At 59.0% G+C, this 49,840-nt stretch carries 51 protein-coding genes and 1 pseudogene; 13 read left to right on the plus strand and 39 right to left on the minus strand.

The genetic code is table 11. From position 1 onward, the window contains the following. The first annotated feature begins 389 nt into the window (after nt 1-389). Nucleotides 390-1,025: a nuclease-related domain-containing protein gene (locus GXY01S_RS17110; protein WP_082770816.1), complete on the plus strand. Its 636-nt coding sequence runs from the start codon at nt 390-392 to the stop codon at nt 1,023-1,025. On the opposite strand, the gene GXY01S_RS09905 is transcribed toward GXY01S_RS17110, so the two are convergent. The 4 genes from GXY01S_RS09905 to GXY01S_RS09920 form a co-directional block, all read right to left on the minus strand. Then, nucleotides 998-1,432: a hypothetical protein gene (locus tag GXY01S_RS09905; protein WP_061274639.1), complete on the minus strand. Its 435-nt coding sequence runs from the start codon at nt 1,430-1,432 to the stop codon at nt 998-1,000. The two genes, GXY01S_RS17110 and GXY01S_RS09905, sit on opposite strands and share 28 nt — an antisense overlap. Before the next feature lie 77 nt (nt 1,433-1,509). Continuing rightward, nucleotides 1,510-1,863, minus strand: coding sequence for a hypothetical protein (locus GXY01S_RS09910; RefSeq protein ID WP_061274641.1), 354 nt, complete (start codon nt 1,861-1,863; stop codon nt 1,510-1,512). Nucleotides 1,864-1,878: 15 nt separating this feature from the next. Next, complete coding sequence (locus GXY01S_RS09915) at nt 1,879-2,295, minus strand: hypothetical protein (RefSeq protein ID WP_146222798.1); 417 nt, start codon at nt 2,293-2,295, stop codon at nt 1,879-1,881. A gap of 347 nt (nt 2,296-2,642) precedes the next feature. Further along, nucleotides 2,643-3,296 (minus strand): PIN domain-containing protein, encoded by a 654-nt coding sequence (locus GXY01S_RS09920; RefSeq protein ID WP_061274645.1) that lies wholly within the window; start codon nt 3,294-3,296, stop codon nt 2,643-2,645. A 152-nt stretch (nt 3,297-3,448) separates the two neighbouring features. Between GXY01S_RS09920 and GXY01S_RS18945 the strand changes: the two are divergent. Next, nucleotides 3,449-3,715 (plus strand): annotated as a pseudogene (locus GXY01S_RS18945) (HU family DNA-binding protein); the annotation flags it as partial. A gap of 155 nt (nt 3,716-3,870) precedes the next feature. Here the strand turns inward: GXY01S_RS18945 and GXY01S_RS18125 are convergent. Continuing rightward, on the minus strand, nt 3,871-4,062 hold the full coding sequence (locus tag GXY01S_RS18125) for a hypothetical protein (protein WP_110570456.1): 192 nt from the start codon (nt 4,060-4,062) through the stop codon (nt 3,871-3,873). 360 nt (nt 4,063-4,422) lie between these two features. Here GXY01S_RS18125 and GXY01S_RS09930 point away from each other — a divergent pair, with 360 nt between their 5' ends. The 5 genes from GXY01S_RS09930 (at nt 4,423) to GXY01S_RS09950 (ending at nt 6,252) form a co-directional block, all read left to right on the plus strand. Further along, entirely contained in the window at nt 4,423-4,758 is a 336-nt protein-coding gene (locus GXY01S_RS09930) for a hypothetical protein (protein WP_146222799.1), read from the plus strand. A gap of 63 nt (nt 4,759-4,821) precedes the next feature. Next, nucleotides 4,822-5,163 carry a hypothetical protein gene (locus GXY01S_RS09935; RefSeq protein ID WP_146222800.1) on the plus strand — a complete coding sequence of 114 codons (342 nt, stop codon included), beginning with the start codon at nt 4,822-4,824 and terminating at the stop codon, nt 5,161-5,163. Nucleotides 5,164-5,372: 209 nt separating this feature from the next. After that, a complete protein-coding gene (locus tag GXY01S_RS17120) occupies nt 5,373-5,645 on the plus strand; it encodes an antitoxin (protein WP_082770818.1) in 273 nt (90 codons plus the stop codon). Then, a complete protein-coding gene (locus tag GXY01S_RS09945; protein ID WP_061274652.1) occupies nt 5,642-6,052 on the plus strand; it encodes a type II toxin-antitoxin system VapC family toxin in 411 nt (136 codons plus the stop codon). Before GXY01S_RS17120 ends, GXY01S_RS09945 begins: the two co-directional genes overlap by 4 nt. Further along, entirely contained in the window at nt 6,049-6,252 is a 204-nt protein-coding gene (locus GXY01S_RS09950; protein WP_061274654.1) for a hypothetical protein, read from the plus strand. The genes GXY01S_RS09945 and GXY01S_RS09950 overlap by 4 nt, the downstream gene beginning before the upstream one ends. Nucleotides 6,253-6,410: 158 nt before the next feature. On the opposite strand, the gene GXY01S_RS09955 is transcribed toward GXY01S_RS09950, so the two are convergent. From GXY01S_RS09955 to GXY01S_RS17125, 3 genes are all read right to left on the minus strand, one after another. Further along, entirely contained in the window at nt 6,411-7,664 is a 1,254-nt protein-coding gene (locus GXY01S_RS09955) for an arsenic transporter (RefSeq protein WP_061274657.1), read from the minus strand. Continuing rightward, nucleotides 7,661-8,947, minus strand: coding sequence for an MFS transporter (locus GXY01S_RS09960; protein WP_061274659.1), 1,287 nt, complete (start codon nt 8,945-8,947; stop codon nt 7,661-7,663). The genes GXY01S_RS09955 and GXY01S_RS09960 overlap by 4 nt, the downstream gene beginning before the upstream one ends. 273 nt (nt 8,948-9,220) lie before the next feature. Further along, complete coding sequence (locus GXY01S_RS17125; protein ID WP_255210409.1) at nt 9,221-9,565, minus strand: hypothetical protein; 345 nt, start codon at nt 9,563-9,565, stop codon at nt 9,221-9,223. Nucleotides 9,566-9,943: 378 nt separating this feature from the next. Between GXY01S_RS17125 and GXY01S_RS09970 the strand changes: the two genes are divergently transcribed. Both GXY01S_RS09970 and GXY01S_RS09975 read left to right on the plus strand, forming a co-directional pair. After that, entirely contained in the window at nt 9,944-10,477 is a 534-nt protein-coding gene (locus GXY01S_RS09970; protein WP_006117365.1) for a hypothetical protein, read from the plus strand. A 533-nt stretch (nt 10,478-11,010) separates the two neighbouring features. Beyond that, nucleotides 11,011-11,967 carry an alpha/beta hydrolase gene (locus GXY01S_RS09975; protein WP_061274662.1) on the plus strand — a complete coding sequence of 319 codons (957 nt, stop codon included), beginning with the start codon at nt 11,011-11,013 and terminating at the stop codon, nt 11,965-11,967. 62 nt (nt 11,968-12,029) lie between these two features. Here the strand turns inward: GXY01S_RS09975 and GXY01S_RS09980 are convergent, their stop codons facing one another. Genes GXY01S_RS09980 through GXY01S_RS10005 form a run of 8 tightly spaced genes read right to left on the minus strand, consistent with a single transcriptional unit; the run spans nt 12,030 to nt 22,236 of the window. Further along, nucleotides 12,030-12,677 carry an SOS response-associated peptidase gene (locus tag GXY01S_RS09980; RefSeq protein ID WP_061274664.1) on the minus strand — a complete coding sequence of 216 codons (648 nt, stop codon included), beginning with the start codon at nt 12,675-12,677 and terminating at the stop codon, nt 12,030-12,032. 13 nt (nt 12,678-12,690) lie between these two features. Then, nucleotides 12,691-13,920, minus strand: coding sequence for an ATP-dependent helicase (locus GXY01S_RS09985; RefSeq protein WP_082770820.1), 1,230 nt, complete (start codon nt 13,918-13,920; stop codon nt 12,691-12,693). A 59-nt stretch (nt 13,921-13,979) separates the two neighbouring features. Beyond that, a complete protein-coding gene (recD2, locus tag GXY01S_RS09990; protein WP_061274666.1) occupies nt 13,980-16,199 on the minus strand; it encodes an SF1B family DNA helicase RecD2 in 2,220 nt (739 codons plus the stop codon). After that, nucleotides 16,196-18,421: a site-specific integrase gene (locus GXY01S_RS17130; protein WP_082770821.1), complete on the minus strand. Its 2,226-nt coding sequence runs from the start codon at nt 18,419-18,421 to the stop codon at nt 16,196-16,198. The genes recD2 and GXY01S_RS17130 overlap by 4 nt, the downstream gene beginning before the upstream one ends. Nucleotides 18,422-18,425: 4 nt before the next feature. Continuing rightward, on the minus strand, nt 18,426-19,457 hold the full coding sequence (locus tag GXY01S_RS17135) for a tyrosine-type recombinase/integrase (protein ID WP_081500010.1): 1,032 nt from the start codon (nt 19,455-19,457) through the stop codon (nt 18,426-18,428). A gap of 57 nt (nt 19,458-19,514) precedes the next feature. After that, nucleotides 19,515-20,378 (minus strand): ATP-dependent helicase, encoded by an 864-nt coding sequence (locus tag GXY01S_RS09995; protein ID WP_242013141.1) that lies wholly within the window; start codon nt 20,376-20,378, stop codon nt 19,515-19,517. Continuing rightward, on the minus strand, nt 20,375-21,049 hold the full coding sequence (locus tag GXY01S_RS18950; protein ID WP_255210410.1) for a hypothetical protein: 675 nt from the start codon (nt 21,047-21,049) through the stop codon (nt 20,375-20,377). The genes GXY01S_RS09995 and GXY01S_RS18950 overlap by 4 nt, the downstream gene beginning before the upstream one ends. Then, nucleotides 21,046-22,236, minus strand: a complete 1,191-nt coding sequence (locus GXY01S_RS10005; RefSeq protein WP_061274668.1) for a DUF3991 and toprim domain-containing protein — start codon at nt 22,234-22,236, stop codon at nt 21,046-21,048. The genes GXY01S_RS18950 and GXY01S_RS10005 overlap by 4 nt, the downstream gene beginning before the upstream one ends. A 372-nt stretch (nt 22,237-22,608) precedes the next feature. On the opposite strand from GXY01S_RS10005, the gene GXY01S_RS19305 reads away from it, so the two are divergent. Next, complete coding sequence (locus tag GXY01S_RS19305; RefSeq protein ID WP_156470306.1) at nt 22,609-22,935, plus strand: hypothetical protein; 327 nt, start codon at nt 22,609-22,611, stop codon at nt 22,933-22,935. Here the strand turns inward: GXY01S_RS19305 and GXY01S_RS10010 are convergent. The 4 genes from GXY01S_RS10010 to ssb all read right to left on the minus strand — a co-directional run bounded on the left by GXY01S_RS10010 (nt 22,894) and on the right by ssb (nt 25,003). Continuing rightward, entirely contained in the window at nt 22,894-23,934 is a 1,041-nt protein-coding gene (locus GXY01S_RS10010) for a Fic/DOC family protein (RefSeq protein ID WP_061274670.1), read from the minus strand. The genes GXY01S_RS19305 and GXY01S_RS10010 overlap by 42 nt on opposite strands. Before the next feature lie 12 nt (nt 23,935-23,946). Next, the gene (locus tag GXY01S_RS18135; protein WP_146222787.1) at nt 23,947-24,156 is read right to left on the minus strand and encodes an antitoxin VbhA family protein; all 210 of its coding nucleotides are present in this window, start codon (nt 24,154-24,156) and stop codon (nt 23,947-23,949) included. A 101-nt stretch (nt 24,157-24,257) separates the two neighbouring features. Next, nucleotides 24,258-24,461 (minus strand): hypothetical protein, encoded by a 204-nt coding sequence (locus tag GXY01S_RS10015; RefSeq protein WP_061274672.1) that lies wholly within the window; start codon nt 24,459-24,461, stop codon nt 24,258-24,260. A gap of 74 nt (nt 24,462-24,535) precedes the next feature. Next, the gene (gene ssb, locus GXY01S_RS10020; protein WP_061274675.1) at nt 24,536-25,003 is read right to left on the minus strand and encodes a single-stranded DNA-binding protein; all 468 of its coding nucleotides are present in this window, start codon (nt 25,001-25,003) and stop codon (nt 24,536-24,538) included. A 372-nt stretch (nt 25,004-25,375) separates the two neighbouring features. Here ssb and GXY01S_RS10025 point away from each other — a divergent pair, with 372 nt between their 5' ends. Beyond that, entirely contained in the window at nt 25,376-25,888 is a 513-nt protein-coding gene (locus tag GXY01S_RS10025) for a hypothetical protein (RefSeq protein WP_061274677.1), read from the plus strand. Here the strand turns inward: GXY01S_RS10025 and GXY01S_RS10030 are convergent. The 19 genes from GXY01S_RS10030 to GXY01S_RS18145 all read right to left on the minus strand — a co-directional run bounded on the left by GXY01S_RS10030 (nt 25,885) and on the right by GXY01S_RS18145 (nt 47,193). Then, nucleotides 25,885-26,391: a hypothetical protein gene (locus GXY01S_RS10030; protein ID WP_061274679.1), complete on the minus strand. Its 507-nt coding sequence runs from the start codon at nt 26,389-26,391 to the stop codon at nt 25,885-25,887. The genes GXY01S_RS10025 and GXY01S_RS10030 overlap by 4 nt on opposite strands. Next, nucleotides 26,388-26,777 (minus strand): hypothetical protein, encoded by a 390-nt coding sequence (locus tag GXY01S_RS10035; protein WP_061274681.1) that lies wholly within the window; start codon nt 26,775-26,777, stop codon nt 26,388-26,390. Before GXY01S_RS10035 ends, GXY01S_RS10030 begins: the two co-directional genes overlap by 4 nt. After that, nucleotides 26,774-27,154, minus strand: coding sequence for a hypothetical protein (locus GXY01S_RS10040; RefSeq protein WP_255210411.1), 381 nt, complete (start codon nt 27,152-27,154; stop codon nt 26,774-26,776). The genes GXY01S_RS10035 and GXY01S_RS10040 overlap by 4 nt, the downstream gene beginning before the upstream one ends. Before the next feature lie 53 nt (nt 27,155-27,207). Next, complete coding sequence (locus GXY01S_RS10045) at nt 27,208-28,107, minus strand: ArdC family protein (RefSeq protein WP_061274683.1); 900 nt, start codon at nt 28,105-28,107, stop codon at nt 27,208-27,210. 72 nt (nt 28,108-28,179) lie between these two features. Beyond that, on the minus strand, nt 28,180-28,341 hold the full coding sequence (locus GXY01S_RS18575; protein WP_169797740.1) for a hypothetical protein: 162 nt from the start codon (nt 28,339-28,341) through the stop codon (nt 28,180-28,182). A 191-nt stretch (nt 28,342-28,532) separates the two neighbouring features. After that, nucleotides 28,533-29,066 carry a DUF3085 domain-containing protein gene (locus GXY01S_RS10050; protein ID WP_061274685.1) on the minus strand — a complete coding sequence of 178 codons (534 nt, stop codon included), beginning with the start codon at nt 29,064-29,066 and terminating at the stop codon, nt 28,533-28,535. Nucleotides 29,067-29,168: 102 nt separating this feature from the next. Beyond that, complete coding sequence (locus tag GXY01S_RS17145; RefSeq protein ID WP_082770823.1) at nt 29,169-29,471, minus strand: DUF5983 family protein; 303 nt, start codon at nt 29,469-29,471, stop codon at nt 29,169-29,171. Between the two features lie 333 nt (nt 29,472-29,804). Beyond that, a complete protein-coding gene (locus GXY01S_RS18960; RefSeq protein ID WP_082770824.1) occupies nt 29,805-30,173 on the minus strand; it encodes a DUF6915 family protein in 369 nt (122 codons plus the stop codon). 11 nt (nt 30,174-30,184) lie between these two features. Beyond that, a complete protein-coding gene (locus tag GXY01S_RS10055) occupies nt 30,185-30,601 on the minus strand; it encodes a DUF6878 family protein (protein WP_061274687.1) in 417 nt (138 codons plus the stop codon). Between the two features lie 147 nt (nt 30,602-30,748). Further along, on the minus strand, nt 30,749-32,683 hold the full coding sequence (locus tag GXY01S_RS10060; RefSeq protein ID WP_061274689.1) for a ParB/RepB/Spo0J family partition protein: 1,935 nt from the start codon (nt 32,681-32,683) through the stop codon (nt 30,749-30,751). A 169-nt stretch (nt 32,684-32,852) separates the two neighbouring features. Then, on the minus strand, nt 32,853-37,955 hold the full coding sequence (locus GXY01S_RS10065; RefSeq protein ID WP_061274691.1) for a lactate dehydrogenase: 5,103 nt from the start codon (nt 37,953-37,955) through the stop codon (nt 32,853-32,855). Between the two features lie 303 nt (nt 37,956-38,258). Then, nucleotides 38,259-39,227, minus strand: coding sequence for a phosphoadenosine phosphosulfate reductase domain-containing protein (locus GXY01S_RS10070; RefSeq protein WP_061274693.1), 969 nt, complete (start codon nt 39,225-39,227; stop codon nt 38,259-38,261). Nucleotides 39,228-39,536: 309 nt separating this feature from the next. Next, a complete protein-coding gene (locus GXY01S_RS10075) occupies nt 39,537-41,519 on the minus strand; it encodes a hypothetical protein (protein WP_255210412.1) in 1,983 nt (660 codons plus the stop codon). Between the two features lie 615 nt (nt 41,520-42,134). After that, the gene (locus GXY01S_RS10080) at nt 42,135-43,040 is read right to left on the minus strand and encodes a replication protein RepA (protein ID WP_061274695.1); all 906 of its coding nucleotides are present in this window, start codon (nt 43,038-43,040) and stop codon (nt 42,135-42,137) included. Between the two features lie 278 nt (nt 43,041-43,318). After that, nucleotides 43,319-43,627: a hypothetical protein gene (locus GXY01S_RS17160; RefSeq protein WP_082770826.1), complete on the minus strand. Its 309-nt coding sequence runs from the start codon at nt 43,625-43,627 to the stop codon at nt 43,319-43,321. Beyond that, nucleotides 43,624-44,313: a nucleotide-binding protein gene (locus GXY01S_RS10085; protein ID WP_061274697.1), complete on the minus strand. Its 690-nt coding sequence runs from the start codon at nt 44,311-44,313 to the stop codon at nt 43,624-43,626. The genes GXY01S_RS17160 and GXY01S_RS10085 overlap by 4 nt, the downstream gene beginning before the upstream one ends. Nucleotides 44,314-44,914: 601 nt before the next feature. Beyond that, on the minus strand, nt 44,915-46,420 hold the full coding sequence (locus tag GXY01S_RS10090; RefSeq protein WP_061274699.1) for a tyrosine-type recombinase/integrase: 1,506 nt from the start codon (nt 46,418-46,420) through the stop codon (nt 44,915-44,917). A gap of 13 nt (nt 46,421-46,433) precedes the next feature. Continuing rightward, nucleotides 46,434-46,907: a hypothetical protein gene (locus GXY01S_RS18140; RefSeq protein ID WP_146222786.1), complete on the minus strand. Its 474-nt coding sequence runs from the start codon at nt 46,905-46,907 to the stop codon at nt 46,434-46,436. 25 nt (nt 46,908-46,932) lie between these two features. After that, nucleotides 46,933-47,193 carry a hypothetical protein gene (locus tag GXY01S_RS18145; RefSeq protein ID WP_146222785.1) on the minus strand — a complete coding sequence of 87 codons (261 nt, stop codon included), beginning with the start codon at nt 47,191-47,193 and terminating at the stop codon, nt 46,933-46,935. 472 nt (nt 47,194-47,665) lie between these two features. On the opposite strand from GXY01S_RS18145, the gene GXY01S_RS10105 reads away from it, so the two are divergent. After that, the gene (locus GXY01S_RS10105; protein WP_061274705.1) at nt 47,666-48,226 is read left to right on the plus strand and encodes a hypothetical protein; all 561 of its coding nucleotides are present in this window, start codon (nt 47,666-47,668) and stop codon (nt 48,224-48,226) included. Between the two features lie 309 nt (nt 48,227-48,535). After that, nucleotides 48,536-49,825, plus strand: coding sequence for an abortive infection family protein (locus tag GXY01S_RS10110; RefSeq protein ID WP_061274707.1), 1,290 nt, complete (start codon nt 48,536-48,538; stop codon nt 49,823-49,825). Nucleotides 49,826-49,840 lie beyond the last annotated feature (15 nt).

The following is a 49,840-nucleotide window of genomic DNA, read 5'->3' on the forward strand; positions in this document are numbered from 1 at the left end:
CACAAGACAATTGGTGATCCTCTGCTCGGGCAGATGGCGCGGCAGCTCGGGTTAACCAAGACGAGCTTTCTGGAGCTAGTCGACTGCACGCTCGATCAGGTTGGCTACGAAGCCTTGGTCTTTCCACTGAAGAAGAATTGAGCCCCACGTTCGCGATCTGAAACGCAGTCCGACTTGCACTCACCGAGACAGGGTTCAATGAGTTTGCGCTGTTGATTCCTAAAAAATGGGCCTGCACGACTGGAAATGCCTTTAGTTGCTCCACACCAGACCTTCCGCTCTCCCCCCAACGCGGCCATTTTCGTTACTTCTACCCCCCACCAGGCGGGTCGCATGATTGTCAGCTAAGCCAGAGCAGGAGACATTCGTAACAAGAGCAGGTGGGCTTCATGGTGAGATTACGCCGACGCGGCGTTAGAAACCCCGGACATCCCCGCCTCACGCCCCATGAACAGGCGGTCTGGCGGTCCTTCCGGGCGGGGATTCAGGGTGACAAGGGCGAGAACGCCGTCTCTGACATTCTCAACCGCAGCGGGCTTCCCGTCCTCCATGATGTCATCCTGCCCGCTCAAAATGAGCGGACCACCCAGATCGACCACCTGTTTCTCAGCGTAACCGGCATCCATGTCGTGGAAACGAAGCGCTATGGCGGCGAACTGACCGGGCACCCGGAAGACGAAAGATGGCGCCAGCGTTTCGCCGGGGAAGACGCCGACGCGCCACCTCGCCTGATCTACAGTCCACTGATCCAGAACGCCGGCCATTGTCGGGCTGTGTATGCGCTGGTCCGTCTCGTGGATCCGGCGATTCAGGTTTTTAACCACGTCGTAATGGCAGGATCCGCAATCCTGTCGCCGGCACTGGCAAGCCGCACCCTCTCGCTATCGGCGCTGGAGACCCTGCTGGGCAGTCTCGGGCGCAATGATTCTCAGGGGTCGCTGGCGGAAGCATGGCGGCGCATCGAACTCGCCCGCCCTGCCAGGAAGTCCCGCGATGTTCAGCCGGTCATTTCTTCTTCGAGGTAGTCGAGCAGCTCGGTCGTTTCCTCGTCGGTGAGCATCAGTCCCCGGCAGGCATCATTGTCGCGGGGGAAGTCGACAGGTTCGCCGCCGAAATCACGGTTGCCAGCGCTGATCCAGAGAACCCGATCCGGTTCATTGGGATCGTAGTCCAGACGCACTCCAAGGCCATCACCAAGATTGATGAAATCCGAGAACAGGTCATCCTCGCAACGAAGCGGCAGCGTGCCAATCTCAACGCCCACCCACCGTTTCGGGAATTTGGCACGCAGAATATCTGTGAGCTGGCGGGTGTGTGGGCGCAGATCCTTCGGATCCCGCACCGGCGTCGGTGGTTCAGGTGGCGGGAGAAAACCTGCCTCTTCGTCAGACCAGTCCTCGGGCTCAATCGCCGGCGCAGGCTTCTTCGCCATAAATCAGACGTCCTTATAACAAATCAGATACAGTTAAAGACCGAAGTCCCGGCCGGAACCAGAGGGGATGAGAGTCATCAGTTCAGCGCACGGCAATCCGATGAGACCGACCGGCTGTAAATCAGTTTTGACTGACCGCCACCAGCCAGCTCGCATCGAACCCATTTGCTTCCCGGCTGCCCGGGCAACGCCTTGCGCAGAACCACCATTTCACCATCTTCACCGGTAAGCGATACGATCTGGAAGCCATCATCGAGCAGCTGCGCCATGGACTGCGCAAGGGGCGCGAATGTCGTGGGCATCTTGCCCGCCGCACGGCCGCCTGCCGGCGTCACCGGGCTGCCGATGACGGACGACTGGGCCTCGGCTGGGCTGGCGGAGAAAGACGCGGCAACGAGTAGAACGGCGACGACGCCGGAAGTATAACGCAAAGGGCCATCTCCTTTTCAGAACAGCGGCAGCGGAAATCGTGACGCGGGTGGATACATCTGCCCCGCCAGAACCGGAGCCTCGGCAAACAGAACGGCGGCAAGCTCATGCACGATACGCGGCAGCGGGGTCAGCCGCGCGTAATCCATACCCTGCACAAATGACGAAATAATGGTGGCGAGCCAAGGCGCGTCGACAGGCGCCACCAGACCGAGAGGCAACGGCAGGGCGTCGAGAGGCGGGCTGATCTGGCCAGACTCTCGACCCTGCTCGACGAGCGTCTTCACCGCCTGCCACAGATCCACACCAACCGCCCCGCACCATGCAACTGCACCGACCACAATCGGCCGCCTGGTGCGATACCGCCCGTAATGCAATCTAAACGCTGCGCCACCAAGCAGGATCCGGCCACGCGCATCGCGTGGATAATCCACCGTCGCCCACCATCCGGAGAAGCCTTCATAGGGAAGTGGTCCGGAACCCTCCCGGACGATCCAGGAAAGCCCCTCATTTCGATCCGGCGTCATGGGTGGTCTGAGCTGGACCGCTGTACGGAAGCCCTCTTCCATCAGGATATGCTGAACCGTCAGCATCGTGTGGTCTTTACGAAACGACATGGAACGGCATGGGCGACAGGCATGAATGTCTCCTTGTTCGGGACTACCTGCGTGGCCGGGAATCATGCGACTGCCACGTGAAAGATCGGAACCATCCGTCATATGCCCGGCGCTCGTGTCGCGATTTGCAGAGGCCGCAGGAGCAGACATCATGCCACGGCGCATTACGCGGCCGTCTTCGGCAGGGCGTACACAATCTTGTCTCCGTTGAACGAGACGATCCCTCGCCTCTGCATCTCGTCAATGAGCGCGCCTGCTCCTCCTGTGTCGAGCTGCTTTCCAAAAAGGCAAAGGATTTCTGCCTGCAACGACTTCCGGCGCTTCGGTTTCGCTGCCCCCTGACGTCGCAGACACGCCACGAGTTTCTTGACGCGTTCCTCAGAGCCATTTTGCGGCACGCTCTTTTTTTCGGGCGCCACAGGTTTCTCTGGCGGAGACGGAACCCTTTCGCAGACAATCCCCTTCTCGCACAGATGCAGGATCAGCGGATCGAAACCCGTATCTTTCGAGACGATCAGAAAGCGTGCGTCGGGATCCAGTGCAGAGAGATGTCCGACAGAATACGCCACATGGAAGTCCAGAGCGTTCGGACCGTTTCCGCTGATGCGCACGTAAGAAGCGCGGGAACCCAGCCCCTGTATGGCCTGCGCCAGATCGATGCTGATCTTTGTCTGCAATGCACCGACGAAGACGTGAACCCGGACGTCATCACGAGCGCACAGGGCCAGAATGTCCGGCTGCACGTTTTCATAATCGATCAGCACATGCAGCGTCGTGCCTGTTTTCGATTCAGAAAACGACTGGCCAATGTGGTTCATGAGACCCTCGTCAATCCATCGATCACAGACGGGACACGCCGATGATGCGACCACAAACCGCGCCCTGATGACGGGCAGACTATTTCTGTGGCATTTCGAGGTGTCGGCCGACACCCGCGTCAATGCCGTCCGAAAGAGGATACGACACCAATATGAGCAAGGCGTTCATCGCAGCGGTGCTGCAGGACAGCATGGGAAGCACAGGCGTTGCGGCCGGTAAGGCAGCCGAGGATCTGATTGAGGCGCTTGTCTCCGAGCTGGAGAAAACCGGCAGCTTTACCCTGCCCGGCTTCGGCACGTTTCGGGTGAAAGACACCCCGGCGCGCTCGGCATTGAATCCCCGCACTCTGGAAACGGTCCAGGTCGAGGCCGGACGGACCGTTCGTTTCAAGGCGTCCCCCGTGCTGAAGGCGCGTGTTGCGCCACCAAAACCTGCGACCAGGACAAAGAAAGCGTCGACCAGGGCGTCAGTCAGAACATCCACGAAATCACCGGCCAAAGGCGCCGCCGCTGCGGATACGGCAGCCGCTCCCGCGAAAAAGACCCGCGCTCGGCGCACGGCCTGAGGGCGGCTTCACACAAGCGCCACCATACGGATAGCGGGTAGCTGAAAGATAGCGGGTAGCGAGCGTGCGGTCGTTGCCGCGAGGCCTGCTGCCTGACGAATCAGCGACCGGCCAAGACGTTTTCCGCGCATTTTCTTATCACTGGTCGCATGATGGTGGCCGACACTGATCTCCTCGCACAAGCAGGAGATCTTCTTCATGACATCTCATAACCGCCTCACCGCGCTGCTGCACAGACGCACACCAGGCGAATGCGCGGTCATCCGACGGGCTCACTCCGGCTATACCGCCGTCCGGTCAACGCTTTCGCAGCGCGGACGCATACGCCGGACAGATATGACCCCGGCATGGGGTTACGGCCTCACGCCGACTCACCCTGCGCCCAGGAGCACGATGTGATGCAGCTCCGCGCTTCCTTTCCGGCAGTCCTCATCCTCGTGGCGACGCCCGTGCCCTGCGCAACAGCCATGGCAGGCCCATCCGTCGGACCAGCGCCTCTGAACCGGCCGACGATCGATACGCCCGAGGGGCCAGTGAGCCAACAGATGCGGGACGGAACGATGGCTTTTGTCGAGGCGTGCCGGGCCTGGACCAGGCCTCTTCCTTTACCGTCTGTGCCCCTGTCAGTGCCTCACCGTGACTCGGCGACCAAAGAGCAGTTCAACCTGTGTCAGATGGCCATGCACCCTGATCAGTTTCGTGCAGCTTTCCGGTTTTACACTATCCTCGGTGCGTGGGGCGTTCTGCTCAGCATGACCGTGGCCGCTTATCTGTTTGTTCGCCTCGGCCGCTTCGTCTGGCGCTTCACAGGGCAGAGAAAACTTTCCTCTTCGTCAGCCCTTTGCGGTCGCAAGACGTTCGTTCATGGTGATCAGCAAGTAAAGACTAAAAACTGAATGACGACCGCCAGCAATACGACCGACACTATATCATTGTGTCTGCAGACAGAGGTATATCCGATGACTGATGCCAAAACAGCGGATCCGATACTGCAGGAAATCGTTGGACCCGTCTTTGACCCTGCGCGAACAGCGACACGCCGCGCGATCTCAATCGTCACGCCGCTTATGATTGGGCAGGCCGTCCTCATCATAGCGGTATTAAATGAAGTCCCGGCTGCTGCGCGGGCGTATGAATCGGTTCCCGGCTGGTACCGCGTCGGATTGTTGCTGATCTGGATGCTGTTCAATCTTGAAGCGGGCTTCGCAATCCTGACGCCGGATGCAGACAGACGATTGCGCGCCGTTGTGTGTGCACTGGTCCTGACCCCGGCGCCGTATATGCTGGCGCAATTTATATAGTTTCACTTCTCAGGCCGTGATTGCGAAAGCAGAGGCAGCTTCGTCGGAAGTAGCGAACGGTGTCCGCAGGATGACTGGAAAGGCTGACGAATCTCCTCCCTTTGGATTTAATCCGCACCCCGCTCTGCCCGCACCCGCCGAGACAATCAAAACCTTGATTTCCTCCCCCAAGACATATACAATATGGGATATACAATCAGGAGCCCCCCATGCCAGTCCCTGAAACCCATCCACGGCCCCGTGAAGTCAAACTCTTCCGGAATAATCGCAGTCAGGCAGTACGCATTCCGGTCGAATTTGAACTGCCGGGAGACCGCGTGCTTATCCGCCGCGACGGTGACAGGCTGGTTCTTGAGCCCGTCAAGGCACCATCTACACTGAACGAACTCCTCGCTGCATGGCGCACAGAACCGCCGCTGGCTCCCGAGGACGATTTTCCCGACGTTCACGATGTCGCCGCCAGACCGGAAGACATCCTGTGAACGCCTATCTTCTCGATACCAACATCATCAGCGATCTTGTCCGCAATCCATCAGGACCTGCCGCGCAACGCATCGAACATCTCGATCCCGGAGATCTCTGCACCAGCATCATCGTGGCGGCGGAGCTGCGATACGGATGCGCCAAAAAAGGCTCCGCGAAACTCCTGGCCCGCGTCGAAAGCGTGCTGGCTTTTGTACCAATATTGCCGCTCGATATTCCGGCTGATGGCGAATACGGCGGCATTCGTGCCGAACTCGAAGCGGCAGGGCAGATAATCGGCATGAATGATCTGCTGATCGCGGCCCATGCATACACTCTCAAAGTAACTTTGGTGACGAACAACATTCGCGAGTTTAGCCGCATCAGAGGGCTGAAGGTCGAGAACTGGCTGGAGGATCTGGCATGAATGAAAACCAGACGACTGCCGATCTTGAGGCGGGCTTGCGAGCGTTCGATGACTTGAGTCGCGCTATCGGGAAGGCGGTTTCCCGGATGGACGAAATTGCAGAACGTCAGGAACAGATCATCCGGAAGCAGGCCGAGATATGGACAGCAATGGGGGGAATGCGGAGTGTCCGCTATCGGCAAATAGTGGAGAAAAACTGACAGTAATTCGTTCGAACTCAGCGAAACCTCTACAGCCACGTTTTCCCTAGGGCAGAATTCATTTAACAGACAGCAAGCACATCTATTCATAGAGTTCGTCGGACAATAAATCTGATCCACGGACAACTCTGAGACTGGCAACCGGCTGCGAGTATCGTTTACCCGATCAACAGTCGCGCACCGAGTGCCGTGAAGAGCGCAACGGGCATGGCCACGGCACCAAGCCTGAGAAATTGCAAAAACCCGACCTCTTCGCCTTCTCGACGGATCACCTGCAACCAGAGGATTGTGGCCAGAGATCCCGTCACGGACAGGTTTGGGCCAAGATCCACACCGATCAACAGGTGATCGATCACCAGTCGCGGGACATGCGCCTGCGCCACTGTCTCACTGGCAATCAAGCCGGCAGGCAGGTTGTTCATAATATTGGAGATAAAGGCCAAAAGAGCGCCAGCTCCCCAGGCAGCAGTGACAGGATCGCTTTTGGCGGCGTGCTGAAGCAGGCGGGCAAGCACCCCGACCACTCCAGTACTTTCAACGGCGGCCACCAGAACGAACAGGCCGCCGACCAGCGGGAGAACGCCCCATGAAATATCCCGCATGAGCGCAATCGGTGATCGTCGCGCCAGCACCGACACGCCCAAACCTGTTCCAATGCCAGCAAGTGCTGTTGGCAGGCCGAGAGACAGATCAAATGCGGACACTGTGACAAGCAGAAGCGCGGTCAGGACGATGCCGACAAAAGCCGCCTTGCCGCCCAGTGTTAATGGGGTGGCTGCAACCTGTGAGGCGCAGTCCTGACGCAGGTGTGACCGTTCCATGAGGCGCAAAACCAGATAGGTCGTCATGATTGCCAGGAGCGATGGTAGCGCGAATGACCTCATCCATGATCCCAGCGCGGGGAGTGCGCCGTCATACAGAACCAGGTTCGCCGGGTTGGAGACGGGCAGGACAAAGCTTGCCGCATTGGCGACGAGTGCACAGGCAAACAACGGCGGAAGGGGATCAGCTTTTGCCTTTTTTGCTGCCGCGAACACGGCGGGAGTCAGCACAACAGCCGTCGCATCGTTGGACATGAACGTCGTCACCACGACACCGGCCAGATAGACCAGTGTGAACAGCTTTGCCATTGAACCTGCGGCATGATTGACGGCCCAGGTGGCTATCCAGTCGAACAGCCCGTTTGCACGCGCCGTTTCACTGAGCAGCATCATGCCGATCAGAAACAGATAAACATCGCCACCTTTCAGAAGGCCGGCCTCCGCCATTGTCAGAGGGATCAACCCCACCAGCACAAGAGCTGCGGCCCCTATGACGGCCCATATCCACTCCGGGGTCCGGAACGGTCGGAGAATAACACCGGCCGTCGCCAGAACAGCGATCGTCCAGATCGCCTCCTGGTGAAAGGTCATGCCGACACCTGATCGGCAGATCGCAGGGTCGATGCCGAACCTATCCAGAGCCCGAGCGATACGATTGCAAAGCAGCCCAGAGTATAGAACGCCACGGGATATCCCAGATCTTCGGCAAGCCACCCTCCCAGCGCCGGAGAAAGGCTTGCTCCAATGCCCTGCGCCGTCATGACGACGCCCTGTCCGATATTGATCCGTCCGGTTCCGTTCAGCAGTCTGGCCACCAGACCCGGCACGGCGACACTCTGAAGCCCCGCACCGATCCCATCGAGGATCTGCACCGGCCACACCCCCCAATGCTGGATGAAGCTTCCCGCGATCAAACCACGCAGCGGTAGGGCGGCAAACGATATCAGTAGGACGATCCAGTAACCACGGTCCCTGACGAAACGTATGGCCAGCAGGCTCACGATGATCATCACAGCCTGTGCGACCATCACGGTCATCGCCGTGAACATGGCTGGATTGCCTTTGCCTGCACTGACGACCGCCATGCCATACAGCGGGAGCATCGCGGCGTTTCCGAGATGGAAGAAACACAGACAACTCGCGAGAATGAGAAGAGGCTTGTGTCGCAGAAAGGATCGTAACCCCTCGGCCGTTCCCTCATCGTCAGCGGGTTTATCGTCCAGTCCGCGTGCAGCCTTATGATCTATGGATTTTTCGGGGATCAGGAGCACCGCAGAAATGGCGAACAGACCGAAGGCCACTTCAAGAAAGAAAATCGCTGAGAGGCCAAACTGCCATCCCAGCCAGCCGGACAGTCCGGCCCCGGCCATATTGCCAGCGTGGTTCCAGGCCTGGTTACGGCCGATCTGTATGTTGAAGCCTTTCTGGCGCACGATCCCGAGCGTTATGGCCGCCATCAGAGGGCCGATTCCGGCTCCGGCCAAAGCGGTTGCAAGCTGACTGACTGTCACAACGGCCACGGATTGCGAACTCAGGAGAAGAAGAGAAGCGGAAATCGTGCAGAACGCGGCCACAATGACAAGCAACCGCTTTTTCGTGGTGTGATCAATCAGCGCGCCCGCGGGAATGGTGGCGAGCATTCCGGCAACTCCACCCACGGTCATGACGGTTCCGATCGGCCCCGTCTGCCAGCCGTGACGCTGAAGAAAAACGCCCAGAAAGGGCCCTATCCCGGCCTGGACGTCCGCCATGAAAAAATTGAGAGCGCATAAGGCGAACAGAGCCCGATTGAGCCCTGGAATAGCAGGAGTTTCGTCAGCAACGACTGTGGCAGTACGAGGCGGGGTCATCACGTTCTCTTCGTTCAGCAGCAAGCTTTAACTGAGTTCGAGAGAATAAGTTACAAAACTATTTTCCTAGTGCTTTCTGTCGAATTTATTGAAGTAATTATCAATGCCACTCTTCAGACAAAGTCGTTCAAGCAGGAAAATGTCCGCTCTCGGAAAATGCTTTTCTACGCTTTTACGTCTTGAGTGTAGGCGAAAACTGCCTGTCTGTTTCACCCTACAAGCAGGCATACCGTTATTGCTGGTAAATCCCGCCACATTTGACGTTGCTCGGGCAGGCCCGCCAACGACAGGAAATAATCATCCGTCCGTTACAGTCCCTGACGCAGCTTGCGTAAGGATACCGAGGATTCCGGGACGATACGGTCCCTCAAACAGATCTCCCAACGCATAGCGGGATTTCCATGTCAGCCGACGTTGCAGTGCGTGCCAGACGCGATCGTGCACAAGATGGCAGCGCTGGCAGAGGGCACGCAGATTGCTTAACCGGTTGTTGCGCGGGTCATGATCCAGATGTGCAGCGGCCAGCACCACCCGGGTTTCGCGCACCTCGATCAGGTCAATGAGATCCGGTCCATCAGTCTTACGCCCTTTGGTGTCCCGCCAGTTTCCCGTGTCCACATCGAACCAGCGACCAGAAGCCACCACCCGGATCCGCTGGCCATGCGGACGGCCACAGACCTGACAACGTCCCTGCGCTCGTTCAAACCTTACGTGTCGGCTGATCTGTGACCAATCGAGAGGGTAAAGCCATTTGAGTTCGGGGCGGATCGGCACAACATGCGGTCCTGAGAAATGTCACCTTTTGTTCTCATAGCATAATACGAAAAGAAATGCCGACACACGCCCGGATGACAGACTGCTTTCGCCTTCATGTCGGTCATACAGTTGGTCAAATCGCTTTCCGTATAGCAGACATGACCATTACAAATTCCACTTGCCATCGAGGTGGCTATAAAGATGTCGGCAGCGTCGAGAGAGCGATCGGAGATAGTCGCATGCTTCACTACCTAAATTCTTAAAATGGATGAAGCAGATTTTTCAGCGGGCGATATCCGCATCATACAGGCGATGGCTGACTTCCAAATGGCCCTCAGCGCGCTCGACTTCGTTTCAGAGGTCAGTCCTGATGAACCGATTTCGCGGATCGAGCGTCGGCGCCTACGATGCTTTGAGGACGCCGCTGTCGTCGCATACTGGCGACCATTTTCCTACTCAAATGGGCTACCAAAGCTCACGCTGGAGACGTTGGGCATCACGGCTACCACCGAGCAGTTGACTCTCCACGAGCGGCTGAAGGAGAGGCGTAACAAAGTCATTGCTCACACGGATGTCGATCGTATGCGCCTTGTGCTCAGCACATTCAGAGTGTCTGAAGATTCAGAAATCATGATGCCTCAATATAATTTCGACGATGCGCTAGAATTCTACCCGAACCTAGATACATTAATCATGTGGATACGCATCCTACATCAGGCCGCTACCAGAGCGATTTTCAAGCGCGTGCAAGGGCGGCGAGAGATTCATTTCAAGCGCGACCACACCGACCAAGGTTAGCCGAAGGCCCCTCTCTCACCGCTTTTGCAGACCGGCGGCTTTCGCGTAACGATGCCCCAAAGCCGACCTTCAGTTTATCCCCGCCCCCGTTGCCGCCAGATCTCGCCATTTTTCAGCGCCATTTCCCCTTTATTCAAGGGGGGTCTGAAACAAACTCGTGTCCTCAAAGTAATGCACCCTGACTTTGAAGACATGCTACCCTATCCGTCACCGAGCAACCGGTCCATGCCGAAAGTAAACAATCTGACGAAAAGCGTCTAACCAAACAAAAACCGCATATATAAGCATAAAGAATAATAATATATAATAATAAATAAAATCAATACGTTTAGGGAAGTCATAATTCCTGAATTTACAATGTTAATTAATCATATAAATAATATATATAATTGAATTTATAAATATCCTATATTGATTTATTCTGGCTTTAGAGTGATTCAGATCATAGCCATCCTCCTAACCGGCATGAACATCATCTCCGCCATGGATCACAGACCCCTGGCGGGGCGATCCGCAAAAGGAGTTATCAAGTCATGCCAAAGAATGTCGTAAATCCGGAATTTCTGCCCGTTCTGGCGAAAATGCCGTCTTTCGACGGTCTTTCGGATCGTTCACTGCCGGAAGTGCGCGAAATCTTCCTTACTTCTGTCCGGCTCATGGAAGGCAGACCTTCGCCGGATGTCGATACACGGGAAGAATACGTCCCCGGTCTCAACAAGGCGCCAGACGTGCGCGTCCTCGTCTACAGCCCCCGCAAAGCCGCCCCCAATGCGCCCGCCATGGTATACATTCACGGCGGCGGTCTTATCTCTGGCCACCCGGAAGTGGACGATCCAAAATGCCAGATCCTCGCCAACCGTCTCGGCATGCACATCTTCTCGGTCGATTATCGTCTTGCCCCGGAAGTGAAATATCCCGGCGCCATCGAAGACTGTTACGCTGTCCTCAAATGGGTAAACGAAAACGCAGCCCGCTTGGGTATCAACCGCGATAAAGTCGTTGTCGCTGGAGAAAGCGCGGGGGGCGGCCTCAGCGCGGCTCTCGCCCTGATGGCCCGCGATCGCGGCGAATACAAACTCGCCTGCCAGATCCTTATCTACCCGATGCTCGATGACCGCACGGCAATAAAACGCGATCCTGCCCCGGCATTCGGTGAATATGTCTGGACCCGTTCGGCCAACAAATACGCCTGGCAGTGCTACCTCGGGGACGCGGCCGGCGGCGACAAAACCCCGGACTACGCAGCCGCCGGACGCGCAACGAACCTCGCCGGACTGCCGCCCACCTTCATCGGGGTCGGCTCCATGGACCTGTTTCTCTGCGAAGACCTCGATTACGCCACCCGCCTGATGGCCGCAGGCGTTCCCGTCGAAGTCTTCGTTGTGCCCGGTGCCTACCACGTCTTCGATATGTTTGTTCCGGACGCCGCTCTCTCAAAACGCTTCATGGACGCCTATTGCGACGTCATCAAACGTACGCTCGCAATCTGAAGATCCACCTGTAAAAACCTAGATACTCTTCTGATAAGAGGGGGGAGTCTGTCTCTCCTCCCTTATTCTGAAAGAGGCTGGGATTCGACACGAGCAAGCACGCCATTCGGCAGAGGTCGCTGAAGCCGCAGAGCCTCTGCCGCTGGGGCGTTCATCCACACATCCAGTTCGCCCGGTTGTGTCAGAATGACCGGCATGGCCTTCGGATGGATCGCGCCCACTTCCTGGTTTGCCTCGGTGGTCAGAAACCCGAACAGGTCGTCCGTCGTTTCCCCGTCAGCCAGTTTCCGCACGGACGTCCACCGGCACCAGATCCCGGCAAAGAAAGCCAGTGGTTCTCCGTCGCTGCGGGCAAACCACACCGGCCGCGATTTCCCGTCAGGCAGACGCTCCGGTTCCGAGAACGCCGTCAGCGGCACCAGACAGCGATGTTGCATGTCTTCCCAGCGTTTCCACCATGTCGAGGTCGGATTGCGGATATTGGTGACGCCGCGATCGACCTTATGCCGCTTGAGGTAACCGGGCGGTGTCGGCATGCCCCAGCGCGCCATGACCAGTTCACGGCCATTCTCGCTATTCCGCACAATCGGCGCCATCGTGTTCGGGTAAATCTCGGGCAATGGCTGGAGATTGCCCGTGCGATCCTCAAGAACTTTTGCGATCTCCCGGATCGCCTGCGGGTTCGAGGTCATGGAATAGAGATTACACATCCGCGTTGCTCCCTTACGACCACATGCCGCGTAATCTGGCTGCCATATCGATCCTTACGGATTTCACGGCTTCCTGCCGAGCCTGCTCTTCCGGTTTTACGACAGGCCATGACACGGCTTCGAACAAAGGCAGCATGTCCCGATCAATGAAACGTGTCCGCGAGGCATAGACATGCCGGTCGTCCCGGCTGTGCTGGCCATGCACATAGAAGCGCTGCGGCACCATGATATCGAGACTGTCCTTCGCCCGCGTCATGGCAACATAGAGCAGCCGGCGTTCCTCTTCGATGTCGTCCTGTTCGCCCGTCGCCAGATCGGACGGAATGCAGCCGTCGACGGCGTTCATGACGAACACGTTCTTCCATTCCTGCCCCTTGGCGGAATGAATGGTCGAGAGGATCAGATAGTCTTCATCCAGCAACGGCACGCCAGCCTGATCGGATGTGGCATCTGGCGGGTCCAGCGTCAGTTCGGTCAGGAACTTCTCTCGTGACGGATACCCCCCGGCGATCTGCTCAAGCTGCACCAGATCGGCCAGACGGGTGGAGGCGTCCTCATGCAGCCGCTCCAGATGCGGCTCATACCAGTACCGCACAGCCGCGATCTCGCCCGGCCAGCCGACCTGATGACTGCCAAGGGCTGTCAGCATATTCACGAAACCCGACCAGGCCTCGCCACTGCGCTGTGGGGCTTTGATATCCTTCAACGCCTCGAAGGGATGGGCATTCTCACCCATCGTATCCAGCACGCGCCGGGCCGAACCCGGCCCCACGCCCGGCAGAAGCTGCAGGACCCGAAAGCCCGCAATGCGGTCGCGCGGGTTCTGAGCAAAGCGCAGCAGCGCCAGCACGTCCTTCACATGGGCGCTGTCGAGAAACTTCAGGCCGCCGAACTTCACGAACGGGATGTTGCGCCTTGTCAGTTCCACCTCCAGCGTGCCGCTATGGTGCGAAGCCCGGAACAGCACGGCCTGCTGCTTCATCGGTGTTCCGGCTTCACGCTTTTCCAGCACCCGATCCGCGATGTAGTTGGCCTGGGCGGTATCGTCCCAGATGGTAACCAGTCGTGGCTTTTCATCCGAGGCCCGTTCGGTCCACAGATCCTTGGTGAACCGTTCGGCTGCTTCGCCGATGACGGCGTTGGCCGCATCCAGAATGGGTTTCGTGGAACGATAGTTCCGGTCCAGCGTCACGATGCAGGCCGGAGGATCGAAGGACGCCGGAAAATCAAGGATGTTGCGCACGGTCGCCGCCCGAAAGGCGTTTATGTGGAATACAATTTCACAACCTCAAAAAAGCAATTTTAAGGTTTCTTTAGGCGGGATAGATGACCTGTACCTGACGTACCCACCAGCCAGTCTCTCAGTTTTGACCAACGTAGCCTTCCGCCCTGATTTCGCACAGCTATGGCCAGAGCCTTCTTCTGCCCGACCAGCACGACGAGCTTCCGCCCCCGTGTAACACCGGTATAAAGCAGGTTCCGCGCCAGCATCGTATAATGCTGCGTCACCAGCGGGATGACCACTACCGGATATTCCGAGCCCTGGCTCTTGTGAATGGTCGTCGCGTAGGCCAGCACCAGTTCGTCCAACTCGCCGAAGCCGTAAACGACCTCCCGTCCATCGAATAAGACCGTCAGTTCGCCCTCTTCCACATCGATCTTGTCGATAACGCCGAGATCCCCGTTGAAGACGTCCCGGTCATAATCGTTGGCGATCTGCATCACCTTGTCGCCGGGACCGTAGGTCCAGCCGAACCGCTCGACCTTCACGTCGCCTGCCGGGTTCAGCGCCTGCTGCAACTCGATATTCAGCGACCGTGCGCCCAGCCCACCCCGGTTCATCGGGCAGAGCACCTGCACGTCGCGGACCGGGTCCAGCCCGAACCGCGCCGGGATGCGGTCCTTCACCACGGCCAGCAACTTGCGCAGTCCGACCTCGGGCTCAGCCGCCTCCACGAAATAGAAATCCGATCCCTCTTCCGCGCTCAGCTCCGGCATCTTCCCTTCGTTGATCCGGTGCGCGTTGGTGATGATCCGGCTCTGTGCCGCCTGGCGGAACACCTCGGTCAGGCGCACCACAGGGACAGCATCGGAGCCAATGATATCGGCCAGCACCTGCCCCGGTCCGACAGAAGGCAACTGGTCCACGTCGCCGACGATCAGCAGAGCCGCGCTGTCAGGTAACGCGCGCAGCAGGGAGCGCATCAGCAGCACGTCGACCATGCTGGCCTCGTCCACAACCAGCAGGTCGCAGGTCAGCGGGTTGGTATCGTCCCGTTTGAAACTGCCATTGCCCGGATCCGTCTCCAGCAGTCTATGGATGGTCTTGCCTTCCAGCCCCGTGCTTTCCGACAGGCGCTTCGCCGCCCGGCCGGTCGGCGCGCAAAGTTGCACGTCTGTGCCCTTGGCAGTCACGATCTTCAGAATGGCGTTGACCAGCGTGGTCTTGCCCACGCCAGGACCACCCGTGATCACCAGCACCTTGCTACGCAGTGCAAGGCGCACCGCTTCCTGCTGGCTGGGCGCCATGGCAAGTCCGGTCTTGCCTTCCACCCAAGTCATGGCCTTTTCAGCGTCGATGTCAGGCCAGGGTGGACGGCCAATGGCACAGGCGCGCAACCGCTCGGCGATGCTCTGCTCGGCACGATAGAGACCAGTCAGGAAGATACAGCCCGTATCGCCCACGCTGTCTGCCACCACGTCGCCCGCTTCCAGTTCCAGCGCGAGGGCCGTCTCGATCAGAGGAGTGGCGACCTCCAGCAGTTCGGCGGTACTGGTCAGCAACTCTCCCACAGGCAGGCCGCAATGCCCTTCATCCATCGCTTCACCAAGCGCGTAGGATATCCCGGCCCGCACCCGGATCATCGCGTCAGGCGCGATCCCCATCTTACGGGCGATCTGGTCGGCGGTCTTGAAGCCGATCCCCCGGATATCCTTCGCCAGCCTATAGGGATTTTCGCTGATCAGTTGGACCGCGTCCTGCCCGTAAGTCTTGAATATCCGCACGGCCCGCGAGGTGCCGACGCCGTTGCTATGCAGGAACAGCATGATCTCGCGGATCACCTTCTGGTCCGCCCAGCCACCGACAATCCGTTCGGCCCGCTTGGGACCGATGCCCGTCACTTCCCGCAGGCGATGCGGTTCCTGCTCGATCAGGTCGAACACCGCCTCGCCGAACGCTTTCACCAGCTTTTTCGCATAGACGGGTCCGATACCCCGGATCATGCCAGAACCGAGATAACGCTCGATGCCCTCGATCGTGGTCGGCGGGCTGGCCTTGAGGAACTCCGCCTTGAACTGGAGGCCGTGGGTATGATCGTTGAACCAGCGCCCAGACATCTGCACGAACTCGCCCGCCGAGATCATGGCGGCATGGCCGACGACGGTGACCAGATCGCGCTGGCCACGCACCTTCACGCGCAGGACACAGAAACCGTTCTCGGCATTGTGGAACGTCACCCGCTCCACGAGGCCAGCCAGCGCTTCCGTTTGGCATTGTTCTCCAACCACGGCACTGGTCATTCTGATTCTGTGAATGGAGAAGACACTTGGGAACCACATGTTGCCGAAATTTCGCCAGGCCTTCGGCCATCCAGCGCTGGCTTATCTCGAAGCTTGTTTAACATTCCCTCCAACGCTTCAACGTCTCCGGACACAGCATCCCGTTCCTCTGGACTTAACCAGACCTCTTCCAGTAAACGATTAGCTGCTTGTTGAGCGGCCAGGACAACGCCCTTGGCGCTTGGCTTCGGAATGTTGAAATAACAGCGTGCGCATGCCATGCGATGCGGACAAGTGCTCCAAAACGCATTGCTACAGTAAGAATCACCTAAATCGTAATACTTCCAGGGTGCTCCATCCTTCGTTGCGCCTGCCGCAATAACCTCATTATCAATAACAATTTCGATCATCCGCGCCGCCTGATCCGCCTTGGCAAACGCACTCGCCAATTGCGTAGGTTTCGACCGAACATAGCTCATCGTCGATTGAACGGACGTATGGCCGCACCATTTTGCCAAATCGAATATTGTCATTCCTTGCGGAACACTGGCCAGCATAGAAACGGCTGAAGCCCGTCCACGGTGACTTGTAATACGGCCTTTACTGTCCTCAATCGGAATACCAGCCTTTTTGCACAAAAGCGGGATAACAGTCTGATTTAAAACTTCCTTCGCGATTGGCCTGTTTCGAAGTTGAAAGAGAAAATGCACATGTTCACCGGTTCTCCGATCAAGATGTTTGCGGGGTGACGCTCGTTTTTTCATCCAGGCCGTAATGTACTTATGAACAGCATGGCCGACCGGTTTGGTATACGCAACCGAAGTTTTGCCTTCCGGAACATCAAGCCAGCAGACCTGCCCTGCCGGAACGACGTTGCCAGACTGATCAACCACATCCTCTGATTGCTCGCGCGTGCAGCCGACCCGAAGTCGGGCGATCTCATTGCTCCGAAGGCCTGCATGTGTCCACACCACGGCGATTGCCTGCAACAGGGCGAATGGATAGAAACAGTCAGGAGAAAGATCGTCTGGTTCAATGTTGAAGCTGGCCCAGGTCAGTTTCAGCCAAGAAGCATCATCTATGGTCCTGGGATTTACGCCAAGATATTTCGCAATATTCTTCGGTGTCGAGAGATGATATCGCGGATTACACCGGAGCTGCGCCCATTCCCAACTCTGAATATCAGATAAAAACCGACGCATAACCTGATAATAAGCAACTTTCGTTGGAGCCTGTAGAGGCTGGCCAACTGTTGGGATCAGACGATAATCAAAGGTGGAACCGCCCCAATCGCCAATACGTAACCTGTCGACGGCGGCGAGATAGTCGGCACATACCGATACCGTCCATTGCTCTGGTCCTGTGACCTCAGGATGCTCGCGACCCAACCAGATTCCGATACGGGTCAGAGTGTTGTAAACTGCTCGCCTCGACCCTTCTCGCAACGTTGTTGTTTCCAACCAACGTCGGCACCATGTCATCCACTCAGGATTGATATTATCAGTTTCAGTTCCATGACGAGGTTGGTATGCCTGGAAATGAATAACCTTCGATGTAAGCCCCATTGCGGCCAAACCGTTTGACAATATTCCAATCCGCTTGGCGATATGATTTCCTGTGTAACACTCTCGTGTATGTTCCAGTATCTTCCTATCAAAACTTTCAAGTTTTGGATTCTCGCCTTGTAATGCAACTGCAGCAAATACTGATGGTACGAGGGGCCGAACGGTCTGACAGACGAAGCCGACACGGGTTAGGGCCGAGAACAGACGCTCACATTCTGTATCAACAATCTCCGCTCCAAAAACCAATCGGGCAACGACAGCCGTCGCCACATTGCGTTGAATTTTGTACACGCTTCGAAAACCACACAGAAGATAAGCGACTGCAATCAACTGCGGTACCATTCCGGTTTTTTTCAGAACAGGACTATTATTGATAATCTCAACCCACAGGTCTTCACTCCACCCCCAGTAGGGTTTTTCCTGGTGTGCGACCGTCAGAAGCAAATACTTCAAAGCACGATGGCTGTTAGCGCGGTCGAGATTGCTGCGATACAGGATGTCCGTCAGAGGCTTATGAAGACGCGGAGCCTGCCGTTTCGTAATAACAAGATTTTCTTCTTTCCAACGTCTGACAACTTTTAATTCGTCTGCAGACAATGTCGCCCGTCTGTCGTATTCATCGAGATTAATGTGGAATTTGTATTCGGGCTGGATGTGAGAAACCTGATATTCGGCCACTGTTCTATCCTCCGAAGACCCTGTTACCAAGATTCATATCCATCTGTTCGACCGAGTGTGCGATTTTACGGAGAAGATCTTCACCAGATAGATGGATATAAAGTGTCGTACTTTGAACATTGCGGTGTCCGGCATACGTTGCGATATCGTGCAGACGCCAGCCTGACCGGGCCAAGTGCGTCAGTCTCAGATGTCTCAAGGTATGAGTACTGAACGCCGGTATGCCGGCTTGAAGGGCAAGACGTCTGACAGTTTTGCTCCATGACCACTTCGTTATGGGCTGTCGAAAGTTTCGATCTGACTCAGACAGAAACAAGGCACCTGAATGGGTTGTCGCACCGCGTCGACGATGTAAATACACTGCCAACACAGGACAAATCACTGCTGAGTAACAAACCACTCGAGCGTGTGCACTTTTACTCGTCTCAGCCCGAATAGTGAGGAGACGTCTCGCAGGGTCAATATCCGACACCCTCAAACCTACTAACTCTTCTCGGCGCAGTGCGCCATAGTAGGCCAAGGCGAACATGAGGCGATTTCTGACTGTTTCCTGTGCGACTATTTCTTGCAAGCGAGCCCATTCTTCGTCAGATGGCAAATATGGCAGTAATTTGGAACGACGTACCAAACCATACCTGAACCCGACATGCTCCGAGAGTGGGCCGCGCCCTACAACCGCCTGCCCTCGCGGCACCGGATTTCGATGTTTGATTCCTTCAAAGACCAAATGATCATACCAAAGTCGGACGGCGGACAGGCGCTGATGAAGCGTAGCATTGCTCACAGCAGCGCGAGTGGATAGGAAAGGAACGTCTTCTCCACGTAAATACCTTACAAATAGTGAAACATGACTCAAAGTTGCTGCCTCAGGAGCAACACCTGCTGCCTCACAAAAAAACAGATACTGTTCCAGACCTCTGGCATAGGCGTCTATGGTAGCGGGCGAACGGCCAAGATTGTCGAGCAACGAAAGCCATAAGCATCCTTGAGAGTTCTCAGAAACCTGCGGATATCGTGACCATTTAGGCTCAGGCATCGTACCCTCCCTTTGCAACACGAAGGTATAGATTCAAGCCGATGTATTCCAACTAACTTATAAGATGCTCTGCGAATCATCGCCCACGCAGAACAGTTCTCCGGATTTCTTGCTGAGCAGGGTGAGCCAGAGATACTGCGCGCGGTTCACATCCTGAAATTCATCCGCCATCACGGCTGTGAAGCGGCCTGTCCAGCGGCGATGATAGGCCGGATCATGGAGCATGGCGAGAGTCGGCCACATCAGGAGATCGCCAAAGTCCGCCGCGTTCTGCTCACGCAGAATGGCCTGATACCGGCCATAGAGCCCGACCACGAAACGCCAGCTCTCATGATCCACGAAGCGGTTGGCCGCCTGTCGCTTGCGGATCATGCTCTCGACATGCGCCCGGGCGGCTTCCGGTGTCACCAGATCCTCCTTCAGGCGCGAGATCCGCTCGGCCATCTTTTTGATCTGTTTCGCATCTCCGGGAGCCCCCTCCTGCGGAACAGGAAGCTCCTCTTTCGGCATCGCCTTGATCAGGCGGCGCACAATCCCAAGACTGTCATCCGCATCGCGGATGTCGAAGCCGCTGCGCAGATGTGCCACTTCCGGCTCTGCACGAAGCTGGCGGGAGGCGAGCGCGTGGAATGTGCCGAGCCAGGTGGGCACCGAGTGCGGACCCAGAACGCCGGCGATGCGTTTCCGCATTTCCTGCGCGGCTTTGTTGGTGAAGGTGACGCACAGGATCTGACCCGGCACCATGCCATACAGCTCGATGCGCGTCGCCACGCCGGCTGTCAGGGTTTTGGTCTTACCCGTGCCGGCACCGGCCAGGACCAGAACATGGCCGAGAGCCATGGCGGCGCGGCGCTGTTCCGCCGTCAGATCGTCAAGGATCGGCGCCAGGGCATACGGAACAGGAAGATCATCGGGTGTCATAGCTCTTCGATCCCTTCCGCCAGACAACCATGCGTTTCGGTGATCTCACCGGTCGAGAGCAGGAGCGTCGCCGGGTAGGAGAGATCCCAGGTCTCAAGCCCGCGCTCCCAGCGTCCGTCGATGACCAGACCGAGCGGACAGCCGACACGCTCATAAAGCCGCACAGCGGTCTGCGGGATCGGCGGATCCTCTTCGATCGGAGCATCGCTCCGGCGCAGATGACGGGTCCAGATCTCGGCAGCCGGGGCCGATCGGGCGAACACCTCGGCGAGGTCCGTCACGAAGGCCAGGCGTGCAACGCCGAGATCCGCGTAATGGGCAACAGTGGTCATGACAGTCTCCTGTGTCAGGTGATCCTGGAAACAGGATCGGTCAGCCGACAGGTCTGTGGCCCGCCAGCCGGCAATGACGATCACCTCGTGATCATCGGTGAAGAGGACGATGCGCCCTTCCAGATCCCAGCCCTGAGGCAGGGAGGTGTCGCGTTCGCCGCCAATCACCACACCCCGGAATTCCGCTTTCCCGTCACCGATCTCGACAAAACAGTCAGGCTCGGCACATCCATGCGGGCGATGCTTCTTCCAGATCGCATTGGCCTGAGCGTGACCGGGAAGGATGTCCAGAAGGCGTCTCCGCCAGTTCTCGGACGCGAAAGGTTCGAACCAGCTCATAGGGAAGCTCCTGGAGAAGAGGTCGCTGAGCGCGCTGTGGCAGGGGATGGCGCCCTGGCAGGTTCCGGGGCTGGCGCTGCCTGATGGCGCGCCGGGCTGTTCGCCCTGGCCTGATCCAGCCACGAGGAGGAAACGGCATCCGGCTGCGTTGCGGGCTTTGTGGTGATAGCGTCGGAAAGACGCGGCAGAGATCCGGCAGGGGCGGCTCCGCCCTGAGCCTCTTCTCCGTGCACCCTCAGAGCCTTGTTCCAGTCGTCTCCCGGTGTTTTCGGAGAGATACGTCCCGACCAGAGCCCGACCTCCTGGGCCATGGCGGCCAGCTTCGCGGCGTAGACGTGACCCTGACGGTCATTATCGACAGCGATGACCAGGCGGGCATCGGGCTGTTTCGCCACGGTCGCCATGACCTGTTTCAGATTGGCCTCACTCTCCGGGCTCATCCCACCACCCGTCGAAGTGTAGAGCGATCCTTTTTTGAAACGATCCAGTGCGGCAAAGGACAGCGCATCAATGGCGGCTTCCGTGACCACAAGCCGCCGTGCGGGCTCCGTTCCCTCGTCCGCCCGAAATCCGAACAGACGCTTGCCGCCGCCGCCCGTTGAAAAACCCTTGTACTCGGGTCCGCGCATCTCCATGCCGGTGAACTGGCCGTCCGCGTCACGATGGCCGAACCAGGCAGTCCCGTTCGGGCCTTCCTTCAGCACGCCCTGACGTCCGGCCACCGCCACGATGCTGCCCGGCAACCCGCGTTCTTCGGTGAGATACCGCCATGCCGGGGTGCCTTCCTGCGGCGCTGAACGACGGCCCCACAACTCGGCCGGCTCGCGGCGCGGCCTGTCACTTACGCCTTTGGTCCGCTCAGCGACTTCGAGTGTCGGGCTTTTACCGATCAGATCGCGCAGCTCGCGCCGGACATGGCCGAGGTTCTTCGACGGATCGAGATGCTGCACGAGTTTGAAAACGTCGCCTTTTCCGTCCCCTTTCGGATCCCACCAGCCTTTGCCGTCATGATTCACGATGATTGCCTCGTTTTCACGGCGGAATTTCAGGTTGCGGGCCGAGCGCTGCGCCGTGGCTTCGCGGTCCAGTTTGAAGCCGGCTTTTTCGAGCACAAGAACGCAGCTCACCTCACGGCGAAGTTCTTCGAGTTCTTTCTGTTGTGCTTCTGCGGAATTTGCGTAAGCCATGGAAGAAATCCTTTCACGAATAGCTTCGGCTTTCTGGTAAAACTATACTACAACTCGAACGCGAGAGCGAGTATTAAACACAATAAAACGCAACAAAAACCGCACCAAAGCGGGATTTATTACTTGCACTATCAATCTATACAGGATTTTTTCTTTCCGCCTGCCCGGCGGGGGTGCAGGGGGCAGCAAAGCCCCCTGCCTGCGCACCCAGCCCGCAACCGGCTGCACGACGGCACGCGACTGTTCAGGATCCGATCGGATTAAAGACGAACGAATAAACACGACGCGGGACACTCCTTCTGGAATGTTCCGCGTGCGCCCCCATCATGCGACTAACGAGAAAAAACTGAACTTAGAGACACGGAGCGCCCGATGCGTCCCGGCTCTGCAGCATCACCGGTCAAGGTGACGCTGCAGTTCCTCAAAATGTTCATTCATGGTCAGTTCGCCCTGGATGAACCGCGTGTTGATCCGTTCGATCTCCGCATCGAGTATCACGCCTTCAAGCCGACAACTTCCTCGCGCGTAATCGACCGCTTCCTGTCGCTGACGGCGTTCTTCCGCAGTAATGGAAGGCCGCGACTGGTCATTATTCCCGCATTCTTCCATTTTTATATTCCTCTACCTGCTGGTCTGGCTTCGGGTCAGCGTTCCAATTCAGGGAGAGGGATCGCCCGATGGATCATGCCGCCTGACTGATGCCGGGGTTTCGTCACTGACTGGCTCGCTGCCAGGTTTCTTCTGGCGATCGCCATAAGCCTTCGCCCGATCGAGCCAGTCCGGTGCCGTGGCCTTTGGTTCATAAGAACCGGAGCGCCCGATCAATGCGGTCGCCAGGGATGAAAAACTGCGGCTGGCAGGTGTTTCTCCCGCAGCACGGAAACTGACCTGATCCCCCGATCTGAGACCGTCGGCATGGCTTCCGAGATCCGCGAGATTGCCGATGTAAACGCGGTCGCCTGAACCCATCATGAAATTATCACCCGAGCGTCCGGCGAATTTCCCATCATAGGCCTGACCGGGCGTCGTTGTGGCGATATAACGCTCATTCCAACTGAAATCAGAGTCATCCCGGAATGCCTTTTCGAGAAACCGGGTTGCCTTCACCAGAGCCTTATGACGGGTTGAATCCAGAAGTTCATCGAACATCCTGATCGCCGGCATGTGATCGCCCTTCATACCGGCGATTGAGACGACGGCCATCCGCTCCTGCGAAATACCCTCGAAATCCAGGGTATGCCCTGCCTCGCGGGCAAAAGCCTCCCAGACGATCCGCTGCGTCCGTCCGTTTCCCTCACGAAATGGATGAATATGGTTCAGCTCGTTGAAAGGAACGGCAAGCTGTTCCGCAAATTCCATCCGCGATAACCCTCGCAGATTGTCTTTTTCCGCCAGCCGTTCAAACAGTTTCCTGCCTTCCTGTTCAATCCGCTCAGGAGCGAGAAAGCCGCTCATGTCCCGGACCAGAAGTGTTGTTCGCGGCTGTCCGGCCCAGCTGTATACATCCTGGAACAGGTGGTAATGTATCGCTTTTACCAGAGGAAAGCCCTGCAATGCAGGGAGTCCACGTTCATGCAGTTCTGCTTCCCGTGAAGCAGTCAGAAATTTTTCCAGCCGATCAAGTGCCTCTGGATCATGCTGGATCCCTTGCACATTCTCTAATGTCTCGCCATCGCTCTGGAGATAGGGATCGCCCATGTCTCAGGAAAATCAGGCGGCTTCCGACCTTTTCTTCACGGATCGGCCGGTAATCGCCTCTATAACCTGCCGTCGTGCTTCGTCGCCGGAAATCTCGCCGCGAGCGTAGGCATCGAGCACAGGGGCATCACGAGGGTCTTCGCGTAGTCCTTCAATCAGATTGTTTACGCGCGCCTTATGTACTGCTCGTGTCCGGACGGCGATCTGCTCAGGTGTTAACATGGACGTGGCTCCCTCATCGGCAGTCGGAACAGTATCATACCCTGACGATTTTCGCACACTTTCGCGCTTTTCCAGACGTCATTTCTGGTCGCCCTTTGCCCTTACCGCGCGCTGTCGAGAAGCTTCTCCCGGGCGATCCTGCGCATCTCCAGGGCGCAACGCCGGAATTCGGCCCGCTGCCGGGCCGAAAGCTGCGGCAGATGACAGAGCTGGTCGAGGCCCGAGGCCGCAGCCTCATGATTCCGCGCATAGGCGCGGGCCTGTCCGCGAGGAGCGGTCAGGCGCCTGATAAAAACGCTGCACATGGTGCTGACTCCGCACAGGGATTCCGGATGAAGTGCGCCATTCCGGGCCGTCTCCGGCCCGAAAAAAGCCCGACTCAAAACGGTATTTCGTCATCCAGATCCGATCCGCCGGGCGTGTTCGCAGCAGAACGCGGCGCCGCGCTTCGCGATGGCCGGTCATCGTCAAAGCGGCCTTCTCCGGTGTTCCGGCCATTGGCCAGCACCTTTATGTTTCCGTCAAAGCGATCGATAATTACCTCGGTCGTGTAACGATCCTGTCCCTGCTGGTCAGTCCATTTCCGCGTTTCCAGATGGCCCTCGACATAGACGAGCGTGCCCTTCTGACAGCGACGTTCAATCACGCCCGAGAGGTGGTCGTTGAAGCACACAACACGGTGCCATTGCGTTTTTTCTCTCCGCTCGCCCGTATTGCGGTCGTTCCATGATTCGCTCGTTGCTACGGCGATATTTGCGATTTTCCCGTCGCCTTCCCTGCGTGCCGCGAGTTCCGGATCCCGACCGAGATTGCCGACGAGGATGACGCGATTGACTGACTGGCTCATGACCTGATTTCCTTTTCTTTCCTTCCAGTTCCTCTCCGGCCTCTGCCGGGTCTCTGACCTGGTGCGGTCGCGCGGAAGCGGGCATCAGGCGGCGGGCGCAACCCCTCGGGGCGGCAGTGGTGCGGAAGCCGCCTGCGGCTTCACGGTGCCGTCCCGACCGAAGGCCTGGGGGTTGCGCCCGACGACGACCGCTTCAGACCGCAAAAACCAGGGCAGAGACCCGGCAGTGCCGGCGATCCCCTTTCCTCTTCTTCCTGATTTTTGATATTTCAGCGTTCTGACGACCGTTTTTTGCGTTTTTCCCCACTGTTTTCGCTTGTACCGCCCGATTCCGCGTACTAGACTCTCCTGACGAGAGAACGGGAGTTCAACATGGCTGTGATTACTGTCCTGGACGGCCACATCACCCTGAAAGCCGATTTTCATCCGGAGCTGGCCACACAGGCGCGGCGTTATCGGGGACGCTTTATGGGAAAAGAGACCGGCTGGTCCTTCAGGCATGAGCACGAGGAAGCGGTGCGGAATGTCTGCCGCACACTCTACGGCGTGGATGGCACACCGGAAGCGTGGGCCGATCGCTGCAACGTGCAGATTGAAGTCAACGAGCAGAACATCCGCACACCGTTGTGGCGACAGTTCAACGCCGACATTTATGTCGCCGGTCGGCACGTAGCCGGTGTCTTCGGCCCGCGTCAGGTTCTCCGGACAGGCAAGGGCGTGAAGTTCCTGCGCGGCGGTCCGTGCTGTGCCCTTCAGCACGGCGCATATGAGATGGACGTGCCGTCCGGCACCCTGCTTGAAATCCGCAACTATCCCCGGGCGGCACTCGACTTTCTGGCCCGGTGTCTCGAAGGCCACGGTTCATGGACCGTGGCGCGGGGCTAGAACAGCCCCAGCTGCACGGCTGGCGCGGCCACGACCGGGGATACCGACGCCACGCCGTGCTTCGCCATCAGGCGGGCCAGTTCCGCCTTCTCGCGCGCATTCTGATCTTCCCGGGCACGGCTGGCCCATGCCTCGACCAGAAGGTTCTCACGGACACGCTGGCCGATTTCCCGCTCCACGTCCGACCAGACAAAGCCGGGATCTCCCCAGCAGGGATGTCGCACAATCTGGTCAAGGAAATCCCGTCGTGTCGCGGCGCTGTCGAACCATGTCTGAGCGAAGCCGTGCCGGTCATAATGAGCAATGAAGCCGAACATATTGCTCAGACGCTCATACAGGGACGCCGTGAATTTCTCGGCAGGCATTCCCTCGGCGATGAACCGCAGCATGGCGTTACCCAGCTTCGCTTTTTCCTCGACCGTCGCCCATCTGGTCGGCTTCAGGAAAGCCGGATCGAGCGGCGGCGTGCGGATCCGCTCGCACAGGATCGGTGCGGGGGTCATGCGACCAGGCTCCGGTTCCGATACCCGTTATGGAACCGGCTGACATCGGGCAGGCCGGGATACCGCCCTTCTCCCATGCCTTCCTCGTCCATATGCTCCAGATAGCGCACAGCCATTGTCACGCGGCGACCACTGGCAAGGCTGCGCAGTATCGCCAGATCCGAGCGCCCACGAATATAACGGTCCTCCCAGAACCCTGTAACAGGATTCCGCACGGCCGCGCCCATCTTCCCATTGAGAAAGCTCTCCACGATCCACGGTGTTGTCCGCCACGGGCGGCCGGAAACAGGAGCCGGGAGCCGGAAAATCGAGCCACTGGCCACGGTTCCGACGCGAAGCGGATTGTCGCCGCCCTGGAACGGCGACGTGTAATACTGACGGATCATTCCGCTTCTCCTTTTGTCTCAGAGCCTTTGTCCACGCCGGACGCAGGACCGTTCAGGGCAAGCGCCTCGGCAGCGTCGCTCTCCACGGTCACGATCCATTTGTCCGTTCCGAGCGCACCGCTGCGATATGCGGTATCGAACCCGCGCGGTTTGCGGTCGCCCCGGCGAATATGCACGCCGATGGAGAACGACCGCCCGGGATGGTCAGTGGCGATCCTGTCGCCATAAAGCGTCACCGCCTTCGTGAGATCTGCCAGCGTACGGGCTTCGGTCATTCCCCGGTTTCCGAGGTGATCCATGGGCAGAGCGACCAGCACTTTGCCGGTGCCGGAAAGCCTGTGCACGGCAGGGGTCGCGATCAGAGCAAAGACAGGCATGACAGACTCCATCTGTAAAACACCCTTTTCGGGCATGTATTTTTCGGAAACTCTCAGGCAGCGTCCGCCACGTCCCCGATGGGCTGACGGCGCGTCGATGTGTTGAAAATGTATTCGGCGGCGGCCGACGCGGCGCTTGCTGCGGTGAAAATCGCCCGCTTGTCCGCTTTCAGAAGATCAAGCCAGCTTCCAATGTAATCCGAGTGACGGACGGTCGGCTCGATCTGCAGTTCCGCACACACGAACGCTGACACCATCTCGGCGACCAGTTCCTCGGCCGCATAGGCGCGGTCTCCGAACCGTTTTCCGAATGTGCGGGCCAGCCGTTTTTCCGAGCCCGTCCAGTGTCCGATCTCGTGGAAGACCGTGCGATACCAATCGATTTGTGCAAAATAGGACTGCTGGGGCGGGACACGGATATAGTCCGGCTCAGGCGCGTAAAACGCCTTATCGCCTCCCACCCGGATGTCTGCCCCGGTGTCGCGCATCAGCGCTTCAGCCTGCGGCACAATCTCGCGCTCGGGCAACGGTGTGGGCGCCGCCCCCACGCCTTCCGGCAGGTTCTCGCACTGGTCCACATTGAACACCGTAAAGCGCTTCAGGAACGGAATCGTCCGGGGATCGTCGGATCCTGCTTCCGACTTCGGTGTGAAACGATCGGCGTAGAACACCGTCGTTCCTTTCTCTCCTTTTCTGACATTTCCGCCCTCGGCCAGCGCCTGCCGGAACGTCAGCCATTTCTGCGTGGAGAAGCCCTGCATTTCCACCGAACCCCACAACATGAGAATATTGATTCCGGAATAGGCACGGCCCGTCGTCGCGTTCCGGGGCAGGGCAACGCCGCAGTTCGAGCGGCCCCACGGGCACACCCACGGCACGGTGCCGTTCTCAAGCTCGCTGATGATCCGGTCTGTGACGGTCTGATGGATGTCAGTGCGTTCGGTTCTGGCCATGATCTGTCTCCAAAACATGCGAAAGCCGCCCCAAAGGACGGCCATTCTCTGCTGCAGATGGGCGGACGGGTTTCACCCGAGATCGAGCACTCCGGTCGTGGGATCCAGGAACAGGTCCGGAAGCACGAGAGCGACGACCAGGGCGAGCGTCCAGAGGAACACGAGCGCGAGAAACCTGATGATTTCCACGGCGGGATGGGGTTGGGGTGGAGAGACGGTGCGGTCCTGAGCCATTGTCCAGATCCTTTTTTCTGGCGTTTCTGACCCTTTCCGGCGACCGCAGGGCAGACTGACGGGCAAGGGCGCCGCGCAGCGGCGGGATCGGCCTGGCCCGCAGCGAAGCGAGGACACATGCCGACCCACCCCTTGCGCGGCAGGCTGAACTGTGGTGCCGATCCTCTTTTCCGTTTCCTTCCCTCCCTTTCTCAGACTTTCCCCTTTTTCTCTTGCCGCGAAGGCCCCTTCCCTTTCGTGCCTGACGGCCCGGCACGGGGCTCTTCTGGCGGTGCGAGGAAGGGGCATCGGATCTGTGTCGGGGACACGTCGATCCAGAAATGACCGCGCGCGGTCGCCTCAAGCGCCTTGCGGATAGTCTCGGCAGACAGGAATTCCGCGCCATCGTCCCCGCCAAAAGACGCACGTTTCACGTCATACCAGTCCTCGGGAGAGGCTTGCGTATCCGCCTCTCTGGCGTAGGCGACAAGGTTCACCTCACCGTTGTCGCCAGGGAGGCCCGGATGACCATTCGACATCAGATAGATCCCCTGGTCGCCCACCAGCATGAGACCAGCAGGGATCTTCGTCCGGTCAATATCCTCGTATGCGGGACGTCGGGTCTTCACCCCGGGCCGGAGACAGGCGGGATCATAGAGCTGATCCAGCGTTGGCGTATGTTCGCTCGCGGCGTCGGCGTGGGCGAGCAGCCGCGTCACCAGGGCATGGTCGAAATGCAGTTTCATAATCGTCTTCCTTCTGTGTTCCTCCTGGGAGGACACAAAAAAAGCGGGACACTCTCGTGTCCCGCCCTTTCGTATTACAGGCCATGGTCTTGGTATTGCCGGTCATTCGTCTTCATCATCAAAGAACTGGTACGCCTCTTCTACCGCACCGTCTGAATCAAACATGACGTAATCACATCCGTTACTTGCCGCATCTTCAAGAATTCGGCGAAGGCTGACAGAGCCCGGCCAATCCGGCGAACAGCGGCGTTCACCAACCCACACGAACCAGCCATGAGGACCGGAGAGACAGGACAGGCCGGTTGCACCGCCTGATTGTGCATAAGCCTCCAGCAACTCCCGATCTGACTTCGGCAGATGGCCGGTGCTGAGATCCATGAAACGTCTGATATGGGCATTCACCATGGACCTGTGCCTTTCTGTTCACGCCGCACTTTCGGGCGGACGGAAAAAAGAGGTGGTCAGGCAGACTGCGATTCCGCTATAATCGTGTTGCTGCCTGACGAAATTTGAAACAGGTGTGACCAAAATGGACACACCTGGAACCGGGGGTAGGCTTCGCTAAAAATCAATCCGTTAGGCGGCGCTTTCGGAAGCCATGTTTCATAGACGTTCCATATCGCTGAAACGGATCAGGCTGGCACTCGCCGCAGGGTGCCCGGCAGCTGAAGAGACTCTCCTAAGCGACCTACTGGCGTATAAAGCTTGTAATCAGCCTCTAGGTTTTCTTGGCATTTTCTATTTTGTGTGGTTATTTGCCCACTCTTCTGCGAGATGAGCTAACGATTGCGGATTACCCATCCAGCGCTCGGGTCTGATGGATCGCGCCCAGTCAGCAAAAGAAGGAATTCGCCCGTGATCTTCGAGAACGTGTTGCTCGGCAATCAGCCTGACAGGAACAATTCGGCCGTCTGAATTCGTAATCACGACGCCGAACTGTGCCTCGCAGGCGAAACATCCCTCTGCATGATGACGAAGCGCCCTATGCCGCATGTCGCCGATCAGCACCTTCGACCAGTCAAACCAGTCGTGAATGGGTTGGTAATCTTCTGGTCGACCGCCCCATTTTCGGACGGAAGAGAGAGCGTGATGATATGGGTGTGCCACGGCAGACCTCGTCAATAGAGGGATGTCGAATAGTTACGTTCGACGAAGTAATCATAATGTTCAAGGGTAATCACCCTGGTCTCCACATCCCAGGTTACTTCCCCTCCTCCACCTTCGTTGTTTTCCCAGCCGCCGTGATCAATGGCGACTATGCCCATAGAGGTATTTTCGATAACTTCTTTGATCTGAACTGTTTTTTTCTCGGGAGTATTATTCCCCCACACGAGATCCTGGACAACCACCTCTTTCTCAACGGAGCAGTCTGCTGGCAGGATACTGAAATCCTCAATTCCCCCGCTGTCACCGCTACCTTCGTACACAACGGTTACACTTGTAACGCCAAGTTCCTGATGGGCGTCGAACACGACTTCCCGATTTTCGGAAATCACCTTTCTTTCGGCTTTTTCGTAGTCCTGGTAAGAAGACATAATAACCTCACAGGTTTTATTTGGTGTATCATGTGTGTTTCGCAAGCATCTCGTAAGCAGTAGCCAGACCGACCATCTTCTTCATTTCCAAGACCCGCGCGAGCCTGCCTGCCGTCCAGATGCGACTGAAGAGTCTTTCCTTGGGGTTCACCGGATCGCGATGAACTCGACATGCGATCTCAGGAACTCATCCGGCGTCTGCGGCGGTGGAAGCGGGTTCTCCTCCTCCTCGTCGTCAGGATCACCCTCCCCTTCCTCTTCTGCCGCGCGCCGCGAAGGCCCGACCTCATCATCGTCCTGAGCAATCTCCTGCTCAGGTTCGGCCGTCTCCGCAACAGCCATCGCACTGCCATCCGTGACTGCGTCGTCGCCGTGCTCCGTTTCGTCTTCATCGGCGTCCTCCAGATCGTCGTCGCTGGCTTCGGGTGGCGGTGGACTGAGGGCTTCCTGAAACGAGGCGTTCAGCTTCGCGACATCGAGCCCGAACCGGGCCTCGGGATGGACCCAGATCCCCTGCCCCACCCGGTCCATCAGCGCTTTGCGCATCTCCTTGCCCGTGTTGCGCGGCAGAATGCCCTCGGCCTGAACCACCTTCGTGATGCCCGGCTTGCTGAGCGTCTTCAGGAAGTCCTCATCGGCCATGGTGGGGAGCCGGGCGTCGGCATTGACGATATGGCCGGCCAGCACGCTCCATTCGCCGCTGTTCGTGCTATTCTTCTCGCAGGAGAGCACGGCTTTCAGCACGCGGATCGCCGCCCCGCGCAACAGGGTCTCGTCCAGCGCCAGTTCCCCGTCCTGAAACAGTCCGGCAGCCGCTACCAGCCTCTGCGAGGGCCGACGCTGCGGATACCACGCGCCCGCATCTCCATCGACCCGGACGTTCTGCGCGTTGAAGGCCGCGATCATCAGCCCGACCAGCGTCCACGGGTCGGCGCCCTCCTGCATCCCGTCCAGCGCCGCGTGCAGGGCCTGTGTCCGGAAGCTGCCGATCATGTCATGTCCGCGCCCGGAAATATCCGCCCGCTCCTTCGGCACGTCGGGCAGAGAGTCAATCACGGCGGACGGCGTGATCCGGTTCGCGGCCGGGCTGTCGGCGAGAATGCACCAGCCACTTTCGACCTTCAGCCTGTGATTGAGCCAGAAGCACTTCGTCGCCCCTTCCCGCTCCCAGTAAATCCGGGCGCTTCCATCCTCGAACAGGGGCTCGCCATCCTCGTCGCTCTGCACGATCACCGCGTCTTCGGGTGTGCTCTGGCTCAGCCACTGGCGCTGCGCCTTCTCATAGGCGATCCCGTCCTCGGTGTAGCGGCCGTCCTTGCCAGCCTCACCGAACAGATCCTCCTGCCAGACGATCCTGCAGCTTTTCGCGATGGCATCGTCAAAGGACGCATCGGCCGCGTAAAAACGATCCTGTCGCAGCGCCGAGGCAATCCGGCTCCAGTCGGGCTCGGCCGCTCCCGGCTGCCACGATCCGTCCGGCAGCCGCACCCGGTCTCCCTCGCAGGCCTCGACGTCTTCCGGGGGCTCCGTGCCGACCGGAAACCCGAAATAGCCCCAGACCTGTTCCTGCAGACCTTTCGAGGCCAGCGCGATACTGGCCAGCTCACGGCTCTCCGGTCCTTTTCCGACCTCGATCCAGGCGAGAATGTCCGGCAGGACCGATGACAGCCGGCTGATCTGTTTCAGCTGCACCGGCGTCAGCATCAGCGTCTTGCAGATCGCGGTGTCGTTCCACTGCTTTTCCGCCCGGAGCGAGGAGATGACGCGCCACTGTTCCACCTGTGTCATTGGCTGGCGGATCATGTTTTCCGACGCCGCGCGCATCCGGTCCAGTTCCTCGTCATCGCCCGCCACGACCACCTGAATCGTCTTGAGCCCGGCCTTCACGGCGGCGCGACGGCGACGATGGCCGGCAACGATCATCAGGCCATCCGGGGTTTCCCGGACCAGAGGCGGATGGATGATCCCGACCGCCTTGACGTTCAGCGCCAGCTGCCGGTCTTCCGTCTCGTTCGGGGCTGCGGTGCGGGGATTCTCGGGATTGTCGAGCAGCGTCTTCGGATCGACTTCGCGCAGTTGCATGGTTTGCACTCCTGTTTTCAGGACTCTTTCCTGATGCTTTTCCGGCAGGCAGCGCCGGACAGGCGGGGCAAGGGCGCCGCGCAGCGGCGGGATCGGCATGGCCCGCAGCGAAGCGAGGACACATGCCGACCCACCCCTTGCGGCGGCTGGCCGGAGATGGCAGCCGCTCTCAGGCTGCCGTCTCTTCCTTTTCCTTGTCCTGACCGTCATCATTCGCCGCCTCCTCTTCCGTCGAGGTGGCGGCGAGATCGTCTTCCAGCGCTTTCAGTTCGGCGCGCTTTTCATCGAGCATCGCCTGTTCGGCGAAGGGCAGACCCAGCCGGGACTGGTAGGACGGCAGGCGACGCTCCGCTTCCTCCCGCGTCCTGATGGCGTCGCGCAGCGCATCATCAAGCCGGAGCAGCGCGTGCTCGATGCGCGAAACCAGCCCGAGACCTTTCGTGTCCTCTTCGATCGTGACGGTGATGCGGCCCGACCGCGCTTCGAGGAACAGCGTCACATCGACGGTGCGCTTGTCGGAGCGCCGGATCCAGCTCGGTTCGGCCTCGCATACGACAGCGAAGCCCCCGATCTGTCCGAGGGTCCACTTCCCTTCCTCGCCATTCTTCGCTGCCATCCGCACCTGGGACAGGAGCCACGATCCGGCCTTCTCGCGCTCCGTCACATTGCCTTTCTCACGACACAGCGCGAAGGCCTCGCCTCTGGTGGGCTGGCGGACAGCAAGATCCGCCTCGATCAGCGGGATCAGACGGTCGGCGCCGGCAATCTCGCGCTCAGCCCGTTCAATGGCGCGCTTCACCGCAAACTGATCATCGTAATGGGCAGCCGCCAGCCGCTCCAGCCGCGCCAGATCGGCTTCCAGCCCGGCCTTCTGCATCAGGCGCGCATCGCCCGAGGCCAGAGCCTTGGCCATGGCGAACTGGTTGCCCCCCTCCCCGCCAATGTCCTCGATCCGGCGGATGGACCGGTCGCCCGACATGGCGAGGCCGATGAAACGCTGCTTGCGCTCCAGAAGCTGCCAGTTTGTCGCGTCAACGGACCCCTGCTGGGCATAGGCGTACAGCTCGATTTCCTCGTGCTGATTGCCCTGCCGCTCGATCCGGCCCTCGCGCTGGATGATGTCCGAGACCAGCCACGGCACATCGAGATGATGCAGGGCTTTCAGCCGCTGCTGGGCATTGACGCCCGTGCCCATGGTCGCGGTCGAGCCGATCAGGATCCGCTTGCGTCCCGCATTGAGGTCGCCGAACAGCTTCTGCTTCGCAGCGCTCTTTTTGTAGTGCTGCATGAACGCGATTTCCGCGCGCGGCACGCCCATGCGGATCAGCTCGTCACGGATCCAGGTGTAGGCCGAGAAGCCCCGCGTCTCCATCGCGCTCTCGGTGCCGAGGTCGGAGAAAATCATCTGCACCGCGCCCGGCAGATCACAGGGCCGGCCGGTCTCCGGATCGGTGTAGCGGTTGTCCGACGTTTCCTGCCAGATCCGGAACACGTTCCCGATCATCAGGTTCAGCTTCGAGCTGTCATCATTCGCGGCCAGGGGCGCCACGAACCGCAGATCGATCGACGCGTGACGGGCGTCGGTGATGACGGACAGAAGGATGTCGTCGCCCTTCTGTGGCCGGCCCTCGCGCGCCTCGATGGCGTCGATCCGCGCCGCGAGCGTCTTCTGATACGCCCGGAAGTTGTCGTTCGTCGGGGCGACGATGATCTCGCGCCGGCCTCCCCGGATCGCCGGCAGTTTCACATACTGGCGCAGGTCATCCTGCTGAACGACATCTGCGAAGTCGCGATACATCGCCATCAGATCGGCGACATTCACAAACTCTGTGAAACGTGTGACCGGCTTGTAAAGGCCGCTCGGCTGCAGCTCCAGTTCGGTGCGGGTTTCGCCGAAATTCGCCGCCCAGGCATCGAACTCATGCAGGAAGCGCTTCTGCAGGGCTTCGAGATCCATATAGCGGCTGACCGTCCACATCTCGGCCAGTGTGTTCGTGATCGGCGAACCGGACGCCATGATCAGAGGCCGTTCCGGATTCTTCGCTGCCAGATAGCGGGTTTTCACGAACAGATCCCACGCCCGCTGTGATCCGTTCGGATCGACGCCTTTCAGGTCGGACTGGTTGGTGGCGAAGCTCAGCTTGCGGAACTGCTGTGCCTCATCGACAAGAATCTGATCGATGCCGATTTCGCCCAGATGCAGAAGGTCGTCCTTGTGGCCGGAGAGGCCTTCCAGCTTCGCCTGCATCTTCTCCTTCATGCTCTCGATCCGCTTGCGCGAGAGCCGGTCATCCGCATCGACGCTTTCCAGCACTTCCTCGAAAGAGGCGATCTGCTCCTCGATCATCCGGCGCTCGAAATCCCCCTCGACCGGAATGAATTTGAACGCATCATGTGTGATGATGATCGCGTCCCAGTTGCCGGTCGCGGCCCGGGCGAGGAACCGCTGCCGCTTCACCTTCACGAAGTTGGTCTCATCGGCGACAAGGATCCGCGCCGTCGGGTAGAGCATCAGGAACTCGCGCGCCATCTGCGCCAGACAGTGACCGGGCACGGCGATCATCGCCTTGCTGATCAGGCCGAGACGCTTCTGCTCCATGACGGCGGCGACCATCGAGAACGTCTTTCCCGAGCCGACGGCGTGGGCGATATACGTGCCGCCAGCCGCGATGATCCGCCAGATCACCCGTTTCTGATGGCTGCGCAGGCTGATCGTGGTGCTGGCACCGGGCAGGCGGAGATGGGAGCCGTCGAACTCCCGCGCCACGAGGTTGTTGTAGGTATCGTTATACAGCCGGACCAGCCGCTCCGCCCGGTCGCCGTCCTGCCAGACCCATGTCTCGAAAGCACGCCTGATCGCCGCGAGTTTTTCCTTTGCGGCTTCCGTTTCCTTCGTGTTCAGCTCGCGGTGCTCATTGCCGTCACCGTCGCGCCAGACGTCCCAGATCTTCGGTGACGCCTGGGTCAGCGCATCTTCCAGCAGCTCGCCCGCATGGCGGCGTTCCGTCCCCCAGACAGAGGTGGCCTCGGCCTTGCCCAGGAAGCCCCGCTTCTCCACCGTCCAGCACGCTACGGCGGCGGAATGATGGATGGTGGTTTCCACCCCCAGAACCTCGGCGGTAAAGGCGATGATGTCGCTGACCGGCAGCCAGGGGGCTCCGAGGCGCGCCGTGATTTCGGACGGGCGCAGATCGACCGGCTGCACGGCTTCCAGGGCCGTCACATTGCGGGCGTAGCGGGGGTCGGCCCGGGCCGCATCGCGGGCCTGCTCCAGTTTTGTGCGCACCGCGCCGGAGAGCATCTCATCCGACGTGACCCAGACATCGCGCCCGTCCGTGCTGCGCTCCGGGTCGAGATACACCGCCTCGCCAAGGGCTGCGACGACATCGCCTTCGGGCTGTCCCAGAAGCTCGGCGATGCGCGGCATCTCCACGCCGCCCGTTTCATGCAGACAGACCGCCAGGGCATCGTGCGCGGAATGGATCTCCGGCTCGACCGGGGCGTGGATCACCCGCTCCGAGAAGATCGGTCCCATCTGGCCCTTCTGTGTCGCTTCGTCATACTCCTCGATCGAGGAGACCAGCCAGACATCCGGGTCGTCGTAGAACGGCGTCAGGTTCGGCCGCCGCTGGGTCTCGTTCTCCACCCCGGTTTCCGGATCGACGCGGACAGTCACGTTCGTCAGGTTGATCGGACCGTACTGCCGTACAAAGCTGAGATAAGCCCGCTTCAGCTCACCCTGCAGGCGGCCATAAGGCAGGTTTTCCATCTGTGCCCGCAGGACCGCCCGGGCGGCATCGCGGATCGGCACGAGAGCGGAGATGATGCGGGCGTGCTTCTGGAAAATGCCCTCCTTCTGCTCGCCTTTCCTGATCGGGACCATCACCGCCTGTCCGTCCGCAATCTGCTGCAGGACGCCCCTGGTGACGAAATACGAGCCTTCCTTCAGGAGGGCGCCGTCCGCTGCGGTGCCGACCAGAACGTCGGATCCTGCCGGCCTGACGATGCGCTGCTCCGCCGGGGCCGGGAACCGCACATCCTGCCCGATCCGGGCCAGAGCCTCGGGCAGCACGGCATCGGGGGCGAGCCCGTCCGCCGCCTCGCAGGTGTAATCCGGGCCGAACTGTGTCGTGGTCCAGCCATGACGGCCCGCCACCTGTTCCGGACGGTCGAGGAAATAGCGGCTGATCACCAGCGGTCCGTTGCCCTGGTTGCTCCCGGGCACCTCGCCGGTTTCCAGCCAGTTCTCATCTCCGGGCAGATCGCCGATCCCGCGTTTGCGGAACACGAGCACATCAATGACCACATCGGTGCCGGCGTCGTTCCGCATCGTGCCGGCAGGCAGGCGCACCGCCCCCACGAGGTCAGCCATCTCCGCGATTGTGCGGCGGGCGGTGCTGTCGGTCTTGTCCAGCGTGTAGCGCGAGGTCACGAACATCGCGACGCCGCCCGGACGCAGCGCCTCGACGGAGCGGGCAATGAAATAGTCATGCAGGCTCAGTCCGAGGCGGGTCAGGCCTTCCGGTCCGCGCACGGTGCGATTGGAAAACGGCGGATTGCCAATGGCGAGATCGTATCCGGCCGCCAGCTTCGCCGTGGTGAAATCCTCGCTGCGGATCCACTGGTTCGGATAGAGTTTGCGCGCGATCCGCGCCGTGATCGGATCATTCTCGATTCCGGTGAAGGCGATCCGGCCTTCAAGGTTTTCCGGGCGGGCGGCAATGAAGAGGCCGCTTCCACAGCCCGGTTCCAGCACGGAACCGCCTCTGAAGCCCATGCGCAGCGCCGTATCCCACAGGGCACGCACGATCGTTTCGGGCGTGAAATGCGCATACTGCGTGGCGCGTTTGAGCCCTGCCCGCTCCGCGTCCGTAGTCGTGGCCAGCAGGCTCGCCCCGATCTCCTCCCATCCGGTCTTGAAGCCGTCCTGGCCGGGCGGGAACAGATTGTTCGCCAGGTCCCCTGCCCCGAAGCCGATAAACCGTGACAGCACGACCTGTTCAGCGGCCGTGGCGTTGCGGTCTTCCTTTTCGAGTTCTCTGAGCAGGGCGATGGCCAGCACGTTGTCGCGGGCGCGCTGCCGCCAACCGTCTGCGAGGCCGCGTGTGCCGCAGAGACGGAAGTCGGTCTGAGGAATGGCGAGCGAGGCAACGGGTACGGACGAGGCGGGGACGGGAGATGTTCCCTCTTCTCCTTCGAGTTCGCCCCAGAAAAGATCGCTCTGCGGATCGCCGAGTGCGGTTGTGCCAAAAAGGCTGAGCTGGAGTGACATGACCGGGCTCCGTACAAACGCCGGCGCCCGGCCCTGCTCGCGCAGGCCGGGGGATTGCCGGGTTCAGGTTTTCAGGGTGTCAGGAAAGGCTTTTTCTCTTTCCTTCAGCCTTCATCGCGACCGGGTCGGCCGGGGGGACGCAAGGGCGCCGCGCAGCGGCGGCACCGCATCCCGCGCACAGACGGCGAAGCCGGCGAGCACGGGGAGGAGCCACCCCTTGCGGCGCGCCGGCCGATCTGGTGCGACTGTTCTCTTCATTTCTTTTCGATTATGGCTCTCTTTTTTCCGATCGCCGGCTGTGTCCTATGTCGGGCCGTCCCCTTCACCGAACGCACCGGCAGGCAGTGACCAACGGGACAGGCGAACGGATCCCGTCCACCGATCTGAGATTGCACGCGCCACAAGATCGGGGCGGTTCAAGGCCGCCCTGAACGGGCGCCCTCTGTCAGCCAGTCCATGCAGATCGATGTCGCGACGGATCGTACATCCAAATCTCCGCTCGTATTTCGCGAGCTGTTCAAAATTGTCGGGACAAATATGGCGAAGTGTCGCGGCCTGGTCCGCGCTCTGGAAAATGCAGGAGCGACACGACAGCCGGTGGAATCCGATCTGGTATGGCAGAGCGGGCAGCACGGAATAGCGTTCCAACGCGCTCCAAACGTCACGCTCAGTCCAGCTGTGAACCGGGCGCCAGTGATCGACATGCCGAGGCCGTCGAACACTGCGGCGGGTATCGGTTCTATGAGGCTCAAAGGCCGCGTAGCGTGCGCGATTGGGGCTTTCTTCCGCTCTCTCTCCTGTCACGAACAGGCTTTTCCCGTCGAAAAAGCGCTCCTGATTGCGCAGAGCGGCATCGGCAACGGCAATCTTCAATGCTCCGCTGCACCAGCGCACTGTCAGGTCGGCAGAAACCTGTGGGAACCGCAGGCGCGTATTGGGTTTCCCCCGCCCTCCCCGCGTTTTGACCCCTTCGGGACTCTCAAACGAGATCGGCGCGGTGGGAGTGTTCTCGCGCAACATCTCGCGAAGAAACCCACCCTGCCGCCAAGAGAACCAGACCGGCACACTGAAACTCGCCGCCAGGGCGCGGACGTAACCATGCGTAGAGGGCCAATCCATCAGAGGTTCGCCACCATCAACATCGTGATGCCAGAGTTCGATCCGATCCGGATTGGCACCTGCATCAAGAAGCGCACACAAGGAGGCCACGCTATCCTTTCCGCCGCTGAACGCCACAACAATCCGTGCGTATCGGTCTAGATCCGGCATCATGACAGGAACCTCGCGGCCGGCGCTCCAGTCATGATTCGCCGGCTGCTGAGGGCTCCCGGCACAGGGGTCATCGAGAGGCGCAGCGGCTTCTGGTGGCGTCCGTCCCACGTCAATCGCTCGCAGGGTTCTAGAATTCCTGCCTCTACCGCATCCTTGTCCCGGGCAGCGCATACTGTCTCATTGCCGCCCGCATTCCTCTGGCAAGGCTCTCCTTCGGCCGCACCGAAGCCGCGACACGGCAGTGAGATCGCGGGATCCCCGTGTTGCCACTCGATACCGCAATTACGACATTGAGCCGGTGAGGCAGTGTCAGCCTGAGAGCATCTCGTCGGCCGTCACCCAGACGTCCCTGCCCTGCCCGCTTTTCTCAGCGTCGAGATAGACGCAATCGCCCAGCTCGGTCAGCGCATCCGCCTCGCTGTGGCCCAGAAGCTCCGCGATCAGCGCAAGGTCCACGCGGCCGGTCTCGTGCAACAACACAGCCAGTGCGTCGTGCGCGCCGTGGATCTCCGGCTCGCTCGGCGCGTGAATGACGCGCTCGGAGAAAATCGGCCCCATGCGCCCGGTGTCGGTGGCCTCGTCGTAGTCCTCGATCGACGCGACCAGCCACACATCCGGATCGTCCACGAAAGGCTGGATGTTGGGGCGGCGCTGGGTCTCACGCTTCGCGCCAGTCTCGGGATCCTCGCGCACACTGGTCCGCGTATGATTGATTGGACCGAACTCACGCACGAAGGACAGATAGGCGGTCTTGAGCCGACGCTGCAGCTCGCCATAGGGCTGATTGGCCATCTGCGCGCGCAGGACGGCGCGGGCGTTATCGCGCACCGGCACCAGCGCTGAGATGATGCGACCGTGCTTGGCGAAGATCCCCTCGGTGGAACCAGCCTTGCGGATCGCGACCTTCTGGGCCTGCCCGTCGATGATCTGGTGCAGCGTGCCCTTCTCGACGAAGTAGCTGCCTTCCTTGAGGTCGGCGCTGGTTGCCGCAGTGCCGATCCGCACGCCATCGCCTGCCGGCCGGATGATCCGGCTCTCGCGTGGCGGCAGGAAATGCACGCTGGGCGCGATCCGGCTAAGGGCGTCCGGAAGCAGGACGTCGAGGCCGGTATCCTTGCGGGGCGCGCAGGTGTAGCCGGGACCGAACTGCGTGGTGGTCCAGGCGTGCGTGCCGAGCGCCTGCACCGGGTTTGCGAGAAGGTAGCGATTGACGATCAGCGGGCCATTGCCCTCATCGCTGCCGGCGACCTCGCCCGTCTCAAGCCAGGTCTCGTCGCCGGGCACCTCGCCGATCTCGCGCTTGCGGAAGGCCAGCACGTCCACCACGACGTCGGTGCCGGCGTCATCGCGCATAGCCCCCTCGGGCAGTCTGACGGCACCCAGAAGATCGGCGCTCTCGGCGATGGTCCGGCGTGCCGTGGGATCGGTCTTGTCCAGCGTGTAGCGGGATGTCACAAACAGCGCGATCCCGCCCGGGCGCAACGCCTCGATGGAGCGCGCGATAAAGAAGTCGTGCAAGCTCAGTCCCAGCTTCTCCAGACCTTCGCGGCCATGCACCGACCGGTTGGAAAAAGGCGGGTTGCCGATGGCGAGCTCGTAGCCCTGGATCAGCTGGGCGCGAGTAAAGTCCTCACTACGTATCCACTGGTTCGGATAGAGTTTGCGGGCGATCCGCGCCGAGATCGGGTCGTTCTCGATCCCGGTGAAGGCGATCTTTCCCTCGAGCTTTGCCGGGCGTGCTGCGATAAACAGGCCGGTGCCGCAACCGGGCTCGAGCACGGAACCGCCCCGAAAGCCCATGCGCTGGGCCATGTCCCACAGCGAATGTACGATCAGCTCTGGCGTATAGTGGGCATACTGCGTGGCGCGCTGCAGCCCGGCGCGGTCGCTCTCGCTGGTCAGCCGGGTCAGTTCCGAGGCCACGTCCTCCCAGCCTTTGCGCACCTCTTTTCCGGGTGCCGGAAACAGACCGTTGGCCAACTCACCTGCACCGAAGCCGGTAAAGCGGGCCAGCACGTCCTGCTCGGCCGGTGTCGCGTTGCGGTCCTCGCGCTCAAGCGCAGCGACAAGCGCGATCGCCGCAACATTGGCCTCGGCGCGGGCCTTCCAGCCGTGCGCCAGACCACGCACGCCGTCGAGGCGGAAATCGCGCGCGGGGATACGCAGGGGTTCGGCTGGCGCCGGGGCCACCTCGGGGATGGGCTGATCGTCGTCGAGTGACCACAGGGCGGCGAGGTCGCCAGAGAGGGCGGTGGTGTCGAACAGGCTGAACTGCTGGGAAGACGCGGACATGACGCACTCCGTCCAAACGGCAGCGCCCGACGCCTCTCGCGAGGGTCGGGGTGCCAGATTTCGGGGATGACCGGGATTGGCCGTCAGGAGCGGAAAAGGGGCTGACCTTTCGGTCTCACCTCATTTCTTCTCCCTGATGCCTTCGCGGCAACCGGGCCGGAGTGGGGGGCGCAGGTGCGGCGCGCAGCGCCCGGATCGCAGCCACGTGCAGGCCGCGCAGCGGACAAGCCTGGCGAGAACCCACCACTTGCGCCGCACGCGCCGGGCTGGTGCCACCTTCTGTCCTTCTGTCCTTCTGTCCTTCTGTCCTTCTGTCCTTCTGTCCTTCTGTCCTTTGGGGGGCGCGACCAGAGTCCACAATACTTCGAACCGATTGCCCGCGACCAAAGTCCACAGCTCAGTTTGCCGTCTGGCGGAACAAAAAAAGCGCATTATTAGGTAGTTAATGAGTGGAGCAGAAACCTGTTTGGTGCCAGACCGCGACCAGAGTCCCTGTCACCAGCGATCACGGAAACAGCGCGACTATCGGCGGTTCATGGTCTTACCGCGAGTTGAGTCCACACTTCGTTCGGCTACGCGGAAATCTGAATAGGAACAGTGGCCCGCAGGCAGGGTTCAGCCCTCCAGGCGGGCTACAGGTGGCTTTGACGGGGAGAGAGTCACTCCCGTTTCTCCCACAGCTACTTTAGCGTCGGGATAAACGGCAGTTGCTAATTCTAAGGACTCAATAAAACCAGCGCGAAAGTCCCGCAAACGAGAATAACCGGATCCGAACTGAGCATGCAGCGATGGCCAGGAGACTTCGACATCGCCTTTAATGCAGTGCAGGCGATATGCTAACCAAATATAAACATCAATGGCTAGACTTCGGGCTCCAATTGCCCGAAGCGCGGTTTCGCTTAGCGGGACAGGATGGTGTGATAAAGACTCGTAGAATTCTTTGTTTAGGATAACGGTATCCTGCCATAGCGTTGACTGGTCTTGGCTTTCGTCAACCATGGCTATGGCACCATCGACGAATCCTCCTTTCTTCATGAGCTCTTTATTATTAAAGCCCGAATAAAACGTCAGACTACAAGAAGATATCTTCTTTGCTTGTGCATTGACGTTCTTGTAAGTCTTACCTCCAATGGATAAGCCCATGTTGCTCATCCAATCGCGCATAGATTTTCCGAGCTCGATTTCTCGGGTCTTCTTTCTTATAGCTTCGCTTTGTAGGAACAGAAGAATAAAGCGCGCGTAGGATCCGTAAGGAACTCCGACATGCGACCCGTCTCGTTCAACGCCACTTTGGATCAGCAATGTTAGGTTGTGACCGTCTTTTTTCCACACCGTTTCGCTTGGCGGTTTGTGGGGGAGACAGGTCAGTGCAAAACCTGAGTAAGTAAAACCGAGTTTCTCATTCTCTTCGCTCAGAATTTGAAATGCCGCTTCAATCAGATTTCTCTGATGCTTGCTATCGGCACGCCGACGAGCTTCGTCGATTCCGTGATTCAAGATGAGCATGTGCGGGGTCGGCATGGTTTGTTCCTCGCAGGAAGTCGTTGCGGACGCAACGTGGACTTTGGTCGCGGAAGCTATTTGAGAAGTTTAGATTATTATTTGTACCGTATGTGCGCGACTAGAGTCCTCACCATAAGCGACCAGAGTCCATGGTTTCTGCGACCAAAGTCCACCCGACAATGTGTGGATAAATTTTGAACAGACATCAGCGCGAGTAAAGTCCCAAGGATAACTCGCAACGTTGCATGCGGATGCTATCAGTTGCATGCCATGCAACCGATAGCCACCATAATAAGCTAGATGCCCGCGCGTTTCATAAGATCGTCAATACCTTCCCAGTAAGCCAGTCTGTTGTCGTCGCAGAACGCTATGAAACGCTCAGCGATCTCAACCGGAACTCTGGTATTTATTGTGATCGTCGGTCCGACCGATTTTTGGCGTCTAGGTGCGGTGCGTGCCCCGGGCTCACGAGGGACAAAGCCAGCTTCTACGCTGGCGGCGTCAGTTTTGCGGAGTGACTCAGGATGCACCTCACGAGGCGGCCGAGGCGAAATACCTGCGAGTTTTTTTCGTGTTTCGCCAAAACCATATGTGTCGTCAGTCATGCTGCTTGCTCGCCTCCCCTTTCGATGTCTGCGATTACATCAACCAATTCATCGGCAACTTCTCCGGCATTCTTAATAGCTTCTGTCAGTCCATTTACCTCTTTCGGGTCAAGCTCATTCAAAGCACAACGTCGCACGAAGATAGCCTTGTAGGCTTGTCTTTCGTTGAGCGCGTTGCGGAACATAGGCAGTCCCGCCCCCTGAATGTGGCTGACAATTTCTTTCTCAATGCGGGTGCGAATAATCGGGCTGGTCCGTGTGAGAATAATTCGAAAAGGGATGTGACGGTCTCCTAACGCCTCTTCCTCTTCGTGAATCAATTCCACCGCACGGCTCGCCTGACGAGCGTCCACTCCACTTGCTTGAAGTGGGATGAGCACCAATGACGCCTGAGTTATAGCGCGCGAAACAAGACGGCTCGCCGTTCCTTCGAGATCAACGAAGACGAATTGATTAATACTGGCCTGATCTTTGATCTGACGGATTATCGTTGATTCCTTGGTGTCGGTCACGACGGAGAAGTCGCATTCGGAATTGCCACGACGCCAGTCAGCTATGGGCTGATTGGGATCAGCATCAATAATCGCGACCGAGGCGCCCATTCGTTTGAGGGTCTGCGCCATGACCAACGTCAAGGTACTCTTACCAGCGCCCCCTTTTGGATTTGCTACAACGATTACGGGCATTCTGCTTTCCTTTAGGCGCCAAGCGTTGGAAGTCGCCAAAAGCTATCGGTAGCACACCATGCTTTTGCCAGCATGTGGTAGCATGATGTGCTACCACATGCAACCGCCTGCATGCGTGCTTAACTAGAGCATTCACTCGCATGCATGTGCATGCATGCGCGTGCTTACATGATGGAATACTTGCTGCTCAATGTGGTGAACGGTTGTATGACGCGGATTTCCCGCTCCAAGTTTAGAACCCAGCCCTACTTCCTTGTATCGCATGCCTGCGCATGCGAGCGCACGCATGCTAAAAAAAACCAGCCATCTCATATCGCTTAGGATCGTCTCTTACTCCTAAGACGACAAGGATGGACCTTATTCTATGAACGCTCGCACACGTTAATACCGGTTATCGGTTAGGCGTTTGAGCGATATACGATAGACGGATGTGCTGCGACCTTCGTCGGGTTTTTCGCTTTCTGCGAACTGGCAAAGGCGGAAAGTCACCAACCCCAACTGGCAGCATAGAGAGCACGCGCAGGCATGTGGTTGCATTGCATGCACCCGCGTGCATCCGCATGCTTTCGGTTGCGGTCACTCAAAAGCCTTTAGAGGCACGTTAAAACCGCGTCTTCCCTGGATGCTTCGTGAGCGCCTGATCGTCTTCGATGTAAGCTTCCAGCACGCGGTAATCGCGATGCCGTGAGAAACGCTTGAGCGACATCAGGTCAAAGCCATCCTGTGCTCCGGTTGTGATGGCGCCACGGCGCAGGCTGTGGCCACTGAAGTCGCCTTCGATCCCGGCCACCACGCAACGCTGCTTGATGATCTTGGCGACCGACCAGTCCGAGAGGCTCTGCGCCCCAATCTTCGGGGCAGGGGGCGGCTCGTTGTCCTTAGCAGCGGCCGGTGCCCAGATCCGCGGGAAGGCAGCCGTCGTTACGTTCTCGCTGTCGGCCTTGGCCCCCTTGGTCTTTTTTCGCGGCGTCAGCTTCGACTGCCGCAGCCACGTCTCCCAGGCGCGCACCGGACAATGCCGGGTGATCCCGCGCGGAATGATGATCGTGGTGCCCTGATGTTTCTTGTCGCCTTTGGAGCGGGGGAGGGTGATCCGCATGCAGTCGTCGTCGAGCGTGACGTATTCAAGCTGGATTGCGGCCAGTTCGGAGCGGCGCAGGGCACCGCCATAGCCGATCAGCAGAATGGCGCGGTCACGGGCGTCCACCAGCGAGGTCATCGGGATCGCATCGACAACCTCGCAGATCATCTCCCAGGTCAGACCCTTTACCTGACGCGGCAGTGCTTTCCTTGGGGCGCGGTGAATGCCCGCCAGGGTCTCGGAAACGAGCGCGTGGGTAGTCGGAACCGGAAGATGGGCGATGTGATGGAGATAACGCAGCGCCGCCCGATGCAGTTCGATCGTGGGCGGCTTCCGTCCACGCAATGCGAGATCCGCGAGATAGGTCGCCACGTCCTCGCTGCGTGCGGGGAGGGCGGAAAGCCCATGACGTCCCGCCCACGCACACCAGCCGCTGATGGCCGAGCGATAGGCGCGACGGGTATTGGCGGCCTTGCCGAGCTGCACGAAGGCACCAACGGCCGCCTGTGATGTCTCCAGTCGTCCGTCGTGTTCGGGGATATCCACTTCGGACAGGGCGGCGAACCAGCGCGCCACATTGGCTGGAGCCTGTCCAATAGGAGCAGGGACGGAAATCGCGTCCGGACCCTCTCTGTCAGCCTGCGCGGACATTGGCTTACCATGGTCAACCGGAACCAGGGACGCGACGAACGCCAGCCGTTGGCGATCAAGCTCCAGCACCAGCTCAAGCCGGAAACCAACAGGTAGAGAGGGGAGGGCGGTTTCGACCATCGTGCGGGCAACGGCGGCGTGTTCCGCGCTTTGGGGGAGTTCAGTGTCCGGCAGGAAGTCGCCATCGGGAAGCGCGCTGCCGGCGATGAAGACGGGCAGGGGAGGGGAGAAGCAGGCGGTCGAGAGAATGGGGCGCAACACCTCGGCCGAAGCGTCGGCCTCGCCCAGACGTTGCCGGGTGAGACGATCCACCTGTTCGAGAACACGCGGGCGAAGAACGGGCCAGGATCCAGTCAGGTGGAGAGTGTCAAGCATTGCCCCTTATTGTTTAGCGGGCAGGGGTGAACTTGCCATCCCCGAAAACGACGGTTTCGCCAGAGATTTTCGGGGATCCAGCACTGGGGCGTCCTGTATAACCGCCCGTGGTGACATGAAGCGCACCTGCCCTGATCCTTACCTGCACGTCGGGACTGCAGTTGCCGAACACCGGACTGAGGCGGGCAGGGGAGGTGGTGAGATCGACCGCCTGGAACTGCATCTCGCAGGCATTGCCGCCTGCGCTTTCCGCCAGCAGCACGTAAGTGTGTCCTTGTCCCGTGTAAGGGCCGAGAAGCCCGACCTGCTCATTGTCGGTATCGTGCTTCAGGACTGATCCATCCACTGCAATTACGTGATCTGTCTGACCAACTGTGCGCACTGTAATTTGATGGTCCATCACGGTGAGAGAGGTCACCGGTTCGGCCGCATATGCTGGACACACGATAAAAACGGCAAAAGTCAGAAGTGCTGAAATCTTCTGCAAGGCAAACTCTCCGGGGGTTTAATTGTCAAATCGAATGTACTGCACATCCTTTTCGGTTTCCGGGAAACAGTTTCAGTGAAATGGCAAACCCAATGCTTTTGAGAACTGGAGCAAGGCGTTTGGAATATCCTGCTCCGGCGAGAGCGGCCGCTTCCAATCCGAAAGTTTCAGTGAAGGTGTCTGGTGGGTAATCCGTAGCACCACGAGCCACGATCCGACGCGCATACTCTTCGACCTCTTTATCTGACAGTGAGTTCACAATTTTCATTTGCTCTTCATACGTCATGTAATTTTTCTCCGGGGTTTGTTTGTCAGTGAGATCAATGAGTGCGGAACATCTCGTGGGACCGAGGTAAGACGTATGCGCCCACCCCGACAGAGAACCCGCAGCAGATGATAATGACGGCTGCGCGGACAACCGACACCCTCTTCCGTAACAACGCTATTAAAGCGACCAAGATGACAAATGCGCCCCCTGCGATGGCGACGACACAGGCCAACCAGATTACCGACTGAAGTGACAAAATGTCTCGTAGCGGCATTAGCAATACTCCAAAGTCGGGGTTTGGGTGTGAGGGAATGGATGCTTATCTTTGGGCGGGCACGGGTTCATTACCGATTTGGCTTGCTAAACTTAAAATCTCTGTTGTAGTCTTTCAATAGAAAAATGTTACTACAGGGATTGCAAGTTGTCTGACGGTATTCACACACGGCTGTACGTCAGAAACGGGGTATCTGGGTTACCCCCGGAGCGCCAGATGGAAATCCTCGATTCAGCGGGCTTCTCAGGGCCGGTTTATCGGGATGAACTCTCCCGGAACGACATGAGAACCCGCAACGTCGAGGCGTTGACGCAGCGAGCGGAAATGTTGCGGCCAATTAAACGGCCCGTGGCAGAACGCATTGCTGTTGCAAGCCTTCGTTGCCTCGCTCTGACGGCGGTTGACCTGTCCAGTGTTCTTGTGGCGGCGGCAAAACGAAAAGCGACGATACATGCTGTGGATACGGGTGAGGCATATCCACCCGGCGGTGGCATCGAGGACGTGCAGGCCGCGATGCTTGCGTGGGAGCGCGGACGGCGCACAGGCCAAACGCTGGCGGCGCGAAAGAAAGCCGCAGAGGTTAACCCCAAGCTGGTGGAGGAGCGTCGCGAGAGAGCCTTGAATATTGCACTCCCCTTGTGGGGTCTCCCCACGGCGGCGATCACAGGGCCTGAGATAGCCAAGAGAGCCGGGATCTCCGTGGCCTCTCTGATTACTCATTTAGGACCGCGTCGCAAGGCGCAGAAAAAACGAGAAAGGAACGATCTAAATGACTGACAAAGAGACGACCGTTTTTGTTTTGAGACTGATGTCCGCTTTCTGAAAAGCCAAACTCTCACCTAAGTGTCCTGGATAAAGGTGAGTGCTGTCTGTCTGGTCTGTTTCCATTGAGCAGACAGACGGTTTTGGGGGATGAGTGGATTGTCCGCCCTATGGCAAATGGGTTAGACATGAGACATCGGCGTAGAGGCTTTGAAGACCCACTCCCGCCAGCTAGGTTTGGGGTCAAAAAACATCTAAATTGACGTAAATTCAGAGATATACCATCTCCTTTAAACTCAAAGTGCAATGCTTTAGACTTGCTATATGCAAGATTTGATTGAACGTCCCGCTCGTTATCTCGCAACGGTCGAAGAACTGCTTGCCGCCGAACGAATGAACCAAGCCGCGGATCTGCTGCGTTCGGCCGCGCCGCGCATTGAGCGAACCGGGTTCGACAACTGGAACGGTGGGACCGAGTTATGGACTGTTTACCTTGCGATCGATGCCGCCGATTACGCGCTCCTCGGCGCTGCCAGGACTGGCGTCGAGGAGCAAATCACCCAGCGCCTTAAAGCCGTTCTGGAGCCCTATAGTGAAGATTGGTATAGCGCCAAGATCGTCCCACGCCTTGCTGAGCCAGGTGCAGCCGCTAAGCCCAATGTTCGAATTAGACGACAAACCCGACTGAACATTATCGACGGCCTCCGGATTGAGAAAGTCAGATGGTGCGGTAATCTCGACGAAGTCGATTTCCTTGCACGTATCTATGATCTACAGACGTTGCCGTCCTACGACTCCCGATACAAAGACGCGGCTGGCGACATCTATCAGCATCGCGTTAACAACTGTGATTGGTCCGAGGATTGGATCTATGACGATGTGCGGTTAGGTCTACAAGGCGGGGCGGATGATGTATTTTTGCGCTTCCTTTGCGAAACTGTCCACCCGGTCGTCCGACCTGACAAGGATGCGTCAATAAGGCTAGTTACACAATATAACGACCAACTCCGACAGGACGGTTGGTCGCTGGTTGAGGAGGAACGCATTGCGGGTCGGCCGCGCTTCGTTGCTCGTAGAGCCGGGCTTGCGGGACAATTAGCAGTCTCCCGTGCCAGAACCGTCGCCGACGCCCTCGACGCGGGCTGGATGCAGAAAGAGATTGAACGTCTTGTTGTGGCGGTCGAATCTGACCCAGCATTAGCTATAGGCACTGCAAAAGACTTGGTTGAAAGTTGCTGTAAGTCGATCCTTACTCGCCAGCAAGTTCCATTTACCAAGACCGCGAGCTTACCCGAACTCACAAAACTTCTCACTAAAGAGCTACGGCTCGTTCCCGAGGGCATCTCGGAAGAAACCAAGGGTGCCCAGACAATCCGTCTTCTGCTTCGTAATTTGACAACAATCACTCAATACTTGGCTGAACTTCGCAGCCTCTACGGTTCTGGCCATGGTCGCGACGGCAAGCACCGAGGTCTAGAACCACGGCACGCGCGCCTTGTAGTCGGCGCGGCCGTGGCCTTCATCGATTTCATGTCGGAAACCTATCACCAACGTATCTCGCCCACCGCGCTGCCTCAGATCGATCCGTCTTCGATACTGCGAGTAAAGTCCTGAAATGTAGTCTCGTCG

Source organism: Komagataeibacter xylinus NBRC 15237 (assembly GCF_001571345.1).
GTDB lineage: Bacteria > Pseudomonadota > Alphaproteobacteria > Acetobacterales > Acetobacteraceae > Komagataeibacter > Komagataeibacter xylinus.

What these genes read in the sequence shown, in the direction of transcription:
- GXY01S_RS09975 (WP_061274662.1), top strand. Translation starts at nt 11,011, where the DNA reads ATGCCAAAGAATGTCGTAAATCCGGAATTTCTGCCCGTTCTGGCGAAA.
- GXY01S_RS10025 (WP_061274677.1), top strand. Translation starts at nt 25,376, where the DNA reads ATGGCTGTGATTACTGTCCTGGACGGCCACATCACCCTGAAAGCCGAT.
- GXY01S_RS10040 (WP_255210411.1), bottom strand. Translation starts at nt 27,154, where the DNA reads ATGCCTGTCTTTGCTCTGATCGCGACCCCTGCCGTGCACAGGCTTTCC.
- GXY01S_RS10035 (WP_061274681.1), bottom strand. Translation starts at nt 26,777, where the DNA reads ATGATCCGTCAGTATTACACGTCGCCGTTCCAGGGCGGCGACAATCCG.
- GXY01S_RS18135 (WP_146222787.1), bottom strand. Translation starts at nt 24,156, where the DNA reads ATGTTAACACCTGAGCAGATCGCCGTCCGGACACGAGCAGTACATAAG.
- GXY01S_RS10055 (WP_061274687.1), bottom strand. Translation starts at nt 30,601, where the DNA reads ATGTCTTCTTACCAGGACTACGAAAAAGCCGAAAGAAAGGTGATTTCC.
- GXY01S_RS10010 (WP_061274670.1), bottom strand. Translation starts at nt 23,934, where the DNA reads ATGGGCGATCCCTATCTCCAGAGCGATGGCGAGACATTAGAGAATGTG.
- GXY01S_RS10085 (WP_061274697.1), bottom strand. Translation starts at nt 44,313, where the DNA reads ATGCCCGTAATCGTTGTAGCAAATCCAAAAGGGGGCGCTGGTAAGAGT.
- GXY01S_RS18145 (WP_146222785.1), bottom strand. Translation starts at nt 47,193, where the DNA reads ATGACGTATGAAGAGCAAATGAAAATTGTGAACTCACTGTCAGATAAA.
- GXY01S_RS17120 (WP_082770818.1), top strand. Translation starts at nt 5,373, where the DNA reads ATGCCAGTCCCTGAAACCCATCCACGGCCCCGTGAAGTCAAACTCTTC.
- GXY01S_RS17110 (WP_082770816.1), top strand. Translation starts at nt 390, where the DNA reads ATGGTGAGATTACGCCGACGCGGCGTTAGAAACCCCGGACATCCCCGC.
- GXY01S_RS09930 (WP_146222799.1), top strand. Translation starts at nt 4,423, where the DNA reads ATGGCTTTTGTCGAGGCGTGCCGGGCCTGGACCAGGCCTCTTCCTTTA.
- ssb (WP_061274675.1), bottom strand. Translation starts at nt 25,003, where the DNA reads ATGAGCCAGTCAGTCAATCGCGTCATCCTCGTCGGCAATCTCGGTCGG.
- GXY01S_RS10030 (WP_061274679.1), bottom strand. Translation starts at nt 26,391, where the DNA reads ATGACCCCCGCACCGATCCTGTGCGAGCGGATCCGCACGCCGCCGCTC.
- GXY01S_RS19305 (WP_156470306.1), top strand. Translation starts at nt 22,609, where the DNA reads ATGCGTCCCGGCTCTGCAGCATCACCGGTCAAGGTGACGCTGCAGTTC.
- GXY01S_RS10105 (WP_061274705.1), top strand. Translation starts at nt 47,666, where the DNA reads ATGGAAATCCTCGATTCAGCGGGCTTCTCAGGGCCGGTTTATCGGGAT.
- GXY01S_RS18125 (WP_110570456.1), bottom strand. Translation starts at nt 4,062, where the DNA reads ATGAAGAAGATCTCCTGCTTGTGCGAGGAGATCAGTGTCGGCCACCAT.
- GXY01S_RS10070 (WP_061274693.1), bottom strand. Translation starts at nt 39,227, where the DNA reads ATGATGCCGGATCTAGACCGATACGCACGGATTGTTGTGGCGTTCAGC.
- GXY01S_RS09970 (WP_006117365.1), top strand. Translation starts at nt 9,944, where the DNA reads ATGGATGAAGCAGATTTTTCAGCGGGCGATATCCGCATCATACAGGCG.
- GXY01S_RS10005 (WP_061274668.1), bottom strand. Translation starts at nt 22,236, where the DNA reads ATGGCTTACGCAAATTCCGCAGAAGCACAACAGAAAGAACTCGAAGAA.
- GXY01S_RS10050 (WP_061274685.1), bottom strand. Translation starts at nt 29,066, where the DNA reads ATGAAACTGCATTTCGACCATGCCCTGGTGACGCGGCTGCTCGCCCAC.
- GXY01S_RS09980 (WP_061274664.1), bottom strand. Translation starts at nt 12,677, where the DNA reads ATGTGTAATCTCTATTCCATGACCTCGAACCCGCAGGCGATCCGGGAG.
- GXY01S_RS17160 (WP_082770826.1), bottom strand. Translation starts at nt 43,627, where the DNA reads ATGACTGACGACACATATGGTTTTGGCGAAACACGAAAAAAACTCGCA.
- GXY01S_RS18950 (WP_255210410.1), bottom strand. Translation starts at nt 21,049, where the DNA reads ATGAGCTGGTTCGAACCTTTCGCGTCCGAGAACTGGCGGAGACGCCTT.
- GXY01S_RS10045 (WP_061274683.1), bottom strand. Translation starts at nt 28,107, where the DNA reads ATGGCCAGAACCGAACGCACTGACATCCATCAGACCGTCACAGACCGG.
- GXY01S_RS18575 (WP_169797740.1), bottom strand. Translation starts at nt 28,341, where the DNA reads ATGGCTCAGGACCGCACCGTCTCTCCACCCCAACCCCATCCCGCCGTG.
- GXY01S_RS10090 (WP_061274699.1), bottom strand. Translation starts at nt 46,420, where the DNA reads ATGCTTGACACTCTCCACCTGACTGGATCCTGGCCCGTTCTTCGCCCG.
- GXY01S_RS10060 (WP_061274689.1), bottom strand. Translation starts at nt 32,683, where the DNA reads ATGCAACTGCGCGAAGTCGATCCGAAGACGCTGCTCGACAATCCCGAG.
- GXY01S_RS10080 (WP_061274695.1), bottom strand. Translation starts at nt 43,040, where the DNA reads ATGCCGACCCCGCACATGCTCATCTTGAATCACGGAATCGACGAAGCT.
- GXY01S_RS09950 (WP_061274654.1), top strand. Translation starts at nt 6,049, where the DNA reads ATGAATGAAAACCAGACGACTGCCGATCTTGAGGCGGGCTTGCGAGCG.
- recD2 (WP_061274666.1), bottom strand. Translation starts at nt 16,199, where the DNA reads ATGACCAGTGCCGTGGTTGGAGAACAATGCCAAACGGAAGCGCTGGCT.
- GXY01S_RS09905 (WP_061274639.1), bottom strand. Translation starts at nt 1,432, where the DNA reads ATGGCGAAGAAGCCTGCGCCGGCGATTGAGCCCGAGGACTGGTCTGAC.
- GXY01S_RS09920 (WP_061274645.1), bottom strand. Translation starts at nt 3,296, where the DNA reads ATGAACCACATTGGCCAGTCGTTTTCTGAATCGAAAACAGGCACGACG.
- GXY01S_RS09935 (WP_146222800.1), top strand. Translation starts at nt 4,822, where the DNA reads ATGACTGATGCCAAAACAGCGGATCCGATACTGCAGGAAATCGTTGGA.
- GXY01S_RS10110 (WP_061274707.1), top strand. Translation starts at nt 48,536, where the DNA reads ATGCAAGATTTGATTGAACGTCCCGCTCGTTATCTCGCAACGGTCGAA.
- GXY01S_RS10075 (WP_255210412.1), bottom strand. Translation starts at nt 41,519, where the DNA reads ATGTCCGCGTCTTCCCAGCAGTTCAGCCTGTTCGACACCACCGCCCTC.
- GXY01S_RS09995 (WP_242013141.1), bottom strand. Translation starts at nt 20,378, where the DNA reads ATGACACCCGATGATCTTCCTGTTCCGTATGCCCTGGCGCCGATCCTT.
- GXY01S_RS10015 (WP_061274672.1), bottom strand. Translation starts at nt 24,461, where the DNA reads ATGTGCAGCGTTTTTATCAGGCGCCTGACCGCTCCTCGCGGACAGGCC.
- GXY01S_RS17145 (WP_082770823.1), bottom strand. Translation starts at nt 29,471, where the DNA reads ATGGTGAATGCCCATATCAGACGTTTCATGGATCTCAGCACCGGCCAT.
- GXY01S_RS10065 (WP_061274691.1), bottom strand. Translation starts at nt 37,955, where the DNA reads ATGTCACTCCAGCTCAGCCTTTTTGGCACAACCGCACTCGGCGATCCG.
- GXY01S_RS17135 (WP_081500010.1), bottom strand. Translation starts at nt 19,457, where the DNA reads ATGCCTGAGCCTAAATGGTCACGATATCCGCAGGTTTCTGAGAACTCT.
- GXY01S_RS09955 (WP_061274657.1), bottom strand. Translation starts at nt 7,664, where the DNA reads ATGACCTTTCACCAGGAGGCGATCTGGACGATCGCTGTTCTGGCGACG.